Annotated in this window: 55 protein-coding genes and 2 pseudogenes (2 of these 57 cut by a window edge); 27 read left to right on the top strand and 30 right to left on the bottom strand. The window is 63.7% G+C overall.

The window, feature by feature from the left end; translation table 11 throughout:
- On the bottom strand, window positions 1-1,000 hold the 5' portion of the coding sequence (locus ACP2YP_RS26460) for an NADP-dependent isocitrate dehydrogenase (RefSeq protein WP_426419203.1). It extends 215 nt beyond the left edge of the window; 1,000 of the gene's 1,215 nt are visible here — the first part of the coding sequence; it begins with the start codon at window positions 998-1,000; its stop codon lies off the left edge, out of view.
- A gap of 340 nt (window positions 1,001-1,340) precedes the next feature.
- Here ACP2YP_RS26460 and ACP2YP_RS26455 point away from each other — a divergent pair, with 340 nt between their 5' ends.
- The gene (locus ACP2YP_RS26455) at window positions 1,341-2,549 is read left to right on the top strand and encodes a TrmJ/YjtD family RNA methyltransferase (protein ID WP_426419202.1); all 1,209 of its coding nucleotides are present in this window, start codon (window positions 1,341-1,343) and stop codon (window positions 2,547-2,549) included.
- A 49-nt stretch (window positions 2,550-2,598) separates the two neighbouring features.
- On the opposite strand, the gene ACP2YP_RS26450 is transcribed toward ACP2YP_RS26455, so the two are convergent.
- Complete coding sequence (locus ACP2YP_RS26450) at window positions 2,599-3,345, bottom strand: SDR family NAD(P)-dependent oxidoreductase (RefSeq protein WP_426419201.1); 747 nt, start codon at window positions 3,343-3,345, stop codon at window positions 2,599-2,601.
- A gap of 116 nt (window positions 3,346-3,461) precedes the next feature.
- Here ACP2YP_RS26450 and ACP2YP_RS26445 point away from each other — a divergent pair, with 116 nt between their 5' ends.
- Entirely contained in the window at window positions 3,462-4,358 is an 897-nt protein-coding gene (locus ACP2YP_RS26445; RefSeq protein ID WP_426419200.1) for a LysR substrate-binding domain-containing protein, read from the top strand.
- A gap of 57 nt (window positions 4,359-4,415) precedes the next feature.
- Here ACP2YP_RS26445 and ACP2YP_RS26440 read toward each other — a convergent pair whose 3' ends face one another.
- Window positions 4,416-4,607 carry a hypothetical protein gene (locus tag ACP2YP_RS26440; RefSeq protein ID WP_426419199.1) on the bottom strand — a complete coding sequence of 64 codons (192 nt, stop codon included), beginning with the start codon at window positions 4,605-4,607 and terminating at the stop codon, window positions 4,416-4,418.
- 178 nt (window positions 4,608-4,785) lie between these two features.
- On the opposite strand from ACP2YP_RS26440, the gene cynS reads away from it, so the two are divergent.
- Complete coding sequence (gene cynS / locus ACP2YP_RS26435) at window positions 4,786-5,271, top strand: cyanase (protein WP_426419198.1); 486 nt, start codon at window positions 4,786-4,788, stop codon at window positions 5,269-5,271.
- Between the two features lie 62 nt (window positions 5,272-5,333).
- On the opposite strand, the gene purB is transcribed toward cynS, so the two are convergent.
- Together purB and ACP2YP_RS26425 are read right to left on the bottom strand one after the other, a co-directional pair.
- Window positions 5,334-6,776: an adenylosuccinate lyase gene (purB, locus tag ACP2YP_RS26430; protein ID WP_426419197.1), complete on the bottom strand. Its 1,443-nt coding sequence runs from the start codon at window positions 6,774-6,776 to the stop codon at window positions 5,334-5,336.
- A 94-nt stretch (window positions 6,777-6,870) separates the two neighbouring features.
- Complete coding sequence (locus ACP2YP_RS26425) at window positions 6,871-7,188, bottom strand: DUF1476 domain-containing protein (protein ID WP_426419196.1); 318 nt, start codon at window positions 7,186-7,188, stop codon at window positions 6,871-6,873.
- Between the two features lie 331 nt (window positions 7,189-7,519).
- Here ACP2YP_RS26425 and purC point away from each other — a divergent pair, with 331 nt between their 5' ends.
- Entirely contained in the window at window positions 7,520-8,287 is a 768-nt protein-coding gene (gene purC, locus ACP2YP_RS26420) for a phosphoribosylaminoimidazolesuccinocarboxamide synthase (protein ID WP_173015815.1), read from the top strand.
- Window positions 8,288-8,300: 13 nt separating this feature from the next.
- The gene (purS, locus tag ACP2YP_RS26415; protein ID WP_148773046.1) at window positions 8,301-8,540 is read left to right on the top strand and encodes a phosphoribosylformylglycinamidine synthase subunit PurS; all 240 of its coding nucleotides are present in this window, start codon (window positions 8,301-8,303) and stop codon (window positions 8,538-8,540) included.
- Between the two features lie 151 nt (window positions 8,541-8,691).
- On the opposite strand, the gene ACP2YP_RS26410 is transcribed toward purS, so the two are convergent.
- Both ACP2YP_RS26410 and ACP2YP_RS26405 read right to left on the bottom strand, forming a co-directional pair.
- Window positions 8,692-10,152 (bottom strand): hypothetical protein, encoded by a 1,461-nt coding sequence (locus tag ACP2YP_RS26410; RefSeq protein ID WP_426419195.1) that lies wholly within the window; start codon window positions 10,150-10,152, stop codon window positions 8,692-8,694.
- Between the two features lie 830 nt (window positions 10,153-10,982).
- Window positions 10,983-11,999, bottom strand: a complete 1,017-nt coding sequence (locus tag ACP2YP_RS26405; RefSeq protein ID WP_426419194.1) for a magnesium and cobalt transport protein CorA — start codon at window positions 11,997-11,999, stop codon at window positions 10,983-10,985.
- A 166-nt stretch (window positions 12,000-12,165) separates the two neighbouring features.
- Between ACP2YP_RS26405 and purQ the strand changes: the two genes are divergently transcribed.
- Window positions 12,166-12,867, top strand: a complete 702-nt coding sequence (gene purQ / locus ACP2YP_RS26400) for a phosphoribosylformylglycinamidine synthase subunit PurQ (protein WP_426419193.1) — start codon at window positions 12,166-12,168, stop codon at window positions 12,865-12,867.
- Window positions 12,868-13,010: 143 nt separating this feature from the next.
- On the opposite strand, the gene ACP2YP_RS26395 is transcribed toward purQ, so the two are convergent.
- Window positions 13,011-13,490, bottom strand: coding sequence for a PaaI family thioesterase (locus tag ACP2YP_RS26395; RefSeq protein WP_426419192.1), 480 nt, complete (start codon window positions 13,488-13,490; stop codon window positions 13,011-13,013).
- A gap of 184 nt (window positions 13,491-13,674) precedes the next feature.
- Between ACP2YP_RS26395 and purL the strand changes: the two genes are divergently transcribed.
- On the top strand, window positions 13,675-15,885 hold the full coding sequence (gene purL, locus ACP2YP_RS26390; protein ID WP_426419191.1) for a phosphoribosylformylglycinamidine synthase subunit PurL: 2,211 nt from the start codon (window positions 13,675-13,677) through the stop codon (window positions 15,883-15,885).
- Between the two features lie 15 nt (window positions 15,886-15,900).
- Here purL and ACP2YP_RS26385 read toward each other — a convergent pair whose 3' ends face one another.
- Window positions 15,901-17,091, bottom strand: a complete 1,191-nt coding sequence (locus ACP2YP_RS26385) for an acyltransferase family protein (RefSeq protein WP_426419190.1) — start codon at window positions 17,089-17,091, stop codon at window positions 15,901-15,903.
- 190 nt (window positions 17,092-17,281) lie between these two features.
- Between ACP2YP_RS26385 and ACP2YP_RS26380 the strand changes: the two genes are divergently transcribed.
- Window positions 17,282-17,455: a DUF1328 domain-containing protein gene (locus ACP2YP_RS26380; protein ID WP_027548646.1), complete on the top strand. Its 174-nt coding sequence runs from the start codon at window positions 17,282-17,284 to the stop codon at window positions 17,453-17,455.
- Between the two features lie 18 nt (window positions 17,456-17,473).
- Here the strand turns inward: ACP2YP_RS26380 and ACP2YP_RS26375 are convergent, their stop codons facing one another.
- Both ACP2YP_RS26375 and ACP2YP_RS26370 read right to left on the bottom strand, forming a co-directional pair.
- On the bottom strand, window positions 17,474-18,577 hold the full coding sequence (locus tag ACP2YP_RS26375) for an alpha/beta fold hydrolase (RefSeq protein ID WP_426419189.1): 1,104 nt from the start codon (window positions 18,575-18,577) through the stop codon (window positions 17,474-17,476).
- A 67-nt stretch (window positions 18,578-18,644) separates the two neighbouring features.
- Window positions 18,645-19,004, bottom strand: coding sequence for a DUF427 domain-containing protein (locus ACP2YP_RS26370; protein WP_426419188.1), 360 nt, complete (start codon window positions 19,002-19,004; stop codon window positions 18,645-18,647).
- Window positions 19,005-19,199: 195 nt separating this feature from the next.
- Between ACP2YP_RS26370 and ACP2YP_RS26365 the strand changes: the two genes are divergently transcribed.
- Together ACP2YP_RS26365 and ACP2YP_RS26360 are read left to right on the top strand one after the other, a co-directional pair.
- Window positions 19,200-19,436: a BolA family protein gene (locus ACP2YP_RS26365; protein ID WP_015685068.1), complete on the top strand. Its 237-nt coding sequence runs from the start codon at window positions 19,200-19,202 to the stop codon at window positions 19,434-19,436.
- Between the two features lie 25 nt (window positions 19,437-19,461).
- Entirely contained in the window at window positions 19,462-20,655 is a 1,194-nt protein-coding gene (locus tag ACP2YP_RS26360; protein WP_426419187.1) for a low temperature requirement protein A, read from the top strand.
- A 181-nt stretch (window positions 20,656-20,836) separates the two neighbouring features.
- On the opposite strand, the gene egtD is transcribed toward ACP2YP_RS26360, so the two are convergent.
- On the bottom strand, window positions 20,837-21,808 hold the full coding sequence (gene egtD / locus ACP2YP_RS26355) for an L-histidine N(alpha)-methyltransferase (RefSeq protein ID WP_426419186.1): 972 nt from the start codon (window positions 21,806-21,808) through the stop codon (window positions 20,837-20,839).
- Window positions 21,809-21,858: 50 nt separating this feature from the next.
- Window positions 21,859-23,157 carry an ergothioneine biosynthesis protein EgtB gene (egtB, locus tag ACP2YP_RS26350; RefSeq protein WP_426426275.1) on the bottom strand — a complete coding sequence of 433 codons (1,299 nt, stop codon included), beginning with the start codon at window positions 23,155-23,157 and terminating at the stop codon, window positions 21,859-21,861.
- A gap of 240 nt (window positions 23,158-23,397) precedes the next feature.
- On the opposite strand from egtB, the gene grxD reads away from it, so the two are divergent.
- From grxD to ACP2YP_RS26330, 4 genes are read left to right on the top strand one after another with little or no spacing between them, the layout of a single operon-like run.
- Entirely contained in the window at window positions 23,398-23,724 is a 327-nt protein-coding gene (gene grxD, locus ACP2YP_RS26345) for a Grx4 family monothiol glutaredoxin (RefSeq protein ID WP_314960361.1), read from the top strand.
- A gap of 3 nt (window positions 23,725-23,727) precedes the next feature.
- On the top strand, window positions 23,728-24,327 hold the full coding sequence (locus tag ACP2YP_RS26340; protein ID WP_426419185.1) for an O-acetyl-ADP-ribose deacetylase: 600 nt from the start codon (window positions 23,728-23,730) through the stop codon (window positions 24,325-24,327).
- Entirely contained in the window at window positions 24,324-25,610 is a 1,287-nt protein-coding gene (locus tag ACP2YP_RS26335) for a serine hydrolase domain-containing protein (RefSeq protein WP_426419184.1), read from the top strand. The genes ACP2YP_RS26340 and ACP2YP_RS26335 overlap by 4 nt, the downstream gene beginning before the upstream one ends.
- A gap of 1 nt (window position 25,611) precedes the next feature.
- Entirely contained in the window at window positions 25,612-26,874 is a 1,263-nt protein-coding gene (locus tag ACP2YP_RS26330; protein ID WP_426419183.1) for a serine hydrolase domain-containing protein, read from the top strand.
- Window positions 26,875-26,891: 17 nt separating this feature from the next.
- On the opposite strand, the gene ACP2YP_RS26325 is transcribed toward ACP2YP_RS26330, so the two are convergent.
- From ACP2YP_RS26325 to murI, 6 genes and pseudogenes are all read right to left on the bottom strand, one after another.
- Window positions 26,892-27,959 (bottom strand): threonine aldolase family protein, encoded by a 1,068-nt coding sequence (locus ACP2YP_RS26325; protein WP_426419182.1) that lies wholly within the window; start codon window positions 27,957-27,959, stop codon window positions 26,892-26,894.
- 354 nt (window positions 27,960-28,313) lie between these two features.
- Window positions 28,314-28,931, bottom strand: a complete 618-nt coding sequence (gene rpsD / locus ACP2YP_RS26320; RefSeq protein WP_426419181.1) for a 30S ribosomal protein S4 — start codon at window positions 28,929-28,931, stop codon at window positions 28,314-28,316.
- Window positions 28,932-29,130: 199 nt separating this feature from the next.
- Window positions 29,131-29,898, bottom strand: coding sequence for an acyltransferase (locus ACP2YP_RS26315; protein ID WP_426419180.1), 768 nt, complete (start codon window positions 29,896-29,898; stop codon window positions 29,131-29,133).
- A gap of 106 nt (window positions 29,899-30,004) precedes the next feature.
- Window positions 30,005-30,255: pseudogene (locus ACP2YP_RS26310) on the bottom strand (cupin domain-containing protein); the annotation flags it as partial.
- Window positions 30,256-30,263: 8 nt separating this feature from the next.
- Window positions 30,264-31,037 carry an HpcH/HpaI aldolase family protein gene (locus ACP2YP_RS26305; protein ID WP_426419179.1) on the bottom strand — a complete coding sequence of 258 codons (774 nt, stop codon included), beginning with the start codon at window positions 31,035-31,037 and terminating at the stop codon, window positions 30,264-30,266.
- Window positions 31,038-31,098: 61 nt separating this feature from the next.
- Complete coding sequence (gene murI / locus ACP2YP_RS26300; RefSeq protein WP_426419178.1) at window positions 31,099-31,896, bottom strand: glutamate racemase; 798 nt, start codon at window positions 31,894-31,896, stop codon at window positions 31,099-31,101.
- Window positions 31,897-32,064: 168 nt separating this feature from the next.
- On the opposite strand from murI, the gene ACP2YP_RS26295 reads away from it, so the two are divergent.
- Together ACP2YP_RS26295 and ACP2YP_RS26290 are read left to right on the top strand one after the other, a co-directional pair.
- Window positions 32,065-32,616 (top strand): cytochrome b, encoded by a 552-nt coding sequence (locus ACP2YP_RS26295; protein WP_426419177.1) that lies wholly within the window; start codon window positions 32,065-32,067, stop codon window positions 32,614-32,616.
- Between the two features lie 96 nt (window positions 32,617-32,712).
- Window positions 32,713-33,354 (top strand): glutathione S-transferase family protein, encoded by a 642-nt coding sequence (locus tag ACP2YP_RS26290; protein WP_426419176.1) that lies wholly within the window; start codon window positions 32,713-32,715, stop codon window positions 33,352-33,354.
- A 13-nt stretch (window positions 33,355-33,367) separates the two neighbouring features.
- Here the strand turns inward: ACP2YP_RS26290 and ACP2YP_RS26285 are convergent, their stop codons facing one another.
- Window positions 33,368-34,273: a LysR family transcriptional regulator gene (locus ACP2YP_RS26285; protein WP_426419175.1), complete on the bottom strand. Its 906-nt coding sequence runs from the start codon at window positions 34,271-34,273 to the stop codon at window positions 33,368-33,370.
- 151 nt (window positions 34,274-34,424) lie between these two features.
- Here ACP2YP_RS26285 and ACP2YP_RS26280 point away from each other — a divergent pair, with 151 nt between their 5' ends.
- Complete coding sequence (locus tag ACP2YP_RS26280; protein WP_426419174.1) at window positions 34,425-35,171, top strand: SDR family NAD(P)-dependent oxidoreductase; 747 nt, start codon at window positions 34,425-34,427, stop codon at window positions 35,169-35,171.
- Between the two features lie 44 nt (window positions 35,172-35,215).
- Window positions 35,216-35,959 carry a 3-oxoacyl-ACP reductase family protein gene (locus tag ACP2YP_RS26275; protein WP_426419173.1) on the top strand — a complete coding sequence of 248 codons (744 nt, stop codon included), beginning with the start codon at window positions 35,216-35,218 and terminating at the stop codon, window positions 35,957-35,959.
- 51 nt (window positions 35,960-36,010) lie between these two features.
- Here ACP2YP_RS26275 and ACP2YP_RS26270 read toward each other — a convergent pair whose 3' ends face one another.
- From ACP2YP_RS26270 to ACP2YP_RS26260, 3 genes are all read right to left on the bottom strand, one after another.
- On the bottom strand, window positions 36,011-36,817 hold the full coding sequence (locus ACP2YP_RS26270) for a Crp/Fnr family transcriptional regulator (protein WP_426419172.1): 807 nt from the start codon (window positions 36,815-36,817) through the stop codon (window positions 36,011-36,013).
- A gap of 271 nt (window positions 36,818-37,088) precedes the next feature.
- Window positions 37,089-38,195 carry a SecDF P1 head subdomain-containing protein gene (locus ACP2YP_RS26265; RefSeq protein ID WP_426419171.1) on the bottom strand — a complete coding sequence of 369 codons (1,107 nt, stop codon included), beginning with the start codon at window positions 38,193-38,195 and terminating at the stop codon, window positions 37,089-37,091.
- Between the two features lie 166 nt (window positions 38,196-38,361).
- Entirely contained in the window at window positions 38,362-38,766 is a 405-nt protein-coding gene (locus ACP2YP_RS26260; RefSeq protein WP_426419170.1) for a hypothetical protein, read from the bottom strand.
- Between ACP2YP_RS26260 and ACP2YP_RS26255 the strand changes: the two genes are divergently transcribed.
- Window positions 38,753-39,559 (top strand): hypothetical protein, encoded by an 807-nt coding sequence (locus ACP2YP_RS26255; protein ID WP_426419169.1) that lies wholly within the window; start codon window positions 38,753-38,755, stop codon window positions 39,557-39,559. The two genes, ACP2YP_RS26260 and ACP2YP_RS26255, sit on opposite strands and share 14 nt — an antisense overlap.
- Before the next feature lie 175 nt (window positions 39,560-39,734).
- Window positions 39,735-41,642 carry an acyl-CoA synthetase gene (locus ACP2YP_RS26250; protein ID WP_426419168.1) on the top strand — a complete coding sequence of 636 codons (1,908 nt, stop codon included), beginning with the start codon at window positions 39,735-39,737 and terminating at the stop codon, window positions 41,640-41,642.
- A 174-nt stretch (window positions 41,643-41,816) separates the two neighbouring features.
- Here ACP2YP_RS26250 and ACP2YP_RS26245 read toward each other — a convergent pair whose 3' ends face one another.
- Entirely contained in the window at window positions 41,817-42,989 is a 1,173-nt protein-coding gene (locus tag ACP2YP_RS26245) for a M20 aminoacylase family protein (RefSeq protein WP_426419167.1), read from the bottom strand.
- 560 nt (window positions 42,990-43,549) lie between these two features.
- Here ACP2YP_RS26245 and ACP2YP_RS26240 point away from each other — a divergent pair.
- Window positions 43,550-44,137: a TetR family transcriptional regulator gene (locus ACP2YP_RS26240; RefSeq protein WP_426419166.1), complete on the top strand. Its 588-nt coding sequence runs from the start codon at window positions 43,550-43,552 to the stop codon at window positions 44,135-44,137.
- Between the two features lie 16 nt (window positions 44,138-44,153).
- On the opposite strand, the gene ACP2YP_RS26235 is transcribed toward ACP2YP_RS26240, so the two are convergent.
- Window positions 44,154-44,459, bottom strand: coding sequence for a hypothetical protein (locus ACP2YP_RS26235; RefSeq protein WP_426419165.1), 306 nt, complete (start codon window positions 44,457-44,459; stop codon window positions 44,154-44,156).
- 111 nt (window positions 44,460-44,570) lie between these two features.
- Window positions 44,571-44,852: pseudogene (locus tag ACP2YP_RS26230) on the bottom strand (helix-turn-helix domain-containing protein); the annotation flags it as partial.
- A 154-nt stretch (window positions 44,853-45,006) separates the two neighbouring features.
- On the opposite strand from ACP2YP_RS26230, the gene ACP2YP_RS26225 reads away from it, so the two are divergent.
- The 5 genes from ACP2YP_RS26225 (at window position 45,007) to tnpC (ending at window position 49,765) form a co-directional block, all read left to right on the top strand.
- Window positions 45,007-45,747 (top strand): metallophosphoesterase family protein, encoded by a 741-nt coding sequence (locus ACP2YP_RS26225; protein ID WP_426419164.1) that lies wholly within the window; start codon window positions 45,007-45,009, stop codon window positions 45,745-45,747.
- A gap of 6 nt (window positions 45,748-45,753) precedes the next feature.
- Window positions 45,754-47,193, top strand: coding sequence for a serine/threonine protein kinase (locus ACP2YP_RS26220; protein ID WP_426419163.1), 1,440 nt, complete (start codon window positions 45,754-45,756; stop codon window positions 47,191-47,193).
- Window positions 47,194-47,333: 140 nt separating this feature from the next.
- Entirely contained in the window at window positions 47,334-47,756 is a 423-nt protein-coding gene (locus tag ACP2YP_RS26215) for a transposase (protein ID WP_426419162.1), read from the top strand.
- Window positions 47,753-48,106, top strand: coding sequence for an IS66 family insertion sequence element accessory protein TnpB (tnpB, locus tag ACP2YP_RS26210; RefSeq protein WP_061876445.1), 354 nt, complete (start codon window positions 47,753-47,755; stop codon window positions 48,104-48,106). The genes ACP2YP_RS26215 and tnpB overlap by 4 nt, the downstream gene beginning before the upstream one ends.
- A 69-nt stretch (window positions 48,107-48,175) precedes the next feature.
- Window positions 48,176-49,765, top strand: coding sequence for an IS66 family transposase (gene tnpC, locus ACP2YP_RS26205; protein WP_426419161.1), 1,590 nt, complete (start codon window positions 48,176-48,178; stop codon window positions 49,763-49,765).
- 187 nt (window positions 49,766-49,952) lie between these two features.
- Here tnpC and ACP2YP_RS26200 read toward each other — a convergent pair whose 3' ends face one another.
- Window positions 49,953-50,132 (bottom strand): hypothetical protein, encoded by a 180-nt coding sequence (locus tag ACP2YP_RS26200; protein WP_426419160.1) that lies wholly within the window; start codon window positions 50,130-50,132, stop codon window positions 49,953-49,955.
- A gap of 291 nt (window positions 50,133-50,423) precedes the next feature.
- Window positions 50,424-51,125: a ribulose-phosphate 3-epimerase gene (rpe, locus tag ACP2YP_RS26195; protein ID WP_426419159.1), complete on the bottom strand. Its 702-nt coding sequence runs from the start codon at window positions 51,123-51,125 to the stop codon at window positions 50,424-50,426.
- A gap of 253 nt (window positions 51,126-51,378) precedes the next feature.
- On the opposite strand from rpe, the gene ACP2YP_RS26190 reads away from it, so the two are divergent.
- Complete coding sequence (locus ACP2YP_RS26190; protein ID WP_426419158.1) at window positions 51,379-52,185, top strand: EF-hand domain-containing protein; 807 nt, start codon at window positions 51,379-51,381, stop codon at window positions 52,183-52,185.
- A gap of 146 nt (window positions 52,186-52,331) precedes the next feature.
- Here the strand turns inward: ACP2YP_RS26190 and ACP2YP_RS26185 are convergent, their stop codons facing one another.
- Window positions 52,332-53,330, bottom strand: a complete 999-nt coding sequence (locus tag ACP2YP_RS26185) for a P1 family peptidase (protein ID WP_426419157.1) — start codon at window positions 53,328-53,330, stop codon at window positions 52,332-52,334.
- A gap of 51 nt (window positions 53,331-53,381) precedes the next feature.
- Window positions 53,382-55,465, bottom strand: partial view of a PAS domain S-box protein gene (locus ACP2YP_RS26180; protein ID WP_426419156.1) — the 3' portion only. Its footprint extends 721 nt past the window's final position; only the last 2,084 of its 2,805 coding nucleotides appear in the window; its start codon lies off the right edge, out of view; the stop codon is at window positions 53,382-53,384.

Below are 55,465 nucleotides of genomic sequence, written 5' to 3'. Positions count from 1 at the left end.
AGGCGAAGATCGACGCGATCGAGTTGGTCGAGGTCTCCTTGCCCTTCTGATGCTCGCGGTAGTGACGGGTCACCGTGCCGTGGGCGGCTTCGGCTTCGACCGTCTTGCCATCGGGGGTGAGCAGCACCGAGGTCATCAGGCCGAGCGAGCCGTAGCCCTGAGCGACCGTGTCGGACTGCACGTCGCCGTCGTAGTTCTTACAGGCCCAGACGTAGCCGCCGGACCACTTCAGCGCCGAGGCCACCATGTCGTCGATCAGGCGGTGCTCATAGGTCAGGCCCTTGGCCTCGAATTCCTTCTTGAACTCGCGGTCGTAGATGTCCTGGAAGATGTCCTTGAAGCGGCCGTCATAGACCTTCAGAATCGTGTTCTTGGTCGAGAGATAGACCGGGTAGTTGCGCAGCAGGCCGTAGTTCAGCGAGGCGCGGGCGAAGTCGATGATGGAGTCGTCGAGATTGTACATCTCCATGGCGACGCCGGCGCCGGGCGCCTTGAACACTTCCTTCTCGATCACGGTGCCGTCCTCGCCGACGAACTTCATCGACAGGGTGCCCTTGCCCGGGAACTTGATGTCGGTGGCGCGGTACTGGTCGCCATAGGCATGGCGGCCGATGATGATCGGCTTGGTCCAGCCGGGAACCAGGCGCGGCACATTCTTGCAGATGATCGGCTCGCGGAAGATCACGCCGCCGAGGATGTTGCGGATGGTGCCGTTCGGCGACTTCCACATCTGCTTGAGGTTGAACTCCTTCACCCGGGCCTCGTCCGGGGTGATGGTGGCGCACTTGACGCCGACGCCGACCTTCTTGATCGCCTCGGCGGCGTCGATGGTCACCTGATCGTTGGTGTGGTCGCGGTGCTCCATGCCCAGGTCGAAATATTGCAGCTCGACATCCAGGAACGGGTTGATCAGCTTGTCCTTGATGTACTGCCAGATGATCCGGGTCATCTCGTCGCCATCGAGTTCGACGACGGGATTGGATACCTTGATTTTTGCCATGATCGGAGAAGCCCTCTTGGGAACGGCGCTTGCGGGGCGCCAATTTGAATATCCGCCGCCTCTTAGCACCGGACCGCGGTGGGCGAAAGCCAAGTGATTATGCACTTTTAGCTCATCCAGCTTCCACAGATGAGGGACGGGGAGCGGTCCCGCCGCTGAGGTGGGCCTGAAGCTTCAGGAGAGATTCAAAAGTCGAATCTAACCCCGTTATTTCCCTTGAGAATTTTGTCAGGACAGGCAAACGACAGGCGAGCGGGCAGCCGACGCTGAACCGGCTTTGAATCAATTTCTGAAGAGCGCCCTGGCAAGGCCTTGAGAACCACTGTGAAAGCGAAACGAAATGTCGGGGACTGACAAGAGCAAGGCGGGCCTCGCCCTCGACGGTCCCATCGTGATCCTGATCGAGCCGCAGCTCGGTGAAAACATCGGCATGGCGGCGCGCGCCATGGGCAATTTTGCCCTGAGCCGCCTGCGCATCGTCAACCCCCGCGACGGCTGGCCCAACACCGCCGCCCAGCGGGCCGCTGCCGGCGCCGACAACATTCTGGAAAACGTCGAATTGTTCGACACGGTCGGCGAGGCCGTCGCCGATCTCGATCTGCTGTTCGCCACCACTGCCCGTCCCCACGACCAGGCCAAACCGGTGGTCGGGCCGGAGGCGGCAGCGGCGGAAATTTCGGGGCACGTCGCGACCGGGGGCAAGGCCGGCATCCTGTTCGGACGGGAGCGATGGGGGTTGACCAACGAGGAGGTCGGGCTCTCCAACCGCATCATCACCTTTCCGGTCAATCCGGGCTTCGCCTCGCTCAACCTCGCCCAGGCCGTGCTGCTGGTCGGCTACGAATGGTTCAAGCGGGCGACCTCAGGCGAGCTGCCGCACGCCATGCCGGAGCGCTCCGAGCGCGCCTCACAGCACCAGATGCAGGCCTTCTTCGACAACCTCATTCGCGAGCTCGACCGGGTCGAATTTTTGCGCCCGGCCGAGAAGCGCGACACCATGCTGGTCAACCTGCGCAACATCTTCAGCCGGATGGAGCCGACCAAGCAGGACATGCACACCCTCCATGGTGTGGTGATGGCGATCGCGGAAGGGCGCAAGGGCCCGGCCAAGGGCGGCGTGCTCGACGGCGAGCAGGCCACGCGCCTGCGCGCTCTGCTGGCCGAGCACGGACAGGGCGGCGGCGTGCCCGACAGCGGCTCGACCGTGCGCGGCCTCGCGCGCCTGCTTCGCCGCAATCCGACCGATGCCGAGCGGCTGCTCTGGCAGGCGCTCACGCGCGACCGCCGCTTCGCGGGAGCATTCAAGCGCCAGACCCCGGTCGGCCGCCACATCCCGGACTTCGTCTCCTTCCCGCACCGTATCGCGATCGAGCTGGTCAACGCGGGCGAGGGTGAGACCATCGCGGCTGATCGGGCTTCGCGGCGGGCCTGGCTGGAGGCGCGGGATTATCGGGTGATTGAGATCCGGGCGGCGGATGTGGAGCGCGATCTTGAGGCGGAGCTGGTGCGGCTGCAGGCGATGATCGCGGAAGGATCAGCCGCCTCGTAGAGGTGTCGCCCTTCCGCGATCCATCGTTCATTTGCGATGGGCGCGCGTTTCAGATCTGAACCTGACCACCGTCGACGAAGAGCTCGACGCCGTTGACGAAGCTCGCCTCGTCGGAGGCAAGGAACAGCACGGCTTTGGCGATCTCCTCGGGCTGCCCGACGCGGCCGGCCGGGATTAGTCCGGCGACATACGTCTTCGTGCCTTCAGCCTGCTCGCCGAACAGCTCGTTCAACCCGGGAGTGTCGGTGACGCCGGGGCTGATCGCGTTCACGCGGATGCGCCGATCCTTCAGGTCGAGGATCCAATTGCGCGCGAAGTTGCGCACGGCCGCCTTGGTCGCCGAATAGACGCTGAAGGCGGGCGTACCCGAGACACTTGTGGTCGACGCGTTCAGCACGATGGAAGCGCCTTCGCGGAGCAATGGCAGCGCCTTCTGAACCGTGAAGAGGACGCCCTTCACGTTGGTGTCGAACGTGCGCTGGTAGTGCTCCTCGGTGATCGCACCGAGCGGCGCGAACTCGCCGCCGCCGGCATTGGCAAAGATTACGTCGATCTGCTGGTGCTTTTTTTGAACGGCGTCGTAGAGGCGGTCGATATCGGCAAGATTGGCCATGTCTCCCTGCACGCCGGTCATGCGACTGCCGATCGATTTCACGGCCGCGTCCAGCGCTTCCTGCCGGCGACCGGTAATGAACACCGAGGCGCCTTCGGCTGCGAAAGCTTTGGCGGTCGCGAGGCCGATGCCGCTGGTGCCGCCGGTCACCACCACGACCTTGTTGTTGAACCTGTTCGTCATCGTCCATCTCCTTCGAAAGCATTTGGCGACAATCGCCGTTGCCCGTCGTAGATGCTTACGGAACGATGGTGTGAAAAGTTAGCATATATGATACACACCGTTCTATGAGAGGAACGATGAAGGCTGATTTGAACGACTTTGCCTATTTTGCCGAGGTGGTTGGGCACGGCGGATTCGCTGCAGCCGGGAGGGCTCTGCGCGAGCCCAAGTCAAAGCTCAGCCGGCGGATTGCCGGGCTGGAAGAGCGCCTGGGCTTGCGCCTGATCGAGCGGTCCAGCCGACGTTTTCGCGTCACCGAAGTAGGGCAAGCCTTCTACGAGCGCTGTCGCGCAATCCTGTCCGAAGCTGAGCAGGCCGAGGCACTGGTGACGCAAGCGCAGGCCGAGCCTCACGGCCGCATTCGCTTCAGTTGCCCGACCGGCATGGTCGCGGAAATATTCGCGCTCACGTCGGGCTTCCTGGTCCGCTATCCCAAGGTGCGCCTTCAGTTCGTCGCCATCGACAGGCCCGTTGATCTGATCGACGAGCGGATCGATGTGGCTCTGCGCGTTCGTGCAGTCCTGTCGGGCGATGCAGCGCTCACGATGCGGTCGCTCGGGACATCCACGCGCATCCTTGTCGCGAGCCCCCAGCTTGCAAGCCGGCTGCGGACTCTAGATGACCTGACCGCACTTCCCACCTTGGCGACGTCAGACGACAACGATCTGGTTGAATGGCATCTGCAGACCGACGATGGACAGATTCGTGTTCTCAAGCACGAACCGCGCATGGGGTGCGGCGACTTCGGCGCGGTGCGTGATGCGGCGGTCGCCGGCCTCGGTGTTGCGCTCCTGCCCGATCACCTCTGTCGGGACGCGCTGGGGCAAGGCAAGCTCGTCCATGTGCTTTCGGAATGGCGCGGTCACCGCGGTATGGTGCATCTCGTGTTCACGACCCGACGAGGGCTGCCTCGAGCCGTCCGCGCGCTCATCGATCATCTCGCGGCTGGTTTTTCCAAGACGCCGCTGGTGTAGTGCGATGGCGGATTACGCCATCGGACGGCGTTTCGCGCAGCCGCGGGCGAATCCTTCCTACGAAGTTGACCCGAGCTGCACCTCGCGCTCGACTGCAATCCATGTCGTTTTCGCCACCGCCAGCAATCTCCTGCCTTCATCATGCAGAGCCGTCTCGGCGGTGCGCTTGCGGCCGTCGCGGCCGGTTGGCCAGGCCGTGATGATGCAGCGCTCGCCGGGGCGCGAGCGGGCTTCGATCCAGGCTGACATCCGGTCCAGCAGGAGCGGCGTCTTGTCGAAGCTGCTGCTATGCGGATCGCAATTGCAGGCGAAGCCGGTGGGGCGAGGCGAGGGGCCGGCGTGAAGCCCTAAGCCTCATTTATTGGCACGTTTCGTGCCTCCCAAAGCGGCAGGCCCGTGACATTGCCTCGCCAAGGGAGACCCTGACATGAAACGCGAAGACCTCACCGAGAAGCTGCTCGACATCAAGCGCGAGAAGGGCTGGAGCTGGAAATATATCTGCGAGAAGATCGGCGGCTATTCCGAGGTGCTGATCGTTGGCGCGATCCTTGGTCAGATGAAGCTGACCAAGCCGCAAGCCGCGAACGCCGCCGAGCTGTTCGGCCTGTCGAAGGCCGAGACGACGATGCTGAACGAGACGCCGATGCGCGGCATGGCGATGCCGCCGACTGATCCCCTGATCTATCGCTTCTATGAGCTGGTCATGGTCAACGGGCCCGCCTGGAAGGCGCTGATCGAGGAAGAGTATGGCGACGGCATCATGTCGGCGATCGACTTCGACATGGTGATGGAGCGCCTGCCCAACCCGAAGGGCGATCGCGTCAAGATCACCATGAGCGGCAAATTCCTGCCGTACAAATATTACGGCGCCAGCGGCAACGTGCCGGAGTACGGATTTAAAGAGGGCGAGTAGTGAATTGCGAGTAGCGGATGGACGCTCTTTTCCATTCGCTACCCGCCACTTACGACTCGCTGTTAAAGGATCGCGCCCGGCGCGTACTTGGCCGCTTCAGGCTTCGCCTTCGCCAGCGCGTCAACCTGCTCGGCGAAGTAATCGACCTGGGCGCCGGCATCGCCGGAATTGGCGCGACCGTGATCGAGCACGCGCTGCAGCTCGGCTTCGCTCAAGCCGAGACGCTGATCGGCGGCGAGGCGCTTAAGCAGGTCGTTCTGCACGATCGTGCCGGTCCGCAGGTCGCGAATGGCCGCGACCGCGTGCTCCTTGATCGCCTCATGCGCGCCTTCGCGGCCGGCCCCCTTCTTCACCGCTTCCATCATCACCGTGGTGGTCAGCAGGAAAGGCAGATAGCGGTTGAGCTCGGTCGCGACGACGGCGTCGAACACTTCCATCTGGTCGAGCACGGACAGCAGGGTCTCGAGCAGGCCGTCCATGGCGAGGAAGGCATCGGGCAGCATCACGCGGCGGACGACGGAGCAGGAGACATCGCCTTCGTTCCACTGATCGCCGGCGAGGCCGGCGGCCATTGCGAGATAGCCCTTCAGCACGACATGCAGACCGTTGATGCGCTCGCAGGAGCGGCTGTTCATCTTGTGCGGCATCGCGGACGAGCCGACCTGGCCTTTGGCAAAACCTTCGCTGGCGAGCTCGTGGCCCGCCATCAGGCGCAGCGTCTTGGCGAAATTGCCGGGACCGCTGGCGAGCTCGGTCAGCACGCTGACCGCGCGGAAGTCGAGGCTGCGCGGATAAACCTGGCCGACCGCATCAAAGCTCTTGGGCAGACCGAGGTGGACGAGAATGCGCTGCTCGAGCGCGCGCGCCTTGCCGGCATCGCCATTGAACAGCGTGATCTGATCGAGCCTTGTGCCGACCGCGCCCTTCAGGCCGCGCGCGGGATAGGTATCGAGCAAATTGACCAGGCTCTGATGTGAAACCAGCATCTCCTCGCCGAACATGGCGATGCGCTTGCCGAGCGTCGTGACCTGTGCGGCCACGTTGTGCGTGCGCGCCGTGAACGGCATGTCGCGCAATTGCTTGGCGTGCCTGGCAAAGCGAATGAGCGCGGCGATGCTCTTGGTCTCGACGAGCTGCAGCCCGCGATAGACCTGCAGCTGCTCCACGTTCTCGGTGAGGTCGCGGCTGGTCATGCCCTTGTGCAGGTGCTCATGTCCGGCCAGATCACAAAACTCCTCGATCCGCGCCTTCACGTCGTGGCGGGTGACGCGCTCGCGCCGCATGATGGAGGCCAGGTTGACCTGGTCCTTCACGCGCTCGTAAGCCTCGATCACGCCATCGGGCACGGCAATGCCGAGATCGCGCTGGCCTTTCAGCACGGCGATCCAGTAGTCGCGTTCGAGGCGAACCTTGCCTTCGCCACTCCAGATGGCGCGCATGGCGGGCGAGGCATAGCGTTGGGCGAGAACGTTCGAAATATGATCTGAGCTGTGATCTTGGGACATGCCGCCCATTTGGCATTGCCCGACGCCGGCTGCAAGCCCGAGAGGGCACGCGGGCGGGCGGGACGTCCGTCGTCCTCCGCCGCTCGCCGTCAGCCTATTTCCCGGCCTTCACCTCGGCGGCTGCGACCGCGATCAGCTCGTTCATCTTGCCGCGAATCGCCTGTTCGGTGACGATCAGGTTCTTGGCGGCGAAATCGGCCATGATCTTGCGCAGGACGTCGCCGGCTTCCTCGAAATCGGCCGCGACGACCTCCTTGGCATAGGCGGTGGCGGCTTCGCCCGTGATTCCGAGCTTTTCGGCCGCCCACAGCCCCAGCAGCCGGTTACGGCGGGCCTCCGCCCTGAATTTCTGCTCCTCGTCGAGGGCAAACTTCTTCTCAAAGCCTTCCTCGCGCTTGTCGAATTCGCTCATGAGTCTTCCGTTTCCCTGCTGGCTGGATGTGGCGACCCTCGTTGCGAGGGACCTGCCGCATGCCTAGATAGGGGGCAGGAATTGGCGAAACAACGAGCCGTAAAGCCGCAGGCAAGGCGGTATAAGTCAGCGTCGGATGGGCCGGATCGATTGTGCTGGGACCGCCAATCGGATAGGTTGCCTAAAGGCTTGGTTCCTGTTCTGTTTCCTTGGAATTTTCCTTGAGTTTCAGATGGGTTCCGGGTCGTTCACGGCAGCTCCGCTGTGGGTCGTAACCTGGTAATCGGAGCACACCAAATACATGGATTTCAACAAAACACGGTACATCCCAATGAGCCGTCGGCGTCGCATTTATGAAGGCAAGGCAAAGGTTCTTTACGAAGGTCCGGAGCCCGGTACCCTGATCCAGCACTTCAAGGATGACGCCACCGCGTTCAATGCGAAGAAGCATCAGGTGATCGAGGGCAAGGGTGTCCTCAACAACCGGATCTCGGAGTACCTGTTTCAGCACCTCAACGACATCGGGGTGCCTACCCACTTCATCCGCCGGCTCAACATGCGCGAGCAGTTGATTCGCGAGGTCGAGATCGTGCCGCTCGAGGTGGTGGTGCGGAACGTCGCCGCCGGCTCGCTGTCGCAGCGCCTCGGCATCGAGGAGGGCACCCAGCTGCCCCGTTCGATCATCGAGTTCTACTACAAGAACGACCAGCTCAACGACCCCATGGTGTCGGAAGAGCACATCACCGCCTTCGGCTGGGCCACGCCGCAGGAGATCGACGACATCATGGCGCTCGCCATCCGCGTCAACGACTTCCTCACCGGCCTCTTCCTCGGCATCGGCATCCGCCTCGTCGACTTCAAGATGGAGTGCGGCCGGCTGTTCGAGAATGAGATGATGCGGATCATCGTCGCCGACGAGATCTCCCCGGATAGCTGCCGTCTCTGGGACATCAAGTCGAACGAGAAGCTCGACAAGGACCGTTTCCGCAGGGATCTCGGCGGCCTGCTTGAGGCCTACACCGAAGTTGCAAAACGCCTCGGCATCCTCATGGAGAACGAGCGCCCGCAGGGCTCCGGCCCGGTGCTGGTGAAGAGCTGAAGAGGATTGTGACGTGAAGGCACGTGTTACCGTTACCCTGAAGACCGGCATCCTCGATCCGCAGGGCAAGGCGATCGAAGGCGCGCTGAAGTCGCTCGGCGTCGACGGCGTCGCCAGCGTGCGGCAGGGCAAGGTGTTCGACATCGAGCTCGCCGGCGCCGACAAGGCCAAGGCGGAAGCTGCGCTGAAAGACGCCGCCGACAAGCTGCTCGCCAACACCGTGATCGAGAACTATCGGGTCGAGATCGTCTGAGACTGCCTCATCCGCGGCCCATCCTTCGAGACGCCCGCCTTTAAGTCTTAGACCCGCCCGCGCCATTCGGAAGCCAGCGTCGTTCTTCGGTTGTCCAGGCGTTGCGGACGACCCGATGCCGGCTTCCGTTGGTTCGCGGCCAGTTCGAACGTTATACAGCGACAACTATTCCAATAACTCCCGTCACGAGGCCGAGACCTCCTATGATGCTATTGAGGAGATTGGTTAGGTCACCGTTGGCCTTGGCTTGAGCCGTCCATGACCACGCGGCTACGATATTCGGCCAGTTGTTGCGTATCGCGTCGTTCTGCCCTTCATTGTCCCAGTCATCATCGCGAGAACCCGATTCAAATGTCCCCGAGACATGCCCCTGATGCTCGAACGTATAGACAATGTTCCTTGAGTCTTTTACGGCCCACACCAGCTGCATGTTGTATTCGAGGGCTCCGGAATCGTGGAAGTGGCCGGAGAAGCTGAAGGTGCCGTCATTCCGAATCGTGAGGTGAGCATGTCCTCCGACTGCAACGCCGCTATCAAACACGATCGGATTCCAGTCGAAGTCCAATTGCGTGGGGGGCGGAGCCGGTAATGCGGGGTACAGCTGGAATCGCTGCCATGAGCTTCCATCGTACCAGAATGCATCCTGTACGGAATCGTCCGCCCCGATCCACCAGACCTCCATGCTATTTGGAATGCGTGAGACAGCGGCAATGCCGCGGTTTGACGACGCGCTGCCGGGCGGTGCCAACTGAAAGATCTGCCAAGAGCTGCCGTCGTACCAGAAGGCGTCGTTGACCGAGCCGTCGCCGCCGACCCACCAGAGCTCCATGCTGTTCGGAATTCGCGAGACGGCGGTAATGCCGCCATTCGACGACGCGCTGCCCGGAGGGGCCAGTTGGAAGCGTTGCCATGAGGCTCCATCGTACCAGTACGCATCCTGCACTGAATTGTCTGCCCCGATCCACCACACCTCCATGCTGTTCGGAATTCGAGAGACGGCGGTGATGGCGCCATTCGACGAAGCGCTGCCCGGCGGCGCCAACTGGAACGTTTGCCACGAGCTTCCGTCGTACCAGAAGGCATCGTGCACGGAGCCGTCGGGCCCAATCCACCAGACCTCCATGCTGTTGGAAATTCGCGAGACGGCACTGATGCCGCCGCTCGGGGATGCGCTGCCCGGCGGCGCCAACTGGAATCGCTGCCACGGATTGCCGTCGTACCAGAAGGCGTCATTGACCGAGCCATCGGGCCCGATCCACCAGACCTCCATGCTGTTGGGAATGCGCGAGACAGCCGCAATGCCGCCATTCGGGGATGCGCTACCCGGCGGCGCCAGTTGGAACGTTTGCCATGAACTGCCATCGTACCAGAAGGCGTCGTTGACCGAGCCATCGGGCCCGATCCACCAAACCTCCATGCTGTTGGGAACGCGCGAGACGGCCGCAATGCCGCCATTCGGCGATGCGCTACCCGGTGGCGCCAGCTGAAACGTCTGCCATGAAGCGCCATCGTACCAGAAGGCGTCATTGACCGAACCGTCGGCCCCGATCCACCAGATCTCCATGCTGTTTGGAATGCGTGAGACTGCCGCAATGGTCTTTGAATACGACATGTTACAACTCCTGAAATTGATGCAACCTGCAACGCCCTCCCCCTGCAGGCTTCCGGATGGACTTGCCAAAATTATTTCGTAACGATCCTCGCGGGCGGCCTCGCGATCACCTTCGCCACCTGCCTGTGAGCTTCTGGTCGAGGACTTGTTGGTGCGATAACGGTTGCCGCTGCTGGCGGCTTCCTCGCCGATTTTGAAGCGGTTCCTGCCGGGCTTCGCCGGGCCACCATCGAACTCTCCGCTGCAGCGTCGCGCACTTTAGCGGCATGTGGCTTGACGATGGGCTTTGCCGCCTGTGCGTCAATTGTCGCTGCAGGCCGGCCAATCAATGTTGCCGGCGCCGGCGCTTTGACTCCTCTCTTTGAAGCTGTCCCGCTTGGAACGCGAGAAGCTGGTGCTGAGGTCTGCAGGGCCATTCGACACTCCTTTTCAAAATTGCTACCTTAGGGTGAACAGTATGACGTCTTCGACAGCGTAAGTGTGAGTTGATTCACAGTTGACGGTGAAGTCTTCGCCCGTTGTCATCACCATGCAGTGATGGTCCATTCACGCTAGTTCTCGTGACTCTTTCATCACCAATTGAAGCGGTGCTCTTTGCTGAAATTTTAATGGACGAAGCTGCTGTGGCGCGGCTGCTCGCCGCCATCCGTCCAACCGGGCGGCAAGTCCAGCCAGGTGATGTCATCGCGACAATGGATGGAGTGGAGCCGGCGGGTTCCGCACGTCCACTATGCAACAAGAGATCTCAACGGCTCGTTGATCAATCCGCCAATTCCAGTTCGCCAAGTGTCACACTGGTAGTGACGCAATCGGGCGATTGCTCTTCGCACTCACAGCCAACCCACGTGGCGGAAGCGCCAGTACAGGCCGGCGCAGGCGAGCGCCATCATTCCCATCACGACGAAGTAGCTGTACTCCCATTGCAGCTCGGGGATGTATTTGAAATTCATCCCGTAGATGCCGGCGACGGCGGTCGGCACGGCGATGATGGCAAGCCATGAGGCCAGCTTCTTGGAGACCGCGGTCTCCTGGGCCTGGCCGACCAGAAGGCTTGCCTCGAAGGCGAACGCCAGCACCTCGCGCATCGAATCGATACGCTCCTGAATGTTGCGCACATGATCGGTAACGTCGCGAAACAGCGGCCGCATGGTCGCGCGCACCATCGACAAATTGTCGTGCTCGAGCCGGCGGCAGACTTCCACCAGCGGTCCAATCGCGTTGCGTAGTCGCAGCAGATCGCGGCGAAGCATATAGAGCCGTTCGATCTGTTCCCGCGTCATCGGATTGGCGAGCACGTCGTCCTCGATCTGTTCGACCTCCTCGTGGATCGTTTCCAGCACGGGTGAATAATTGTCGACGATGAAATCGAGGATGGCGTAGAGGATGTAGTCCTCGCCGCGGGCAAGGGCGCGGGGACAGCTCTCACTGCGTGCACGCACCGCGGTATACGACGTCGAGGCGCCGTGGCGCACCGAGACCAGATAACCTTCGCCGACGAACAGATGGGTCTCCCCAAAGGCGATCCTGCCGTCGATCAATTGCGCCGTGCGCGCGACGATGAACAGGCCATCGCCATATTGTTCGATCTTCGGCCGCTGATGGGCGTTGTTGGCGTCCTCAATCGCGAGGTCGTGCAGGTCGAACTGCTTCTGCACACCGATCAGGAGCTTCAGGTCCGGCTCATAGAGTCCGATCCAGACCACGTGACCGGGCTTGGCACGCCAGCTCGCGGCCTCCTCGATGGCGATATTGGCAACGCGGCGGCCGTCGACATAGGCGCCCGCCGCGATCACGCCTTCGGCGGGGAGCGGCTCGGAGGGAGATGTGGGCAGCGACGGGACATTCATGGCTTTGATCCCGGGCAAAATCGTTGGCAGGAGCGCTGTGGTCATGGCCTGTGTACAAGGCCGCCCGGCAAGGCTAGCACTGGTAAAATCCCCGTCAAATGGCTATGTCTGCTGACGAATTGGCCCTTTGGCCAGCCCGATTCCCGTCACCGTCGGAACCCGAAGCATGAGAGCCGCCATCCTCGTCTTTCCCGGAATCAACCGCGAGCGCGACATGGCGCGCGCATTGAGGTTGATCTCCGGCAACGAGCCCGCGATGGTCTGGCACGCCGAGACCTCGCTGCCACCAGGCACCGATCTCGTAGTGGTGCCAGGCGGCTTCTCTTACGGCGATTATCTGCGCTGTGGAGCGATTGCGGCGCGGACGCCAGTGATGGATGCGGTGCGCGACTATGCGGCCAAGGGCGGCCTCGTGCTCGGTGTCTGCAACGGTTTCCAGATCCTGTGCGAATCCGGCCTGCTGCCGGGCGTGCTGATGCGCAATGCGCGGCTGAAATTCATCTGCAAGGACGTGCATCTGCGCGTCGAGCGCTCCGACACGCCGTTCACCCGCGGCTACAATGCCGGCCAGGTGATCCGCGTCCCGGTCGCGCATGGCGAGGGCAATTACGAGGCGGACGAAGAGACCATCAAGCGCATCGAGGGCGAGGGGCGGGTGCTCTACCGCTACTGCTCGGCCGACGGTGCGGTCGACGAGAGCCACAACATCAACGGCGCGGCGCATTCGATCGCCGGCCTCGTCAACGACAAGGGCAACGTGCTCGGCATGATGCCGCATCCCGAGAACCACGTCGAAGACATCATGGGCTGCACCGATGGCCGCGGCCTGTTCGCAGGACTCACCGCGCATCTGGAAAAGGCCGAGTGATATCGTTCGTGGGGTGAGCGTGCGCTTGCCGCGTGCGCGCAGGATTTCCCAAAGCGTCCAGCGCGACCTTCGACAGCACGCTCTCGCCGAGGAGCACGGAGTCCCAAGCCGATCGGCATGCGCGGAAAAAGGAAGCCGTCGCGCTAAGCGTTTGCCTGCAGTGCCGGCTTCCGCTTCACCCGCTTGATCGTGCCGGAGAAGGTGAACAGCGGCCGGCCGGCTGAGGTCAGCTTGCCGCGCAGGAAGATCAGCGAGCCGCCCGCGCGGGACACTTCGCCGGTGCATTCGACTAGCTCGCCCTCGCGCGCCGCGTCGAGGAAATCGCAGGCGAAATTGGTGGTCACGGCCGGGCCATCCAGCTCGTGGGTCGCGATCGCGAACAGGCAGTAGTCGGCGAAGGCCATGAAGCAGCCGCCATGGACGTTCCTGGCGCCGTTGAGGTGCTTTGTCTCGACCCGGAAGGCACAACGGACGCTGCCGTCGTCCTCGATCTTGTGCCAGAACGGCCCGATATGGCTCTCAAAACTGTCGCGAATCCAGGTCCGCCAGCCCTTGAACTCGCCCTCGGTGGCGACGTGCAGGTCGGGGCGGCGGGTGGTGGGGACCTTGGTCAATTCGTGCAAGGAAATGGGCCTTCAATTGCGGGTCTTTAGCCCTTAAATCCGATCCGTCAGCGCCTTGCAATTCCTGTTCCCGCATCCCCCGGCCGCAAAACGTGGGACAGCGGGAAAATGCGCCATAAAGGGCTTTTCGTGAGCCCCCGATGTTCCTAAGAACGGCCAAACGCCCGCCGAAAGCCCTGAAACCATGAAGAACGAACCCAAGATCACCCTCGAACTGGTTGCCGCTCACGGGCTCAAGCCCGACGAGTACGAGCGCATCCTGAAGCTGATCGGGCGGGAGCCGACCTTCACCGAGCTCGGCATCTTCTCGGCGATGTGGAACGAGCACTGCTCGTACAAGTCTTCCCGCATCCATCTGCGCGGGCTGCCGACCAAGGCGCCCTGGGTGATCCAGGGGCCCGGCGAGAATGCCGGCGTGATCGACATCGGCGATGGCCAGGCCGTGGTCTTCAAGATGGAGAGCCACAACCACCCGAGCTACATCGAGCCCTATCAGGGCGCGACGACCGGCGTCGGCGGCATCTTGCGCGACGTCTTCACCATGGGTGCGCGCCCGATCGCCTGCCTGAACGCGCTGAGCTTCGGTGCGCCCGAGCACGCCAAGACCCGGCATCTCGTCTCCGGCGTCGTCGCCGGTGTCGGCGGCTATGGCAATTCCTTCGGCGTGCCAACGGTCGGCGGCCAGGTGCGCTTCCACACCCGCTATGACGGCAACATCCTCGTCAACGCGATGGCGGTTGGCCTCGCCGACGCCGACAAGATCTTCTATGCGGCCGCCTCCGGCGTGAACATGCCGATCGTCTATCTCGGTTCCAAGACGGGGCGCGACGGCATTCACGGCGCCTCGATGGCCTCGGCCGAGTTCGACGACAAGTCCGAGGAGAAGCGCCCGACGGTGCAGGTCGGCGATCCCTTCGCCGAAAAACTTCTGCTCGAGGCCTGCCTCGAGATCATGGAGAAGGGCTGCGTCATCGCGATCCAGGACATGGGCGCGGCGGGCCTGACCTGCTCGGCGGTCGAGATGGGCGCCAAGGGCGACCTCGGCGTCGACCTCGATCTCGACGCGGTGCCGACCCGCGAGACCGGCATGAGCGCCTACGAGATGATGCTCTCGGAGAGCCAGGAGCGCATGCTCATGGTGCTCAAGCCCGAGAAGGAAAAGGAAGCCGAGGCGATCTTCAAGAAATGGGGGCTCGACTTTGCCGTGGTCGGCTACACCACGCCGAGCAAGCGTTTCGTGGTCAAGCATGGCGGCGACGTCATGGCCGACCTGCCGATCAAGGAGCTCGGCGACGAGGCGCCGCTCTATGACCGTCCGCATGTTCCCTCCGCCGCACTGCCGATCGTGCATGCGCGCGACGTGCCGGCGCCGATGGCGCTCGGCGCGGCGCTGGAGAAGCTGATCGGCACGCCCGACATGTGCAGCAAGCGCTGGGTCTGGGAGCAGTACGACCACGTCATCCTCGGCAACACCATGCAGCACCCCGGCGGCGACGCCGCGGTCGTGCGCGTGCAGGACGGGCCGAAGGGCCTGGCGCTGACCGTCGACGTCACGCCGCGCTATTGCGAGGCCGATCCTTACCAAGGCGGCATGCAGGCGGTGGCGGAAGCCTGGCGCAACATCACGGCCGTCGGCGGCAAGCCGCTCGCGATCACCGACAATCTCAATTTCGGCAATCCCGAGCGCCCCGAGATCATGGGCCAGTTCGTCGGCTGCCTGAAGGGCATCTCGGAGGCCTGCCGCACGCTCGACTTCCCGGTCGTCTCAGGCAACGTCTCGCTCTACAACGAGACCAACGGCCGCGGGATTTTGCCGACACCCTCGATCGGCGGCGTCGGCCTGCTCGACGACTTCACCAAGTCGGCCTCGCTCGCCTTCAAGGCCGAGGGCGAGGCGATCCTCCTGATCGGCGACACCCATGGCTGGCTCGGCCAATCCGTTTACCTGCGCGACATCTGCGGTCGCGAGGAGGGCGCGCCGCCGCCGATCGACCTCGCTGCCGAAAAGCGCAACGGCGACTGCGTGCGCGGCATGATCCATGCGGGCACTGCGACCGCGGTGCACGATCTCTCCGACGGTGGCCTGCTGATCGCGCTCGCCGAAATGGCGATGGCGGGCGGCATCGGCGCAAAGCTGCTGGCGGCGCCGACCGCGCTCGTGCCGCAGGCCTATTGGTTTGGCGAGGATCAGGCGCGCTATCTCGTCACCGTTCCGGAAACCGAAGCCGGCCGCGTGCTCGCCAAGATGCGCGGCTGCGAGGTGCCCTGCGTGCGGATCGGCACCACCGGTGGCGATGCGATCGCGATCGCGGGCGAGACGCCCGCGTCGATCGACGCGTTGCGGACGTCGCACGAGCGTTGGCTGCCGGAGTACATGGGCGGCAAGGCGGCGTAAGCCTCCTTCCCAAACTCACAGCACCTTCGTTGCCCCGGGGATCTGGCGCAAGGCGCGCGTCAGCGCCCAACTGAACGCGACTGTCAGCACGAATCCAACCGTCGCCTTGATAATCGCTGGCAGGTCATAGTCGAACAGCAAGTATTGCAGCCAAAGCGCGATCGGGTAGTGCACCAAAAACATGCCATAGGCGTCCGCCTGCATCGGATCGAGTAGTCTGGCCGAACCTGATTGTTTGAACCTCTGGAAGAAGGCCAGGATCAGAAACATGATGGCCACGCTGAAGACAGCGAAGCAGATGGCATAGAGCCCCTCATACCAGTTCGGCTGCGGTGACGGATTTCCCAGTATTTCGCGCTTGATGTAGATCAGTACCCAGAGCAGGCAATACGGAACGATTGCCAAGACCATCCAGTCCCAGCTGACCTTCGCCATCCGGCCGTCAGCCGCGAGCAGTCCGCGGTCGATATTCGCGACGCCGATGCCGGCGCCGAAAAAGAAGTAGCTCGCATAGAGCAGCACGCGCCCGTGCTGCACCGAGAACGGCCCGAACTCGAACCAGCGGCTTGGCCCAAAATACATCAGCCCGGGAACATAGAACGCCGCGGTGACGGCAAGCATGACCGCGAAGAACACCGCGGGCCGGCGGCGGCCGTGCAGCGACAGGCGATTGATTGGATCGAGCAGGTTGGGTGACAGTCGATGCAGGATGCAGGCAACCACGTCGAAGCCAAGCAGGACCCAGAGGAACCAGATCGGCCCGCTCGGCCACGGGCCCTTCGTGACCATATTCCACCAGTACTCCGAGAAGCCGATCTCGGGATTTTGCCGGAGCGAGATGGCGTAGTAGGCGAGCGGAATGATCGTGAATGCGCAGATCACGAACGGCAGCCCAAGCCGCAGCAGGCGATCTGTCAAATAGCTCAGCGCTCCCTTGCGGGCGATGCCTGACCACGCAAACAAGCCCGACAAGAAGAAGAACATCGCCATGAAGAAGCTGTCGGTGGCGAGTACGACCATGTCGAAGCCGAAGAAGAACTTCGGGTCGGTGTGACCGAAATAGGTATAGGGGATGACGGCGTGGTGCAGCAGCACCACCAACGTCAGGAAGGTTCGGGCGCGATCCAGCGACAGGTTGCGCGTCTTGCTTTTTGGCGAGGCATGCGCTTCGGCGCCAATCGTCGCTGACTGTGAGATCGTGCTCATGGTGGCCCCGGTTCTGTCTCTGTTCCTGCACGATTCTGCCGCCTGGAACCGGATTCAGCAAGGGCAGTTTGGGCCATTCGTTGCTTCCGACCGGCATCCTCAGGAACCGGCTCAGTGTGGTGAAGTTAGCGTTCACGAAATGGTTGAGGGCCGCCCGCCAAAAGGCCGCACAGACGCGTCGGAGCTGGCGATGACCATCCTGAAATGGGCGCTGATCTTCCTGCTGATCTCGATCGTGGCAGGTGTGCTCGGCTTCACTGGCATCTCGGCCGCCTCCGCCGATATCGCCCGCTTCCTGTTCTACGTCTTCGTCGTGATCTTCCTGGTGCTGCTGATACTCGGGCTCACGATATTTAGAGCGTAGCGGGCCGTCGCGCTGCTCTCAATTGCGCGTGAACGGCATGACGCGGGCCATCAGCTCGGCCAGGAATTCATCGGAGCGATCGAACGGAATGAAATGGTCGCCGCCGCGAACCCAGGCAAATTCCTTATGCGGGGCGGTGATCTCTTTGAAGTATTGCTCGACAGGTTCGCCCGGCGTCACGCCATCCGCATCGCCCTGGATGAAGAACATCGGGATCGCAAATTCGAACCCGATCGAGGCCATGTCGCTTTGAAACATCGGCCCGTTCCGTCCGGTCAGATATCTGGCTGAGAAGACGGCGCCCCTCCACCAATTGTACAAGTCGAGCAGCGATACATCCGGCATGAAGAGCGGCTGGACGGGACCGGCGAGCTGGAAGCCATCGGCGGGCGGCAGGCCCAGCGCCTGTCTCCATTTGTCCGCGATCAGGCGATTGTCCGGGGTGAGGGCCGGGTGTGACGCCATTGGCGTCAGCTCCGCAAGCGCATCGCGATCATTTTTGGACTGCGCCAGCGCTTGCAGGCGCGCGATCATCAGCGCGAAGGCTTTCTCGAAGGTCGTCCTGCCAACCACTTGGCCCGTGCCGACATAGGCCGAGAACAGATCGGGGCGTTGCTTCACGATGTGAATGCCCAGAAACGAGCCCCAGGAATGCCCGACCAGAACAATTTTGTCCTTGTGCAGATGCGCCCGCAGGTATTCGGCCAGCTCGACGCCATCCTGTGTCATCCGCTCCAGCGTCATGGTTGGCGCGAGCGTATCCCCGGCCGCGCCATAGGTGCGGCCGGTGCCGCGCTGGTCCCACTGTACGACGGTGAAATGCTTCTCCCAGGGACGCCAACCCGACGAGATCGGCAAGGTCGTCCCTCCGGGGCCGCCGTGGACAAACAGGAGAACCGGGTTATCCCGATCCTCGCCGCGGATTTGAATCCATTGCTTGATGCCGCCGATGTCGACGAACGCGCCCTCCTGCACGCCGGCAGGCGAGCGGATCGCGAGAGTTTCGGCAGCAAGATGCTGGCGATAGGCGCGAAAACCCAGTCCGGCAGCGGTCAATGCGACGAGGACGCCGGCCAATCCCAGCAACGCAACCCCAATCAGTCTTGCGGCCTTGCGCGGCATCTCGTGCCTTGTGTCGACTGAGGGGAGGCGACCTGATGGTCGCCCCTGCGTCGCGGCGCCAGCGAGCTTAGCCCACTTCCTCGATCTTCACCTTGTCCGGATAGAAGGCAAGATGGCCTGATATCTCCGTCATCGCGGGGAAAGGAGTCTCATAGGTCCAGATGGCGTTGTCGAGCGTCTTGCCGTCGGCCTTGATGCTGTAATAGCTGGCGTCCCCCTTGTAGGGGCAGTGGGTGGTGCGCTCGGTGCGCTCCAGCAGCGCCATATTGGCGTCCTCGCGCGGCACATATTGCACCGCCGGATATTTGGCCTCTTTCAGCGTCAGCGCCCTGGTGCTCTCGGCAATCACGATGTCGCCCGCCGTGACGCGGACGCGTCGGGGGTTTTGGGTGATGGTGATGGGGTGGTCGGGGCCCGGAAGCTTCATGATTTCATGCCTTTTCGATCAATCTGCCGCGCGCGGCACTTTGTCGTGCCTTTATCCTGATGGGATCAGGGATATAGTGCCTGAAGGCGTGACGTAGAAGGCCGTTCACGCTAAGTTTGGCCCTGCCGGTCCGGGGACCCCGGCAAGCGATTCGACGCCGAGGCCGCAGAGCCGACATTTAGGAGCAAGACCCGAATGCCCATGGACGCCCACGATATCGAGGCGATGATCAAGGCAGCGATCCCCGATGCCGAGGTGACCATCCGTGACCTCGCCGGCGATGGCGACCACTATGCCGCGACCGTGATCTCGGAATCCTTCCGCGGCAAGTCCCGCGTCCAGCAGCACCAGATCGTCTATCGGTCCCTGCAGGGCCAGATGGGCGGCGTGCTGCATGCGCTGGCGCTGCAAACCGGCGTACCCGGCACCTGACCTGATCGCGCGACGGGGGACGCGAATGGCTGCGGACAATCCGCGCGGCGCGATGTTTCGCGTCATCCAGCCGAACCAGCACAGCCGCGTCACCAATGCCGAGCTGTTCTTCGACCTCGTCTTCGTCTTTGCGGTCACGCAGGTCTCGCACACGCTGCTGCACCAGTTCACGCCGCTCGGCGCGGTGCATGTCACGGTGCTGTTTCTCGCGGTGTGGTGGGTATGGGTCTATACCGCCTGGGTCACCAACTGGCTCGATCCGGATCTGACGCCGGTCCGCATCCTGATCTTCCTGATGATGCTGGGCGGCCTCGTGCTGTCGACGACGATCCCGACCGCGTTCGAGGGGCGGGGCCTGTGGTTCGCGATCGCCTATGCGACCATGCAAGTGGGGCGCACCGCCTTCTGGCTGTTGGCGACCCCGCGGCATCGAACCGCCGTCCGGCACAACGCGATCCGCATCCTGACATGGCTTTCAATCTCCGCGGTGTTATGGATCGCGGGCGGCCTGTCCGAGGGAGCGGCGCGGCTATGGCTGTGGATCGCAGCGGTCAGCTGGGAGTACATCGCGCCCACGGTGCGCTTCTGGGTGCCGAAACTGGGCTTCTCGTCGGTCGAGGCCTGGCGCGTCGAGGGTGGCCACATGGCCGAGCGCTGCTCCCTCTTCGTGATCATCGCGCTCGGGGAGGCCGTTGTCGTCAACGGTGCGACCTTCGCCGAACTGGACTGGACCGGGGGCAACATCCTGGCCTTCGTCTCCGCGCTCGTCGGCAGCATTGCGATGTGGTGGATCTATTTCCACAAGGGAGCCGAGGCCGGCGCCGAGCTGATCTCGAAGACCGCCGATTCGGGCCGGCTGGCGCGGCTGGCCTATACCTATCTGCACATGCCGATCATCGCTGGCATCATCCTGACCGCGGTCTCGGACGAACTGGTGCTGAAACATCCGACCGGCCATTCCGATGTCAGAACGATCGTGAGCACGATCGGTGGTCCCTTGGTGTTTCTGGTCGGCACCATCCTGTTCAAGCACGCGATCCGCGGCTTCCTCCAGCTCTCCCACGGCATCGGCATCATTCTGCTGCTGGCGCTGTGGTGGTTCGCGGCAGATCTCTTGCCGCTCTGGCTGTCGGTCGCGACGAGCGTGATCATGATTGTCGTCGCGGTGTGGGAGTCGGTGTCGCTGGGATCAAAGCCGGAAGAGGCCGAGGAGCAGTGAATCTGGCGCGGCCTGAGCAAGCGCCTCGTCCATCGAGACGACCGCTGCGCGGTCTCCTCAGGATGAGGCTTATCAGCATTGGCGCCCGTTGAAACTCGTGCCGCGCACTCCATCCTCATCCTGAGGAGCCCGCCCAAGGCGGGCGTCTCGAAGGATGCGCCACAAGCGACGGCCGAAGCGTTTACTCCGCCGCCTCCAACGCATGCACCGAGAACATCTTCGCTGCGTCCGTCCAGCTCTCGCGCACCCGCCAGCCGGCGCCTTGCGCCAGCCCGGCAAAACGCTCGAGGCTGTATTTGTAGCTGTTCTCGGTGTGAATGCTCTCGCCCGGACGGAACGAGAAGCTAGTGCCGAGCAGGCGCACGATCTGGCTCTTCCGGCTGATCAGGTGCATCTCGATGCGGTGCCGCGCGTGATTGTAGATCGCGCCATGGGTGAAGGCGGAGAGGTCGAAATTGCCGCCGAGCTCGCGGTTGATCCGCACGAGCACATTGAGGTTGAAACGTGCGGTGACGCCTGCCGCGTCATTGTAGGCGGCGTGGAGCAGGCGCTCCTCTTTCTCCAGGTCGGCACCGATGATCATCTGCGCGCCCCGGCCCAGAATAGCGCGCGCGCTCTTCAGGAAAGCCTGCGCCTCATGCGGCTCGAAATTGCCGATGGTCGAGCCGGGGAAGAAGCCGACCTTGGGCATCGTCGCAACCGCCTTGGGCAGCTCGAACGGCGTGGTGAAGTCGGCGGCTACCGGATAGATGCCGAGTGAGGGGAAGTCTCGCTTGAGCCCGTTGGCCTGCGCTTTCAGGAAATCGCCTGAGATATCGACCGGGACATAGGCTGCGAACTTGCAGTGGTTCAGCAGCAGACGGACCTTCGTGGTCGCGCCTGCGCCGAACTCGACCAATGCCGCATGCTCCGGAATGATTTTTGCGATCTCGCTGCCGCGCTCCTTCAGGATCGCAAGCTCGGTGCGCGTCGGATAATATTCGGGAAGGCGCGTGATCGCCTCGAACAGCTCCGATCCGGTCGCGTCATAAAAATATTTCGGCGACAATTTTTTCGGCTGCTGCGAGAGGTCCTCAATGGCCTCGCGGGCGAAGGCGGTCGTCTGTTCGTCAGGCAGATGGGCTTCGGCCAAAGCGCTGGCGTGCACATTCATGATACTCTCCTGAACGCGCTGTCCGGCGCGTATTTGTCGTCGGATAATTTTTACTCGTAGTCAGCGAGCCGCAGTCCGGTGAACTGCCAGCGGTGGTGCGGATAGAAGAAATTGCGATATGTGACACGGCTGTGACCGCCAGGCGTCGCAAGTGAAGAGCCGCGCAGCACCAGCTGGTTGATCATGAACTTTCCGTTGTACTCGCCGAGTGCGCCCTCGATGGCGCGATAGCCGGGATAGGGTGAGTATGAGCTGCGCGTCCACTGCCAGACGATGCCGAAGGCGTCGTTGAGCTCGCCGGCGCGCGCGACGACCTCCCATTCCATCTCGGTCGGCAGGTGTTTTCCGGCCCAGCGCGCGAACGCATCGGCCTCGTAATAGCTGACGTGGCAGACCGGTACGTCGGGATCGACCGGCTTGAGGCCCGCGAGCGTCATCACCTGCCACGCACCATCGACCTCGCGCCAATGACCCGGCGCTTGCCAGTCTTCCTTGCTGGCTGCGGCGAAGCCGTCCATCAGCCACAGCGTTGCCGTCCGGTACCCGCCGTCACGCATGAAGGCGAGCCATTCGCCATTGGTCACGAGATTGCGGGCGAGCTTGACCGGGCCGACGAGCGCGCGATGCGCGGGTTTTTCGTTGTCGAAATGAAAGCCGTCGTCGACATGGCCGACGGTGTGGATGCCCTCGTTCAGCGTCAGCCAATCCTCACCCGTGCGCGTCGCGGCCGGGAAGCGCCAGTCCGGGTCGTAAGCCGGATAGACCGGGTTCTGCGCGAAGGCGTGCAGGATGTCAGTGAACATCAATTCCTGATGCTGCTGCTCATGGTTCAATCCAACCTCGACCAGCGGCGCGATCTCGCGGAGCTTGTCCTCGCCAGCCTCGCGGAAGAAATTGACGACGGCCGCATCGACATAGCGGCGATAGGCGCCGACCTCGTCGGCGCTGGGCCGGGTGACGTCGCCGCGATGATTGCGGGCATGGCGGGGGCCGGCGCTGACGTAATAGGAATTGAACAGGAAGGCGAAGTCGGGGTGGAAGGGCCGGTAGCCAGGGGCGTGCTCGCCGAGCAAGAACTGCTCCCAGAACCAGGTGGTATGCGCCCGGTGCCATTTCGCCGGGCTCGCATCCGGCATGGACTGAATCTGCTGGTCCTCCGCCGACAGCGGCGCGGCCCGGCGCTCGGTCTCGTCCCGGACAGCAACAAACGCGTCTTCCAGCCTCTGGGCGAGGCCGCCCGGGTCGGCCAACAATGACGAAAGCGGCGGACTGGCCGTAGCGGATGCTTGTTTCGTCACGTTTTTCTCCAGACAGCACAAGAGAACGTCGTTGGCGAGACCCGGTTCCAAAACCAAGGTTCGTCCTAGATAGGGGCTCCGTTACGGTATGAAAGTCCTCCCCGGTGATGATATTCATGCCATCATGCAATGGGGCCGGGTCCATCAGGCCCGGCCGCCCAGGGGCCGTTCGCCGCCATTTTACTTTGGATGCACAACGGTTTGGGCTACCTATATAGGCAGGTATCGGGTTAAATCGGCTGAGCCTGCCCGAATTGGCTGTTAAGGGCTCCGCCCCAAAAGGACACGGATATGAGCATCGAGGAATTCATCGCCAACGAAGTGAAGTCGAACGACGTGGTTCTGTTCATGAAAGGTACGCCGCAATTTCCGCAGTGCGGTTTCTCCGGCCAGGTCGTCCAGATCCTCGACCACATCGGCGTCGGCTATAAGGGCCTCAACGTTCTCGAATCCGCCGAACTGCGTAACGGCATCAAGGAATATTCGAACTGGCCGACCATCCCGCAGCTCTATGTGAAGGGTGAGTTCGTCGGCGGTTGCGATATCGTCCGCGAAATGTTCCAGGCCGGCGAATTGCAGCAGCTGCTCTCCGAGAAGGGCGTCGCGGTCGCGGCCTGATACGTGACGGTGCTGATGCGCCAGATCGGCGGCGTCCAGCTTGAAATCATCGTTGCTGACATCACAACACTGAGCGTTGACGCCATTGTCAACGCCGCCAATACGTCGCTCCTTGGCGGGGGCGGCGTGGACGGTGCAATCCATCGCGCGGCGGGCCCCGAGCTCGTCGCCGAATGCCGCATGCTCCATGGCTGCAAGACCGGCCACGCCAAAATCACCAAGGGGTATCGGCTCAAGGCCACGCATGTGATCCATACCGTCGGACCGGTCTGGAACGGCGGCACGATCGGCGAGGACGACCTGCTCGCCTCCTGCTATCGACGGTCGATGGAGCTGTGTGGGAAGCACAAGCTGACCTCGGTGGCGTTCCCCGCGATTTCGACCGGCATCTATCGTTTTCCAGCCGACCGGGCGGCCGAGATCGCCGTCCGCACGACCGTCGAGATGTTGCTTATTGCGCCATCCGTTGGTCGGGTCGTTTTCTGCTGCTTCTCCGAGCCAAGCGCCAAGCTCCATGCCGAGGCGCTTGCGGTACGGCAGCCCTTGTGCCTGATGACGCCGTCAGTACACTCCGTCCAGCCAACTTCCGGGGAGGGGTTATGATTTTACGTTTTGGACGATTTGCCTTGGTCTGCGGTGCGCTTGTCTCGTTTGGGACGATGTCGCTTGCGCGTGCGGAAGGCACCTATGAGATTCCGGCCGGCGCGCATTTCAATCAGGACAAACTCGCGAAGGTCAGCGAGTTCTTCAAGAACGAGGTCGCGACCGGCAAGATCGCCGGCGCAACCGTGCTGATCAAGCAGGGTGGCAAGCCGGTCTATCACGAGGCCTTCGGCGTGCAGGATGTCGTCAGCAAGGCGCCGATCACCGACAAGACGATCTTCCGCCTGTTCTCGATGACCAAGGCGATCACCTCGGTGGCCGCGATGAAATTGGTCGAGGACGGCAAGATCAAGCTCGACGATCCCGTATCCAAATACATCCCGTCCTTTGCCAATGTGAAGGTTGGCGTCGAGAAGAAGGCCGAGGACGGCACCAAGTCGCTCGAGCTCGTGCCCCCGAACCGGCCGATCACGGTGCACGACCTGATGACGCACACCTCGGGCATCACCTACGGCTTCTATGGCGACAGTCTGGTCCGCAAGGCCTATCGCGACGCCAAGATCTATGACGGCGATTTCGATCTTGCCGAGTTCGCCGAGCGCATCGCAAAGCTGCCGCTGCACAACCAGCCGGGCGCACTCTGGCAATACGGCCATTCCACCGACATTTTGGCCCGTGTCATGGAGGTCGCGGTGGGCAAGCCGCTGCTCGATATCGAGCAGGAGACGCTGCTCGGTCCGCTCGGCATGGTCGACACCGGCTTCCTCGTCACCGATCCAGGGAAGCAGAAGCTGTTGGCGCAGCCAGTGCCGAATGACGCCGATTTTCGTGTTGGCCGCATCAATGATCCGATGGTCGTCAAGAAGATCCAGTTTGCCAGCGGCGGCATGGTGACGACCATGGCCGATTACGAGCGCTTCGCGCAGATGCTGCTCAATGGCGGCTCGCTCGACGGCAAGACCATCCTGAAGCCCGAGACGTTCAAGCTGATGGTGACGGATCAGGTCGGCCCCGGCTCCGGCGTCGATCGCGATTATTTCTATTTCCCTGGCGACGGCTTTGGCTTCGGGCTCGGCCTTGCCGTCCGCACCGATCCCGGCAACGCAAAACCACCGCCGCCCGGCGATCTCGGGGAATTGAAGTGGGACGGCGCCTCCGGCTGCTATTTCGTCATCGATCCCAAGCAGGACATGTTCTTCGTGCTGCTGGAGCAGACCCCGACCGAGCGCCAGCGCATCCAACGGACATTGAAGCAACTGATTTATGAAGCCATGGAGAAGTGACATGTTCGGGCGCCGCGCGCTTCTCGCGGCGCTCGTCCTTTTGTTCAACGTTGTCGGTGCGCAGGCGGGCTCCGAGGGCCGCGCGCACAACTTCACGCCCGACGGCCTGGCGAAAGTCTCCGACTACATCAGGAACGAGATCGCGACCGGCAAGATTCCGGGTGCGATCCTCTTGCTCCAGCAACACGGCAAGCCTGTCTATTACGAGAATTTCGGCGTCCGCGACGTCGCAACCGAGATCTCGATGAGCGCGGACACGATCTTCCGGCTTTATTCGATGTCGAAGCCGGTCACTTCTGTCCTGGCGATGATGCTGGTCGAGGAGGGCAAGCTCGCGATCAATGATCCTGTCTCGAAGTACATTCCGGCTTTTGCTGGCATGAAGGTCGGCGTGGAGAAGAAGGCCGAGGACGACAAGATCTCGCTGGAGCTGGAGCCGCTCAATCGCCCAGTGACGATCGAGGATTTGATGCGCCACACCGCCGGAATCCCCTATGGCTATTACGGCGGGGGCCTGGTGAACAAGCTCTATGCCGACGCCGGTCTGTTCCACAACAGGGATCTGACCAACGCCGAACTCGTCGCGAAGATCACCGCGCTGCCGCTCGCCGAGCAGCCCGGGACGATCTGGGATTACGGCCACTCGACCGATGTGCTCGGCCGCATCGTCGAGGTGATATCGGGCAAATCGCTGTTCCAGTTCGCGAAGGAGCGGCTGCTCGATCCACTCGGGATGAAGGACACCGCGTTCTATGTCGCCGATCCCGCCAAGTGGCCGCGCATCGCCGAGCCGATGCCGGAGGACCGCGCGATCAGCCCGATGACGCAGGTCCGCGATCCCCGCAAGCCACTGAGGTGGGAGTCGGGCGGCGGCGGCCTCGTCGGCACCATCAGTGACTATGCGCGCTTCTCACAGATGCTGCTCAACGGCGGCACCCTCGATGGCCGACGCTACCTGAAGCCGGAAACCCTCGCCTTGATGGCGTCGGATCACCTCGGTCCCGAAACCCATGTTGAGCGCGACAAGAACTATTACCCGGGCGAGAGCTCGGGCTACGGCCTCGGCTTCGCCGTGCGCACCTCGGTGCCGCCAGGCACGTCGTGGCCGCTCGGCGAATATCGCTGGGACGGCGTCGGCGGCACCTTCTTCTTCATCGATCCCGAAGACGATCTGTTCGGGATATTCATGGTGCAGACCCCGTCGCAGCGCGGCCGGATCCAGCTCGCGCTGAAGACGCTGATCTATCAGGCGATGGGGCGGTAGATTCTTGTTTTGGCGCGTTACGCGCCGCGCACGATCTCTCTGACGTGGCCGATCGTCTCCTCGATCTGGCTCGCATTGACGTCGAGATGGGTGCAGGCGCGGATGCGGCCGTCCATCATCGCAAGCGTCACGCCGCGTTGGCGCAGTGCGGCAACCATCTTGTCGCCCGCGATGCCGGCGCCGTCGGGCTTGAAGAACACGAGATTGGTCTCGGGCTCCTGCACCTCGACGCCCGAGATCTGCGACAGGCCGCGGGCCAGAGCCCGCGCATTGGCGTGATCGTCGGCGAGGCGCTCAACGTGGTGGTCGAGCGCGTAGATGCAGGCGGCCGCGCAGACGCCGGCCTGCCGCATCGAGCCGCCGAGGCGCTGCTTCCATTGCCAGACCGCATCGATGAAGGCGCGGGTGCCTGCGAGCACGCCGCCGATCGGCGCGCCCAGGCCCTTGGAGAAATCAATCCAGGCCGAATCCCAACCGGCGGTCATATCGCGCGGCGAGATGCCGCTCGCGACGGTCGCATTCAGCAGGCGCGCGCCGTCCATGTGGGTGACGAGGCCATGTTGCTTGGCGATCGCGACGATCTCGTCGAGCGCGGCCTTCTTCCAGATCGTGCCGCCGCCGATATTGGCGGTCTGCTCGACGCTCACGACGGTCTGCGTCGGCTGGTAGCGCGTGCGCGGATGCAGGGCCTTGCGGAACGTCTCCGGCGTGAACTGGCCGTCGGCGCCCTTGAGCTGCGTCACCTGGAAGCCGCCGATCGCGGCATGCGCGCCGCCTTCGCGGGCGATGATATGGGCGGTCTCATGCGCCAGGATCTCGTCGCCTGGACGGCAATGCACCAGCGTCGCGGTGACGTTGCACATCGTGCCCGAGGGCATGTAGACCGCCGCCTCCTTGCCCATCAGCTCGGCGACGCGCTCGCACAGCGCATTCACGGTCGGGTCGTCGCCGACCTGCTCGTCGCCGACCTCCGCCCGCGCCATCGCCTCGCGCATGGCGGCCGTCGGCTTGGTCTGTGTATCCGACAGCAGATTGATGCGCACCGGCGGCGCCTTGGGATCGATCGGAGGAGGGGTGTAGAGCATGGGGCTGTCTCGTCATTTCATCTAGTCGAACAGTTGCGACGTCTCGCGTGCGTGTCCCGATGATCCGTACTAGCCACGCGAACGTTGAGCGACGCGCTGTCGGGCGGCGAGGAGGATTACCTCTGGCGTGTCGGCTGTGAAGGTATTGCAATCAGGCAGAGCGAACAGCCCCCGATATCGGCAGACCTGCTCGTCGCGGGAGAGGGTCTCCCACGCTCGAAGCGACGCTTCAGTCGGCGTTGCCGAAGGCAGCGCATTGGCGAGCTGGTCGTCCATGCGAGACATTGATGGCATGCTAGCAAACAAAAAGGCCCCGGTGAACCGGGGCCTTTGAGCGATTGATTTGCCGAACTATCAGCGCGAATAGAATTCGACGACCAGATGGGGCTCCATCTGCACCGGGAACGGCACGTCGGAGAGGCCGGGGATGCGCACGTACTTGGCGGTCATCTTGCCGTGGTCGACTTCGAGATAGTCGGGGGTATCGCGCTCGGGGAGCTGGCTCGCCTCGAGAACGTGGGCAAGCTGCTTGGAGGCTTCCTTGACCTCGATCACGTCGCCGACCTTGATCTGGTAGCTCGAGATGTTGACCTTGCGGCCGTTCACCTTGATGTGGCCGTGGTTGATGAACTGGCGGGCGGCGAAGATCGTCGAGACGAACTTGGCGCGGTACACGATCGCGTCGAGACGACGCTCGAGCAGGCCGATCAAATTCTCGCCGGTGTCACCCTTGAGGCGGCTCGCCTCGACATAGATGCCGTGGAACTGACGCTCGGAAATATTGGCGTAGTAGCCCTTCAGCTTCTGCTTGGCGCGCAACTGCACGCCGAAGTCGGAGAGCTTGCCCTTGCGGCGCTGGCCGTGCTGGCCGGGGCCGTATTCGCGGCGGTTGACGGGGCTCTTCGGGCGGCCCCAGATGTTCTGGCCCATACGGCGATCGAGTTTGTACTTCGCCTCACTGCGCTTGGTCATCGCGTCCTCTATAGGTTCATGGTTTGAGGAAACGCGCCCTCCTGGGTGACGGGCTAGCCCGGCACTGACAGGTCCGATCCCCAAAGCTTGAAGGGACAGGACCACGGGTCGCGAAACGCTTCGCGGGCCGAAATCGGCCCGCGAGCAGGGGGCTTTTAGGAGAGTTTGGGTCGTTCTGTCAATGCGAATGGCCGCGACATCAGGTCCCGACCGCCCGGATCGGCTTGGCGCCGGCCACCCGTAATTCGGCAGCGATTTCAGTGTTCAGGACTTGTTCCAGCCGGGTCAGGACCCGGGCAATCGGGGCGGCGTCGGTGACCCGATGATCCCAGCGGATCACGACATGGATGGTCTGGTCCGGCGCGACCACCCCATAGCTGACGATGAAGGGGCCGGGCGTCACAGGGTGGAGCTCGCCGCCGCCATAGGCGGCCACCGAGCTCACCGCGAAACTGCCGAACCAATTGCCCCTCTGCCGGCCAAAATTCAGCCCCACCGCCCAGGACAGCCGCCGCAGCGGCAGTGGCAGGCGGGTCGCCCGCATGATCTTGCGGAACATCGGGACGTCGTCGATCGGCGCCGTCTTGGCGCGCCGGATCTCGGCATCGATCGCGGCCAGCGCCATGGCTTCCGGGGCCGCGATTCGCTGGGGCATCACGCATTCCTCACCGTCCTCGACCCGGGCGATGGCGATCAGCGCCACGCTCTTCGGCAGCTCGTAGAGCGACGGCCAGGGCCATTTGGCATAGACGGTGCGCAGGACCGGCTCGTCCCTGGCGACCAGGGCGAAGGCCTTGACGAACATCGCGGCCCAGCCGGCGGGCGCCATCGCGCCTGCGCGGGCCTCCAGCAGGGGCCGGATATTGAGCGGGCGGGACAGCGAGACGAACGGCACGTCCATCGACGCGCGCATGAGGTCGATGATCAGGCGGCGCGGCAGCGAAATGGTCTTGGATTTCCCGCGCATCGCTCTCCGGTTCCCGCGGATTAAAATATGGGCAGCAAGCGGGCTCCCGCTCGCCGTCTGCTCTAGCACGAACCAACCCGGTTGGGAGCGGATCGGTTCGGCCTTATCAGAGGGCCGGCGAGGCCAGCGGCTTGGTTTTGTCGACGACGTAAATTCCAAGTACTTTCAATGATTTATCGCCATTGGCCTTGGCATCGTGGACGACGCCTGACGGGATTTGATAGGAATCACAGCCTTCAGGGTCTTGTCCGGCTGCCCCTCGACGAGAAGATTGAGCTCGCCTTCCGGCACGTAGCCCGTCTCAATTCCGGGATGGGTGTGGCGTCCGGCCGCGCCGCCCGCCGGCAAGGTGGCAATCGGCCTGTTCAGCGCTTGATACCGTCGAACGCCGCCATGATGCCGCGCTGGAACAGCGACCAGTCGAAGCCGAGTGCGATCGCGCGGTAGCCGCGGTCGATCAAGGCGTTGGCCTGCTCGGCGGTGCGCGCCACGCCGCCGATCGGGACGCCGCTCTTGAGAATGCCGGCTTCAGCGCGGGCGACCAGTTCGAGCAGCTCGGGATCGTCCATCTGACCGCGCTTGTTGATGGACGTGGCGAGATCGCCGGGGCCGATGACGGCGACGTCGATGCCCGGTGTTGCCATGATCTCGTCGATGCGGTTGACCGCGTCGACATGCTCGATGGTGATCATGCAGAGCATCTCGTCGTCGGCTGACGCCATGTAGTCCGGCATCGACTGGCCCCAGCGGAACGGCGCGTGGAACGGGCCCCAGAGACGATCGCCGCGCGGCGGATAGCGCACGCTGCGCACCGCCTTCTCCGCCTCGCTGCGGTTCGTGATCATCGGGAAATTGATGCCGAAGGCGCCGATGTCCATCGGCGCTTTCGCAAGCCACGGCTCGTTCGCCGCGATCCGCACCAGCGGCGTGCACGGCGTGCCCGTCGTCGCGGCAATCATCGCATGCGCTTCGGTCAATCCAATCGGGCCGTGCTCGAGATCGACGATGATCCAGTCGAGCGAGCGCGCCATGATCTGCACCATCTGCACGCTCGGGATCGTTGCGATCGCGCCGAAGGCGGGGCGTCCCTCGCTCCATAATTGGCGGAGGCGATTGAGCGGCGTTGCGGGGACCGGCATGAGATGACCTTGCGCAAGATGACGACGGCGAAGCCTAGCAGCGCGCCGTGTCTGCGAAAAGTCAGGCCGGCGCGCGGCCGCCGAAGAACGGCGTCAGGGTCGCCCCAAGTCCATGCGCGCGGTTCGACGTAAAAATCATCTCCGCGCCGGATTGCACGATGTCGCCACTGTGCGGGCCGAGCAGGTCCGAGACGCGGCGCGCGATGGCGGGCGCAGGATCGATCCAATCGACCGGCCAGGGCGCCAGCCGCTCCAGCCGGTCGAGCAGCAGCGGATAATGCGTGCAGGCGAGCACCACCGTGTCCGTGCGCGACGTCGCATCCCCGGCATCGCCGACGAAGCAGGGGGTGAGCTCGGCGAGGATATCGCCGTCGCTGATCGGGTGGCCGCTGAGCTCACGCTCCGCAAGCGAGGCAAGCTCGGGCGAGCCGACCAGCGTAACCTCGCAGCCCTGCGCGAAATCGCGGATCAGCGCCTTGGTGTATTCGCGCTTCACGGTGCCTTTGGTGCCGAGCACCGAGACTCGCCGGGTCTTCGACCGGGCGCAGGCCGGCTTGATCGCCGGCACCGTGCCGACGAAGGACACGGAATAAGCGGTCCGCAGATGCGATAGGACCAGGGTGGAGGCGGTGTTGCAGGCGATGACGACGAGGTCAGGATCATGGGCGCCGATCAGCTCCCCCATCAGCGGCACGACGCGGGCGATGATCTCGTCCTCGCTGTGATGGCCATAGGGGAAGAAGGCGTCGTCTGCGACATAGACGTAATGCGCGTCCGGGCGCGCGGCGACGACCTCACGCAGCACGGTGAGGCCGCCGAGGCCGGAATCGAATACCAGGATCGTCGGGGACTTGGTCACGGCGTTACCTTAAGGCGCCATGGTTACCATTCGGTTTTTTGGGCGGTTTTGCGGCGGGGATGGCTGGCGCCCAGTTTGGAACGATTCAATTTCACCTTTGCCGCATGTCCCGGCTATTTGCAGCCGTGCGCTGCGGTTGGGATATCCGCAAATTTTCGGGGGGCTTCCGTGATCAGAAATACGAGGACCGGCTGGGGGAGCATTGCCCGGTGGTTTCACTGGGGTTTGGCGCTGGCGATCATCGACATGATCGGCTTTGGCTGGTGGATGAACCACATCCCCGCGCGTGCCGACAAGTTCTTCTATCGCTCGATCCACGCCGACTTCGGCTATGTGATCCTGCTGCTTACGGTGCTGCGCCTGGTCTGGCGCGCCTTCAACCCGACGCCGGCGCTGCCGGCCGAGACCTCGCGCTGGCAGAAGATCGCGGCTCGTGTCAGCCATGGCGCGCTCTATCTCGTCGTCATCCTGGTCGCGATGCTGGGCTGGGCGCATTCCGGCGCGCGCACGCCGAATTATTCCGACTTCTTTGGCCTGTTCAACGTGCCGCAATTCACCTCTCCGGACAAAGTGGCGGCGGGCGCCTATGAGGACCGCCACATCTTCTTTGCCTATGTGCTGCTGGCCCTGATTGCGGTCCATGTGATCGCAGCCCTCTGGCACCACTTGGTCCGCCGTGACCGCGTCGTGGCGCGCATGGTGACCGATGAGGCGGGGTAGGGCACGAAAGCTGACCGTGATCGACGCTGGCTCCACAATGACAGAGTATGATGTGGCATCGCGGCTGATCCAAATTGAAGTCGCAAGGAGACGCCCATGCTCACCGTCCATCACCTCGGCAAATCACAATCCGAACGCATCGTCTGGCTCTGCGAGGAGCTCGAGATTCCCTATGAGCTGAAGCGCTATGCGCGCGATTCCGTCACCATGCTGGCGCCGCCCGACTACAAGGCGCTGCATCCGATCGGGGCGGCCCCCGTCATCGTCGACGGCGATCTCGTGCTCGCCGAGTCGGGCGCCATCGTTGATTACATCATGGCGAAGTACGGCAAGGGCCGCCTCGTGCTCGGCCCGGACGCGCCCGACTTCGCACCATTCCTGTACTGGTTTCATTTCGCCAACGGCACGTTGCAGGCCGGCATGGGCCGGCTGATGATGCTGAACCGGCTCAAGCTCGCCGAGGACAATCCGATGCTGGTCGCGACCAGGGCGCGCCTCGACCGTGCCTTCGATCTCGTCGACGCACGCGTGCGCGATGTGGAATATCTGGCGGGCCCCGCCTTCACCACCGCCGACATCATGATGGGCTTCTCGCTCACCACGATGCGCTATTTCCAGCCCTACGATCTCGCGCGGTGTCCGAATGTGGTCAAATATCTCGGCCGTATCGGTGCGCGGGCGGCCTATCGGCAGGCGATGGAGAAGGGCGATCCTGGAATGGCGCTACTGCTGAGCTGAGCAGGAGCCGCGATCAGCGCGGCATGTGTTTGGTTGCACGCTCGATCAGGTCGTCCAGCCTCGAGATAAACTTTGCAAGGATCGGCGAGGTATTGGCCTTGTGGTAGCCGATGACGAGGTCGATCGTCGGCGCCTTGCCCTTGAGCGGGCGACTAACGACGGACCAGGGAAGAAAGTTCTTGATGTAGCCCGGTATCAGGGCGAAGCCGCGGGTAGAGGCGACCATCGACACCGCCATGGCGAGGTTGTCGGCCTCGTGCGCCGCCGCGATCGACCGGCCGCTGGCGCCGAGATAACGGTCGATGACCTTGCGAAGTGCAGGCGCGGTATCCGACACGTTGATGAAGGGTGTTCCCTCCAGCTTGGCCAAGTCGATGCTGTCGAGCTTGGCCAGGCGGTGGTCGCTCGGCAGCACGGCAAGCAGCGCTTCCTCGACCACGGTCCTGTAGGTGATATCATCAGCTCCAGTTTCGCGCCGCATGAAGGCGAGATCGAGATTGCCGCGCATGAGGCCCTCGGCCAGCACCGGCGAAAAGTCGCTCGTCACGCTCACGTCGATCGTCGGCAGCTCATTGCGCAGGACGCGCATCGCTTCGGGCAGCCAGTCGATCTCCTGTCCCGTGAGGAAGCCGAGCGCGAAGCGCGATTTTTCGGGGCGGCCGGCGCGACGCGCCGCTTCAATCGCCACGTCGGCTTGCGTCAGGGCGAGGCGTGCGTGATCCAGGAAAACCTTTCCCGCCGCCGTCAGCTCGACGCCATGCACGCTGCGCGAAAGCAGCGGCACGCCGACTTCGTATTCGAGATCGCGGATTTGCCGGCTGAGTGAGGGCTGCGCCGTGTGCAGCCGCTTCTCGGCGGCGACCGTGAGGCTGCCCTCCTCGGCGACCGCAATGAAATAGCGGAGATGACGTAGCTCCATGGGGCATGCCTCACAGGTATGTCCCGCAGCTTACAAAGTCTTTTTCAGGACCGCCAGCCTGCACCAAATAGCACCCCGACGAAGGTCGCTGCACCAAACCATACCTGATTGGCAGGGAATGGAGGGCAGCGGCCGGCGAAGGAGGGTGACCATGGCCGATCTCAAGGGAAAGACTGCGCTCGTTACCGGTGCCTCACGCGGCATCGGCCGCGCCTCGGCGCTGGCGCTGGCCGAGCGCGGCGCGCAGGTGCTGGTCCATTTCGGGCAAAGCGCCAAGGAGGCGGAGGCTGTCGTCGCCGAAATCCGCAAAGCCGGCGGCCGCGCCGATGCCATCGGGGCTGATCTGAGCGCGCCGGAGGGGCCGCACCAACTGGCGGCGCAGGTGAAGAACATCGTCGGCGACCGGCTCGACATTCTCGTGGCCAATGCCGGCGTCGGCAAGGCGGCCGCGATCGAGGAGACGACGGTTGCCGATTTTGACAGGCTGTTCGCGGTCAACGTCCGAGCACCGTTCTTCCTGGTGCAGCAATTGCTGCCGATCCTGCACGAGGGCAGCAGCATCGTGCTGGTCTCCTCGCTCGCCGCGCACGCGGTGGTCGGGACGCTGCCGGCCTATGCCGCCACCAAGGGCGCGATCGATACGCTGGTGAAACACTTTGCCGCAGCGCTCGGCGCGCGCGGCGTGCGCGTCAACGCGGTGGCGCCCGGCGTGGTGGCCACCGAGATGTCGTCTTTCGCCAAGACCGATGAGGGGCGCGACTACACGCTCGCCATGCAGACGCTGAAGCGGATCGCCGAGCCCGACGACATCGCCGGCGCCGTCGCCTTCCTCGCCTCTCCCGACGCACGCTGGATCACCGGCGACACCATCCACGTCGACGGCGGCTCAAAACTCTGAGCCGGCCGCCGTCCTTTGCCCCAACCCCATTAGGGAACTCCACCATGTCAAAGAAGCTCGAAGGCAAAACGGCACTCGTCACCGGCGGCTCGCGCGGCATAGGCGCCGCCATCGCCAAGCGGCTCGCCGCCGATGGCGCCAAAGTTGCCATCACCTACAGCAAGGGTGCGGACGCTGCAGTCGCCGTCGTCAAGGCGATCGAAGGCGCGGGCGGCAAGGCGATCGCAATCCAGGCGGATGCCACCGATCCCAAGGCCGTGCGGGCTGCGGTCGACAAGACCGTCAGCGCGCTCGGCAAGCTCGATGTGCTCGTGAACAATGCGGGCACGGCGATCCCCAAGACGTTCGAGGAGACCATGCTGGAGGAGCTGGACCAGGTGATCAACCTCAACATCCGCGGCGTGTTCATTGCGACGCAGGCCGCACTGAAGCAGATGAACAATAATGGCCGGATCATCTCGATCGGCTCATGTGTCGGCGAGCGCATGATGACGCCCGGCCTGGTGCCTTATTCGGCGACCAAAGCTGCGATCCGGATGTTCACGCAGGGGCTGTCGCGTGAGGTCGGCGACCGCGGCATCACCGTCAACAACGTGCAGCCGGGGCCGATCGACACTGATCTGAACCCTGCCTCCGGCGACTGGGCAACCCCGCAGAAGGCGGCGACCGCGCTCAACCGCTACGGCAAGGTGGAGGAGGTGGCCGCACTGGTGGCCTTCGTCGCCAGCCCCGAGGCATCCTACATCACGGGCGCGAACCTCACGGTCGACGGCGGCACCAACGCCTGATCGCGGGAATAATTGGAAGCCGGGCGGCCGAAGCACAGCCGGTCGCCCGGCTCACGCGATCCTGTTCGTGGTCGCCGATCGCGCTGCGGTGAGCTGATTCTGCAAGCGATCGATGTTTTGCAGCAGCCGCTGGCTGGTCAGCACCAGGAAATAATAGCCGAACTGCGGGTCCTGGAAGTAGATCTCGAGCAGGCGGTCGTAGGTGATCGTCAGCACCTGGCCGTCTTCGATGCATTCGATCGTTCCCGTGCGTCGGTTGTCGGGCGTGAGGAAGCCGAGCTCTCCCATCAGCGCGCCGGGCTGAATCTCGACGTTGATCTCCTTGACCAGGAACTTGCCGGTGACCGTGAGGAGCATCTCCTGGGCCGGATCGCCGAGCTTGAACAGCGTATCGCCGCTTCGATATTTGCGCTCGGTCATGAACGGCTTGAGCCATTCGATCGACATGTCGCCTTCGGCGGCATGGCGCGCCTTCTTGACCAGCTTGAGCATCTGCCGCAGGCGCAAGGCGTTGATCGGAAGCAGCAGCAGATAAAGCAGGAACGTCGAGACATTGGCCGAGAGCGCGCCGAAGATGGCGAAGAAGCCGCAACCGATCATGTTGGCGACGCGGAGCGGCACCATCGTTCGCATCAGCAGGGTGGCGACGAAGAAGCCGGCGCCGATCGCGGCGAACATGTTGGCCAGCGTGATGTTGTGGACGAAGATCTCCAGCAGCCGGTTGAAGATCGCGTCGTAGGTGACGTTGTTGGGATCGAGGCCCATCTGGACCAGGATCTTCGCGATCCTGAGGTTATCCGTCGCCGCTTCCAGAATGCGGTCGAGGATCGAGGAAATGTCTGCATTGCCGGACGGCATGGTACTATCCCTGCGTAAGGCTTTCAGTCCTGCTCGGTATTCGTATAGCCGAAATCGAATGACGACCGCTTGAATGAAGCCTTCGGCCGCCATGCTGCAAGGGGCAAATTTTAGCCTGATCGGGCATTTCGGCAATTGCCCGTTGGTTGCGCGTATGGCCTCGGTGCGGCCCGTGATTCGGGGCCGCCGGGGTACAGGCTTGGGCGTCGTGGACGGACGTCGTAGACGGGTTTGGGCGCCCCGGCGCGGCGGGCGCGGGGCTATCTCCGCCTCAGGGCTTGGCGGCGGGCTGGATGACCTGCTGCTCGACGAGGGTCAGGTGCCCCGGCAGGGCGCCGGCACGCAGCTGCATGGCGACGCTGTTGGCCTCCTCCAGGGTGAAATTGCCGGAGATCTGGACCGAGCCGCCGGTGATGGGCTCGCGGATCACGGGGGCCGAGATCACCTTGTCGTCGAGCACGATGGCGAAGGGCTTGCCGACGTTCTCTTCTGTGACGTGGGCGAAGCGCCGTGCGCCGCGTCCATTGAAGCGGAACTGGGCGATCGGATCCTTGGTGCCGCTCGCAAAACCGGGCGCCGCATAGTTGATGTCTTCGCCGTCGAGCGCGCTGTCCTTCGAACTTTCCCTGGCGACCAGATAGGGCCGCTTGTCCTTGAAGCCGAGCAGGATTTCGGAGCCTTCAGGCGGGGTGCCGGATTGCGCCTGCTCCGGCGTCATCGACACATCGACCGGGCGGAAGCTGACCTTGACCCTCCGGGCGAAGATCGCGGCGATGCGCTCGGGGTCGGTCACGCCAGGCAGGAAGATGCGGATGCGGTCGGTCCCGTCAGGGAGGACGCTGACAAGTGTGACGCCGGAATCCTTGAGGCGCTGCTCGATCATGGCGATCGAATCGTCGACGAGGTCGTGCAGTCGAGCCGCGGATGCCGCATCCGTCGGCGCCAGCCTGACCGCGCCATCGCTGCCGTCGCTCACTGCGAGCGCATGCGAGGGCAGCCCGTCCGCGGCTGAGGCGAGCTTGCGCGCGAGCTGATCGCGGCCTTTGGCATCCGCGATCTTTACATCGACGCCGCCGTCGCGGATCGCGAGATTGGAGTAGGCGATGTGGCCGTCGTGCAAGCTCTTGTAGACGTCGTCGCGCAGATCCGTGACGACGCTCTCGCGCAGGCCAGAGCTGTCCACCTTGTAGATGATGCGTGACCCACCCAGCTTTTCCATCTTGTCGCCGACGAAGGCCACGATCTTGGCGCGCATCTTGTCGAGCTGGTCCTCGGCAAGCGCGGCGCGCGGCAGGGCGATCGCCGACGCCAAGATTGCCGATGTTATCGTGAGCGCGAGGATCAGTGCTGTGATGCGGTTTTGCAGCGGCGTCGTCATGATGTCCTCGCGTCGTGCGGCGTCGCCTCCGGCGATGCCGCTGCGAGTTGGTCCGCAAATCGGGCGAGGAGGTTCACCGTGATCGGCGATTTGCTATAAATTCAAACAATAATAAAAGCTTGCGGCCGTAACCGGGATACGGTTTTGCGTAACCGGGATACGTGTGTTATAGTGTTTGCTGTTGGAGCAAACGGCCGTGATCCCCGCGAAGAAGCGAGTTCGAAAATACCGAAGAGAAGGCGGCGCCGCAGATCTGGTGCGCGTCGAGGTCCTGATTCCGCCGAGCGCCCGAAACGAAGTGCTGGCAATGGCCTCTCGCATGCGGGCCGAACATCGCCAGACCAAGGACCTCCAGTTGCTTCTTGACAATGCGCTTCGTCTTTACGGATCGCGAATACTCGACAATGTCGATCTCGGCCGGCTCCCCGACGTCCGGTCGCGTGCTGCAGTCGCTGCGCGCGCAATGATCGATCGCGGCGATGCCCGGGCGTTTGCAATGGGCAGGAAGATGCTGGATCGCGTCAACGAGCGTGAGGATTGAGATGGCTCTCAGCAAATTGCAGAGCGACATCCTTCGTCTTCTGGCCAGGAACCGGTCCGAGAGCAGCTATCTCGCCGGTGGCTTGATGCTCAACAAGGATTGGCAGAGGCGATCGGACGACATCGACATCTTCCACGACACCGACGAGGAAGTGACCGAGACGGCGAAGGCCGACCTGGCCCTTCTCGAGGCCGCCCGCTTCGCAACGCATCGCGATTTCATCATCTACGGCTGTGTCGATGCGACCATTTCGCGCGACGGCGAATCCACGATCATCCAGTGGTTCGCCGAAACGAAGCTTCGCTTCTTCCCGCTCGTCAGAGACGAGGAATGGGGAGCGCGTCTGCATCAGGCGGACCTTGCCATCAACAAGATACTTGCCGCTGCAGGTCGCTCGAAAGCGCGTGATATCGCCGATCTCGTTGCAATCGGCCGCGACTATTGTCCGCTCGGACCGCTCGTGCTTGCCGCAGCGGGCAAGCCGCCCAATTTCTCTCCGCGTCGAACCATCGACGAAGTGCGCCGGCACGCATTGTCGATTCCGGCGGAAGAGTTTGCCGCCGTGAGGGGCCTGCCGATCGAATGGTCAGCTGGCTTCATTCGCGACGAACTGCTGCGCCTGATCGAAGTGGCAGACCGGTACGTGATGTCCGCGCCGCCGGAGTTGACCGGGATACTTGCCGTCGGCAAGACGGAAGTCCCGACCGAAGTTTCAGCTTCAAACCGTGCGGATGCAATTCTGCGAAGGCCAACTGCCGAGCCGGAAGTGATGCCCGCGCCGGCTGATTTCAACGCGGTGGGCTGGACGCCGGATCGCCCCTAACCTCTCAGAGGTCGACGGTGGCTTGCCGCGTGCGGCCAATTGCATCGGGCCATGGACGAACGCCAAATCATCCATCATTCTGTCCGCGCTCGACCGGCCAATCGGTCGAGCGCCCCGCCTAACCAAATGTCGAAAAGACAGGCGAGGGACTGCATCTGAGGGAGGAGCGAATTCCATGGCGGGCATCCACGCGCTCGATCGGCTCATCGGCAACGACTATCCGGAGCTTTTGACGGACGAGGAGGTCCGGGCCTTCGAGCAGGTCCCTTACGCGGATAGGGTCGCGGCCGAGAGCACCTATGATGCGATCAAGCTCGGGGCTGCGCGCAATCCCGACGGGCCGGCGATCCAGTTTCTGCAAAATGCCGATCCGGCCGATACGCCGCTCGTGGTCACCTACCGCGACTTCATCGCGCGGGTGACGCAGGCCGCCAACATGTTTCACGCGCTCGGCGCGGGAAAGGGCGACGTCATCTCCTTTATGTTGCCGCTGCTGCCCGATGCCTTCGTGACGCTGTTCGGTGCGGAGGCCGCCGGCATCGCCAATCCCGTCAACCCGCTGCTCGAGCCGCACCAGATCGCGGAAATTCTGGAGGCAGCCAACACGAAGATCCTGGTGGCGCTCAGGCCGATGCCGGGCACCGACATCTGGCAGAAGGTCGAGCAGATCCGCCCCTCACTCAAGCACCTCAAGGCGATCGTGCAGGTGGCTGGCAGCGGCGATCCCGCCAACGGAATTTTTGCGTTCAACGACCTGATCAAGCAGCAGCCGTCGGACCGGCTCATCAGCGGGCGCACGATTTTGGGCAGCGACATCGCCGCGTATTTCCACACCGGCGGCACCACCGGCACGCCAAAGCTGGTGCGGCACACCCATGCCAATCAGGTCTATCAGGCCTGGGCGCTGAACCTGCTGCTGAAGCCGAAGCCCGGCGCCAACATGCTGTTCGGCATGCCGCTGTTTCACGTCGGCGGATCGTTGACGCAGGTGCTGCTGACGCTGTCCGCCGGCGGCTCGCTGGTCGTGCTGTCGCCGAGCGGCTGGCGCAATCCGAATGCGGTGAAGAACATCTGGGGCCTGGTCGAGCGCTTCAAGCCGGAGGCGCTGTCGAGCGTGCCGACGGTGCTCGCCGCAACGCTCGCAGTGCCGCCGGGCAATGCCGATATCTCCAGCCTGAAATATGCAGCCGGCGGCGGCTCGGCGATTCCGGTCGCGGTCGGCACGGCAATCCAGGAAAAGCTCAAGCTGCCGGTGGTCGAGGTCTACGGCATGACCGAGACCTCGAGCGTGCACACGCTCGCTTATCCGTCGCGGCCGATCCGGCTCGGCTCGGTCGGCCTTCCCATGCCTTACGCGCGTGTCCGCATCGTGCAGCTCGATGCCGATGGTCGCCTGATCCGCGACTGCGCGCCCGACGAGATCGGCGTCGTCATCATGGCCGGGCCCGGCGTATTCGGCGGCTACCTCAACGACGCCCACAACGTGGGCGCCTTCGTCGACGAGATCTGGGTCAATTCCGGCGATCTCGGCCGGCTCGATGCCGAGGGCTATCTCTGGATCACGGGCCGTGCCAAGGATCTTGTGATCCGCGGCGGTCACAACATCGATCCGGCGCCGATCGAGGAGATCATGTTCCGCCATCCCGCCGTCGGCTTTGCCGCGGTGGTCGGCCAGCCCGATGCTTATGCCGGCGAGCTGCCGGTGGGCTATGTACAGTTGAAGCCCGGCGCGTCTGTCGAGCCCGGCGAGCTCGAGGCGTGGGTGCGCGAGCGCACGCCGGAGCGCGCCGCCGTTCCGGTGCAGGTCATTCCGATCGACCCGATGCCGGTGACCGGCGTCGGCAAGGTGTTCAAGCCGCAGCTGCGCTGGGATGCGGCGCAGCGCGTGTTCACCAAGGTGCTGGCGCCGCTGGTCGCGCGCGGCATCGACTGCAAGGTCAAGGTCGGCGCCCATGGCAGTCACGGCTCGATCGCAACCGTCACGCTTGCGGGGCTTCCGGCGGACCAGCGCGAAATCGTTGCCAACGAGGTGCACACGCTGCTCGCGCCATTCGTGATGCGGCACGAGGTGGTGCAGGCGTAGCAGAGAGCGAGAGAACGTCGCGCTCGCGGTGAAAACTTGTGATGCCTATGTCCGGCCTGACGGACGCTGCCGTAGGGTGGGCAAAGGCGCAAGGCGCCGTGCCCACCATTCACAGATGCGATTGTTGTGGTGGGCACGCTTCGCTTTGCCCACCCTACGATATCGAGACTGACGTTACCCCACCGGCATCGCCGTCTCGATCAGGCGCACCCAGAACGAGGCGCCGTGGCCGAGGATGTTGTCGTTGAAGACATAGGCCGGGTGGTGGCACGCCGGGCTGTCGCCCATGCCGACCAGCACCATGGCGCCGGGGCGCTCTTCCAGCATGAACGAGAAATCCTCCGCGCCCATCATCGGGATGATTTTGTCGTTGACGCGCTCGGGGCCGACGATGTCACGGGCGACGTCGGCGGCGACGCCGGCTTCGCGCGCATGATTCAAGGTCACCGGATACATCCGCGTGTATTTCGTCTCCGCCGAGCCGCCATAGGCACGGGCGACGCTCTCGGCGACTTCGCCGATGCGGCGCTCGACGAGATCGCGCACGTCGGGATCGAGCGTGCGCACGGTGCCGCTGAGCTCGGCGGTCTCGGGGATGATGTTGAAGGCGGTGCCGGCGTGGAATTGCGTGACCGAGATCACCGCCGATTTCAGCGGATCGACGTTGCGCGCCACGATCGATTGCAGCGCATTGACGATCTGCGAGCCGATCAGGACGCTGTCGATCGCCTGGTGCGGGGTGGCGCCGGCATGGCCGCCCTTGCCGTGCACGGTGATACGGATGTTGTCGGAGGAGGCGAGCAGCGGGCCCGGCGTGGTCGCGAAATGGCCTTCGGCGAGGCCCGGCATGTTGTGCATGCCGTAGACCTGGTCGATGTTCCAGCGCGTCATCAGGCCGTCCGCGACCATGGCCTTGCCGCCGCCGCCACCTTCCTCGGCGGGCTGGAAGATTACGACCGCGGTGCCGTCGAAATTGCGCGTCTCGGCGAGGTACTTTGCGGCACCCAGCAGCATCGCGGTGTGGCCGTCATGGCCGCAGGCGTGCATCTTGCCGGGGATCTTCGAGGCGTAGGGCACATCGGCGGTTTCCACGATCGGCAGCGCGTCCATGTCGGCGCGCAGGCCGATTGTCCGGCCGGAGGCCGACTTGCGGCCGCGGATCACGCCGACCACGCCGGTGCGGCCGATGCCCGTCACCACCTCGTCGCAACCGAACTCGCGAAGCTTGTCGGCGACGATGCCGGCGGTGCGATGGACTTCGTAGAGCAGCTCCGGGTTCTCGTGGAAGTCATGGCGCCAGGCGGCCATTTCGTCGGAGAGGGCGGCGATGCGGTTGACGATGGGCATGGATGGGGTCCGTTTCTTGTTCGTAGGGCGAGTCGGCGCAGCGTAGCCGCCGCGATATCGGGGCGAAAGGCGGATTACACTGCACTATCCGCCCTTCGGGGGCGGCATGGGTCCTCTCAGAAATTAACTGTCAATCACGGATCATTGACTAACAGATATTGAAATCTGTCAGCGAGACTATATCTGCTGCCAGACGCTCCGATTGGGCGTCCCGTGGTTATCCCCCTCCCGGGGGCCCGAGGTCCGAAACAAGTGCGGATCGAGGGACGGGGTTTGGGGATGGGGACCGCGGATGAATGGAGACTTACGACAATGACGACCGAAATCATCAATCTCACCGGGACGATTGGGCATTGGCTCAATTTACTGGTGGCGCGCCAGATCGCGGCGCAGGCTGCAAAACTGCCTCATTAAGAATTGAGCATGATCTCGTCGGAAAACCGCTACACATTTTTCCGGATCATGCTCTAGGCGAGAGCTTTCCGAACCGGCCGGCATGGGCGCTTCGGTAAGCATCCATCGCCGGATAACTGGGCCCTGAAGGGGAACATGGTGTTGGCATGAACGAAGCCGTTGTCTTGACGCCGGAGCGGATCCTCGAAGTCACCGAGGACGTTTTGCGGCGCTACGGACTTGCCAAGGCCACAGTGGTTGACGTTGCCCGTGCGCTCGATGTGAGCCATGGCAGCGTCTATCGCCATTTCCCGAGCAAGGCTTCGCTGCGCGAGGCCGTCGCCAAACGTTGGCTCGACCGCATCGACGCGCCGTTGCGCGAAATCGCCGAGGAGCAAGGCCCTGCGCCCGCGCGGCTCGACCGCTGGCTGCGCACGCTGTTCGCGGCCAAGCGTTCGCGCGTCCTCGACGACCCCGAGATGTTCGAGACCTATCTGACGCTGGCCCGCGAGGCCTGCGCGGCCGTGCGGTGTCACAAGGACACCATGATCGACCAGATCGCAGCGATCCTGTCCGACGGCGTGAGGCAGGGCGTATTCGAAGTGGCCGACGTCAGGACCACGGCACGCGCGCTGTTCGATGCCACCTGCCGCTTCCATCATCCGGCCCATGCCGACGAGTGGAAGGATGCCGAGCTGCCCGCCCGCGTCGATGCGACGCTCGCGCTGCTGCTGCGCGGGCTGAAGGCGGCGTAGATCGCGCCGCCTGACTTTACCCTCTCGCCTTGTGAAGAACCTCGCCCTCGCGCACCGGGGACGATGTGGCTGCGTGCCTGCGCGGGTGAAATCCGCCGTTGGATGCCGGCACGACCGGCGGGCTTTCCGGGTAGGTGTTGATTGCGATTTCGACGGCGTCCTTTGACCGCTTGCGAAGGCGGTAGAATGTGAGCTCCTGCTCGAGCATAGGGCAATGGAAGTGGACGACGGCGGTGTCCGGCAAGCGGCAAAGTTCGTCGATGAGCTCGCCTACGGTGATGATCGGGGGATGGTCGACTGCCTTGTGATGAGCTTTACTCATGGCGTTGTACTCCTCCACATGGCTACAACCGAAGCCGTACGGTCTCCGTTCCATTTCGCTCAGCAGATTGAAGAGTCAAACGTTCCAGGCGGGATTCCGGCAGCCTCGCTGCTAGATATTCGTCAGCCCGCAAGCTGCCGCCAGCCGCACGAGCTGCGCATCCGTGCGCGCGCCGGTCTTGGTCTTGATCAGATAGTGGTAATTCTGGACCGTCTTGACGCTGAGATTGAGATGCGTCGCGATCTGCTCGGTGGTGGCGCCACCGGCGAACTGGCGCAAAATCTCGATCTCGCGCTCGCCCAATTGGTCCAGCGCTGACCCTGTCGACAGGCTGTCCTCGGCCAGCACATGCGCGATGTCGTCGCTCATGGCCCGCTCGCCGCGCGCGACGCTGCCGCCACCCCGGATGCCGCCCAAGGACGAGCAATAGCCTCTTCACCATTGCGGGAGCCTGGCGCTGGTAAACCGCCCCGCGCTGGCGCATCTTGTTGACCTCCCTCAAATTGGCTTTATCGGCGTCAATTAGGAATTTGAGGGTGGAGGGTGCGTGCTTCTCGCTGTCTTCTCGGATATCCACGGCAACCGGCAGGCATTCGAGGCGTGCCTGAAGGTGGCCCGCGCGAAGGGCGCGGAGCGGTTCGTCATGCTCGGCGATTTCGTCGGCTATGGTGCCGATCCGGAATGGGTCGTGGATACCGCGATGGAGCTGGTCGCCAAGGGCGCCGTCGCCGTCCGCGGCAATCACGATCAGGCGGTGAACTCCTCGTCCGAGACCATGAACAATGAAGCCCAGATTGCGATCGAATGGACGCGCGGACGGCTCGACGCCGCGCAGCGCCGGTTTCTTGCCGAGCTGCCGATGCTCGTCGAGGACGGCGACCGTCTGTTCGTGCACTCGGAAGCCTCTCATCCCCAGCGCTGGCACTACATTCGCACGATTGCGGACGCTGCCAGGAGCCTGATATCGACCCGCGCCCACGTGACGTTCTGTGGACACATTCACCGTCCCGCGCTCTATTCGATGTCGGTGACGGCGAAGATGACGGGCCTCGTGCCCAAGACCGATGTGTCCGTGCCCCTCCTGCGCGGGCGGCAATGGCTGGCCGTGCTCGGTGCGGTCGGCCAGCCGCGTGACGGTGATCCATCGGCGGCTTTCGTGCTGTTCGATACGGTCTCATGCCAGATCACGTATTGCCGCGCGCCCTATGACGTCGCGAGCGCGGCGAACCGGATCCGCGAGAACGGCCTGCCGCACTGGCTCGCCGACCGGCTGTCGGCGGGGCGCTAGAGGCCGATGCCGAAACCGCTGGTCAAACCCGGCGCCGTCATCGACGGCTACACCATCGGCGAATGTGTGCATGCCGGCGGCATGGCGACGCTGTGGACCGTCACCCATGCCGGCATTGACGTGCCGCTGCTGATGAAGATCCCGAGGGCGTCCGAGGGTGAGGACCCGGCGGCGATCGTCTCCTTCGAGATGGAGATGATGATCATGCCCCGGCTGACCGGGCCCCATGTGCCGCACTGCTACGGTACCGGCGATTTCGCGCATCAGGCCTATGCGGTCATCGAGCGCATTTCGGGGACAACCCTCTACAAGCGGCTGCCCGACTTGCCGCTGCCTTACGACGAAGTTCGGCAGCTCGTCGCGAAGATCGCGACCGCGCTCGCTGATCTGCACCGGCAGAGCGTAATCCATCACGACATCAAGCCGAGCAGCATCATGTTCCGCGATCATGGTGAGGCCGTGCTGATCGACTTTGGCCTGTCGCATCATAACCATCTGCCCGATCTGTTGCAGGCGGAGTTCCGCCTGCCTTACGGCACCGCGCCCTATATGGCGCCGGAACGGCTTCGAGGGGTGCGCGACGATCCCCGCAGTGATCTGTTTTCGCTCGGCGTGCTGCTCTATTTCTTCACCACCGGCGAACGTCCCTTCGGCGAAGGCGAGACGCTGCGCGCGATCCGGCGCCGGCTGTGGCGCGATCCTTATCCGCCGCGTGCGCTCCGCAGCGACTATCCGCCCTGGCTCCAGGAGGTGGTGCTGCGATGCCTCGAGATTGAGCCGGACTGGCGTTATCCGACAGCGGCTCAGCTCGCCTTCGATCTGACCCATCCGGACCAGGTCAAGCTCACCGCGCGCGCGGAGCGGATGAAGCGCGATCCGCTTAGTGTCGCCTGGCGCCGCCGTTTCAACCCCGACGTCAAGCCACCGGGTGCGAGATCGGATCTTGCGACGCAAATTGCGATGAGCCCGATCGTCGCAGTCGCGCTCGACACGGCGGAGGGTGCGCCTGAACTGAACGAGTCGCTGCGAGTCACCACGGAACGCATCCTGGCAACTCTTCCGTCAGCACGGCTGGCCTGCGTCAATGTGCTGAAGCTCAACCGCATTGCCATCGACAAGACGCTGGACGAGCAGGGCTCCAACAAGCACATCGACCGGCTGGTGGCGCTCCGGCATTGGGCGACGCCCTTGAAGCTGGACGAGAGCCGGCTGTCGGTTCATGTGCTGGCGGCTGTCGATCCCGCCACGGCGCTGCTGGAATTCGCCGAGATGAACTCGGTCGACCATCTCATCATCGGGGCGCGGCAAAATTCGTTCAGGCGTACCTGGCTCGGCAGCGTCTCGGCCAAGGTGGCTGCCGAGGCGACCTGTACCGTCACCGTGGTGCGGCCGCTGCGGATGGCTGCGGACGCGGCGAACACAGATGCCGGCGTGGTATGGGGCTAGGAAAGATCACGCCGCGTGAGCGGTGTAGAAGGAACGTTTGCGGCGGATCGGCCAGGAGAACGTAAGCGCTAAGCGGGAACCCTCGCTTCGGGATCGGGACAGCTGTGCGAAGAAGCCTCCGGCTTGGACGGAGGTTTGGGATGGGATTGGACAGCAAAAAAGACGTCCATTTGGACGGCTCATCGGCAGGGTCGGTGAGCCGGCTGGAGGTTCTTGAAGGACCGTCGGGGCGCCGTGTGCGTTCGGAGGCTGAGAGAGCCCGGATCGTGGCCGAGAGTTTGCTCCCCGGTGCCCAGGTGTCCGAGGTGGCGCGCAAGCACGGAGCGACGCGCTGGCAGATTTACGATTGGCGGCGACGCTTTCGACTGCGAGGCATGTTGGCGCCGTGCGAGGCATCGCAGTCGACATTCGCACCGCTGGTCGTGGAAAGCGGGTTGGAGGAGCGTCACGTTCCGGCGATCAAGCTTGAGATCGCGATCGGCGATGTCGTGCTGCGGACCGACACAGCCATAGTTGGCGAGCAGCTGTCCCGAGTGATCCGCGCAGTGCGAGCGTCACGATGATCGCGGCCGGTGCCGATCTGAAGATTTACATCGCGACGCGGCCGATCGACTTCCGCTGTGGCCACGATGGGCTTGCGGCGAAGGTGCAGGAGATGCTTCGTCTCGACCCGTTCAGCGGCGCAGCCTTCGTGTTCCGATCGAAACGAGCGGACCGGATCAAGATTTTGGTCTGGGATCGAACGGGCCTGGTGTTGGTGCACAAGCGTCTCGAAGGTTGCAAGTTCGTTTGGCCAACGATCGCAGACGGCGTGATGCGCATATCGCCGGCGATGTTCGCAGCCCTGTTCGAGGGGCTGGATTGGAGGTTAGTCCGCCCGGAAGAAGCGCGGCGTCCCCAGGCGGCTGGATAACTGCGGCAGAATGACTCGGAAGCTATTTTGAACGTGGCACGCGCGGCGGCGATGTGCTCGAAATAGCGCATGAGCATCGCGGCGCTGCGCGACGAAAATGAACAACTGAAAGCGCTTTTGGCGCAAACGCAGGCGGCCTTGAGCGAGCATCAGGGGGCGCTGGCGGCGTCGGAGGAGGCTCGGCGCCGGCTGGAGGTCATTCTCGGCGAATTACGACGCGACAAGTTCGGCTCGAAGTCCGAGAAGCTACGACCAGATCAGTACCATTTGCCGCTCGAAGACGTGGAGATCGCGCAAGGCATTCTGGACGCGGCGCAGGAGAGAGCCGAGAAGGTCATCCAGGGCCGATCGCGGAGCGATCCGGATCAAGGTTCTCATCGCAATCGCGGCTGCTTGCCTGCTCATTTGCCGCGGGTGGAACGGATCATCGAGCCTGCGAGCACGCTCTGTCCGTGCGGTTGCGGCGCCATGACGAAGATCGGCGAGGACGTCAGCAAGCGCCTCGACGTGATCCCGGCGCAATGGCGCGTGCTGGTCACACGCCGCCCGAAATACATCTGTCGCCGCTGCTCGGGCCCTGTCGCGCAGGCGCACGCACCGGAACACGTCGTGCCCGGCGGGCTGCCGACCGAAGCGGCTATCGCGCATGTGGTCGTCTCCAAGTTTGGCGACCACATGCCGTTTTACCGTCAGGCCGAGATCTATGCGCGCCAGGGCATCCGGCTTGATCGGGCGACACTGGGCAACTGGTCCGGTCGCGCCTGCTTCCATCTTCAGCCCATCGCGGACCACATGCGCCGTCGCCTGGCCATGGCGGATCGTCTGTTCATGGACGAGACCACGGCGCCAGTACTCGATCCGGGGCGAGGCCAAACGAAGAAAGGCTACTTCTGGGCGATCGTCTCCGACGACCGTGGCCACAGCGGTCCAAGTCCGCCGATCGTGCTGTTCCGATATGCCCCCAGTCGCAGTGGTGCCTTCGCTGAGGAGTTCCTGCACGGCTTCAACGGACGCTTTCTGCAATGCGATGCCTATGGCGGTTATGACCGGCTAACTGAAGTCGCCCGACCACAAGGGCCGTGGACGCTCGTGCACTGCTGGAGCCATTTGCGCCGGCGCTTCGTCAAATTGGTGCGCAACAGCAAGTCTCCGATCGCCGAGGCCGCCGTTCGGCACATCGCGCAGCTTTACGCCATCGAAGCCATAGTGCGCGGCTCATCGCCGGACATCCGGTTGGCCGCGCGCAAGGAGCACTCGCTGCCCATGGTAGCCGCGTTAAAGTCGTGGTTCGAGAAACAACTGTCGATGATCTCCAGCGGTTCGACGCTCGCCGAGGACATCCGCTATGCGCTCAATCATTGGCAGGGGCTGACCCGCTTCCTCGAAGACGGACGTCTCGAGCTCGACACCAACCCGGTCGAGAACGCCATCCGCCCAGTTTGCTTGACCAGGAAAAATGCTCTCTTCGCCGGTCACGAAATCGGGGCAGAAAACTGGGCTTTGCTTGCATCCATCGTGGCCACCTGCAAGCTCAACGACGTCAATCCGGCCGGCTACATCGCAGAAACACTCGAGGCGATCATCGACGGCCATCCCCGTAGCAGGATCGACGACCTCATGCCGTGGCGATTCCGCAAGGCGTCAAGCCAGCCTCAATAGGGTGACGGCTAAGCGCTTACGGAGAACTGAGGGCCGGGCTCGCCGTGATCCGCGCTGCCGCCGAAATACTGAATGATCTCGCGGCAGGGTTCGCAGTTGAAGAGGTTACGCGACGCTGACGCCTTGGTCATTTCCTTCAGGCAGTTCGGGCAGTGGGGTTTCATCAGTCTTGGTCCAGAAGAAGATTTCAATGCCGGCGCGGTGACCGGAACGGGCGATCCAGGTCCGCGGTCTCGCCGCCTGGATTGTCGTGCTTCTCGCCTTCGGTGCGTTCGAGCCGCCCGAAGAAATAGTCGAGGTTCGGATGCGGACGGCGCGGGATGCGGCACCTGCGCTTCGGCTGACGCTTCACGAGCGCGAACTGCATGGCGTCAGATCCTGTTGCGATGGATGTGACGCGCCGAGCGTGCCGGGACCTGCACCGGTCCAGCCGACGGGCCAAACACAACAAACGCACAAAAACCAGTCCACAACGCCACGCCAGTCCAAACCAGGGTCGTCGTCATGATGTGCTCCCGTGAAAACAGGCAAGAATCACTAGCAGTGATTTGCGCGAATCAGGGAAGTCCGGAGGAGTACGGAATGAGGTCGCAATTTTAACTATTTGCGCGATGCGGCGCGGCGAGAACAGCCGCGCTGGACTGAGCTCAGTTGCGGCTTAGATCGCTTCGCCGCGGGCGCCGAGTGCCGCGTTGCGGATCGCCGCGATGTTGGCCTTGTAGGTTTCCTGCGTGCCGCCTTTGAACACGGAGGTGCCGGCGACAAAGGCATTGGCGCCGGCAGCCGCGAGCGCGCCCGCGACATCAGGGCCGACGCCGCCGTCGACCTCGATGTCGATCGGCCGGCCCGCCGTCATCGCGCGGATGTCGCGGATCTTGCCGATCGCAGAGGGAATGAAAGCCTGGCCGCCGAAGCCTGGATTGACCGACATCACCAGCACCAGATCGACCAGGTCGAGCACATATTCGAGCACGCTGATCGGCGTGCCCGGATTGAGCGAGACGCCGGCCTTCTTGCCGAGCGCGCGGATCGCCTGCAGCGAGCGGTGCAAATGCGGACCGGCCTCGGCATGCACAGTGATGTGGTCACAGCCGGCCTTGGCAAAGGCCTCGAGATAGGGATCACAGGGCGAGATCATCAGATGGGCGTCGAACACCTTCCTGGTGTGCGGGCGCATCGCCTTGATGACGTCGGGGCCGTAGGAGATGTTGGGAACGAAGTGCCCGTCCATCACGTCGAGATGGATCCAGTCGGCGCCTGCGGCGTCCACCGCGCGGACCTCTTCGCCGAGCTTCGAGAAATCCGAGGCCAGGATCGAGGGCGCGATTGCCAGGGGGCGGGGGGCGAAGGCTTGGGTCATGGCGTGGTTTCCCGTGGCGGCCGAAGGGCGAATGGCCTCGCCTAACATGGGCCTCTCGGCCGGGCAATGCAGGGAGGGGGAGCTTCCTGTGGGCGGAAAATTCTGCCGCCGGCGGCATGAATTGCCGATGTTCCCCGATCCCAGTGAGTGCGGCAGATACGGATTTCATTGAGCTTTTCGTGCTGGCACGACGCTTGCTGACCTCACGGCCAGAACATTGGCCGCGGCATGCCGCATGGGTTGGAGTTGTGCAATGTTGTTTGCGCTTGGCGCCGTCTCGAGTGCGCTTGATGCCATTCAGTCGCTGACGAACTCGAAATCGTCCTCCTCGACGTCGTCGCAGGCGGCGACCAATCCGTTCGCGATCGACAGCGGCAGCAGCACGACCACCGGCGCGACGTCGTCGGTCAATTCCGGCAATTGCGCGCAGATCTCTCCGGAGACGATGAGCGCGCTGATCGCTGCGCAGAGTCAGTCGACGGCCTCGACCAGCAGCACGACCAGCTCCACCTCGTCGAGCTCGACTTCCTCGACCTCGACGAGCCGGGATGCTGCGTTGAAGGACCTGTTCTCGCAGCTCGATGCGAATGGCGACGGCCAGATCAGCAAATCCGAGTTCGAGAAGGCTCTGGGCGCCGGCGGCACCAATCTGGCGCAGGCCGACGACGTGTTCTCCAAGCTCGATAGCAATTCCGACGGCAGCGTCAGCCTCGACGAGATGTCGAAGGCGCTGAAGGGCAGCGGCCATCATGGCGGCCACCACCAAGCGCAGGCCGCGAGCGGCTCGGGCGATGCGTCAGGCAGCGACTCCGATTCCTCGTCGTCTTCCTCGAGCGGCGGCTCGACCTCGACCACGACGACCGGCGCCGACGGCTCGACCACCACCACTGTCACCTATGCCGACGGCTTCAAGATGACGACGTCGGTGCCGGCCGCTTCCAGCTCCTCAAGCGCGTCCGGCGGCGGCAATTCGCCCTATGACTGGTTCGGCCAAATGATGCAGCGTCAGGCGCAGACCGCGGCGGGATCCGCGGCCTCATCGATGTCGATGAGCGTGTAACGTCCGCTCGGTGTCATGCCCCGGCTTGACCGGGGCATCCAGTACGCCGCGGCCCCTCGATTCAATCACAACCCTCTCTGGAATACTGGATCGCCCGGTCTTCGCCGGGCGATGACACCTGACGTGGGAAGAGAGGCGTACTCTCCTTACGTGCCAAACCGATCCTTCCACGCCGGCAGCGCGCTCGGGAATGGCAGCGCCGTCGCGCTGTAGACGCCACGGGCGATCGCGCGCGCGACCACATTGGCGGCGACCATGCCGAGCTCGGTGAGGCCGACCACCGGATCGATCGGCTTCGCGCATGTCGCGGCGGCAAACAGCACGTCGCCATCGATCGGGGCATGCACCGGATAGATCGCGCGCGCGAAGCCGGTATGCGCGATCATCGCCAGCCGCTTGGCCTGGGGCTTGGTCAGCACCGCATCGGTGACGACGACGCCGATCGTGGTGTTTTCGCGCTCGGTTGCGGCAGGGCCGCCCTTGATGCGCATCCTGAGCATGTCGTCAGTGAATTTGTCAGGCAGTCCGCGGCCGCCGAACTCGTTGTTGACCTCGAATGGCGCCGCCCAGAACCACGGTCCGTCGCCGACGGTGGCGCTGCCGACCGCATTGACGGCGATGAGCGCCGCGACTGTGATGCCGCTGCTGGTGACGGCGGACGCCGAGCCGAGCCCGCCCTTGAACGTCGCTGTGGTGGCACCGAAGCCGGCGCCAACGCTGCCGAGAGCGAACTCCGTTCCGGCGGAGGCCGCCGAGGCGTAGCCGAGATCGCGATAGGGCGCGAAGCGGCCCCACGCCTTGTCGCCGCCGTTGAGCAGGTCGAACAGGATCGCGCCCGGCACGATCGGGATCAACGCCTCGCGGACGCGGAAGCCGCGGCCTTGTTCGGCGAGCCAGGCTTGCACGCCGCCGCCGGCCTCGATCCCGAAGGCGGAACCGCCGGACAGTGCAATCGCGTCAACGCGTTCGACCGTGCTGGCAGGATCGAGCAACGCGTCCTCGCGCGTTCCGGGTCCGCCGCCGCGAACGTCGATCGCCGCCACCGCCGGCTGGTCGAACACGATCGCCGTCGTGCCTGAGGCGAGTTTTGCATCATGGGCGTGGCCGACGCGGACGCCGGCGATATCGGTGAGGAGATTTTTCAAGGACGGCACTCCGCTGCATCGCCTCAGCGATAGCGCAGGCGAGCGGCACGCTCAACTCGCCAGCGCCGTCCTGAGCATTTTGGCGAGCTCCAACTTACGGTAGGGCTTTGCCAGCAGCAGCACGCCGGAATCGAGCCGGCCGTGATGGACGATGGCGTTTTCCGTATAGCCTGAGGTGAACAGCGTCTTCAGCTCGGGGCGCCGCCGCGCAGCCTCGTCGGCGAGCTGGCGGCCATTCATGTTGCCGGGCATGATGACGTCGGTAAAGAGCAGGTCGATATCTTTGTCGGCATCGATGATGACGAGGGCTTCGGCCGCGTTGGCCGCTTCGAGCGCGGTATAGCCGAGGCTCTTGATCTGGGTCATGACATACTGCCGCACCAGCGCGTCGTCCTCGACGACGAGGATTCTCTCGTCGCCGCCGGCGATGGGCACGTTCTGGAGCGCCTCGTACTCGGTCTCCTGCACGCCGGTCGAACGCGGCAGGTAGATCTTTACGCTCGTGCCGTGGCCTTCCTCGCTGTAGATCTTGATGTGGCCGCCGGATTGCTTGACGAAGCCGAACACCATGCTCAGGCCGAGGCCAGTGCCCTTGCCGACTTCCTTGGTGGTGAAGAAGGGATCGAACACCCGCTCGATCAGGTCCGCCGGAATGCCCGAGCCGGTGTCGCTCACCGCGATCATCACGTAATTGCCGGCGACGACGTCGGGATTCATGCTGGCATAGCCGTCGTCGAGAAAGATGTTGCGGGTCTCCAGCACCAGCGTGCCGCCGTCGGGCATCGCATCGCGCGCGTTCAGCGCGAGATTGAGGATCGCGGTGGAGAGCTGGCCCGGATCGACCAGAGCGGGCCAGGCATCTTCGGTGAGCTGCGGCAGGATGGAGATCTGCTCGCCGAGCGTCGGGTGCAGCAGCTTAGCCGCCTCGAGCGTCAGCGCATTGACGTCGATCTCGCGCGGCTGAAGCGGCTGCTTGCGGGCGAAGGCGAGCAGATGCTTGGTCAGTTGCGCGCCGCGCTCGGCGGCATCGTCGATCAGCTTGGTGATGGCGGCGAGCTCGGGCCGGTCGGCGACCGCGTCCGCCAAAATACCGATCGTGCCGGTGATGACGGTGAGCACATTGTTGAAATCGTGGGCGACGCCGCCGGTCAGCTGGCCGATCGAATCCATCTTCTGCGCTTGCCGGAACTGCGCTTCGGCTGCCTGCTTCTCGGTGAGGTCGCGGCCGATGAAGAAATGGCGCTTCACGGGCTCGGACCAGGTCCCCATCCAGTTCAGTGAGACCTCGTGACCGTCAAAATGGTAGTAGCGCGCCTCGAAGCTGCGCTTGGTCTGGCCGCGGCGCGCCGCGCGCATCTCGCCCCGCGTCTTCTCGAGGTCGTCGGGATGGATGAAGTCGGTCGCGCTGTGCCCGATCATGTCGTCGGGGCTCAAGCCGAGAATGTCCTTCACGCTCGGGCTGACCTGGATGAAATTGCCAAAACCGTCGGTGACAAGGATCAGGTCGCGCGAGGTTTCGAAGATGCGCTGGCGTTCCTCGATCTCGCGACGCAGCTTCTCGCGCGATTGCTTTTCCTCGGTGATGTCATGGGCGATCTTGGATGCGCCGATGATTTGCCCGCTGTCCGATCGCAGCGGCGAGACGTTCAGGACGACGTCGAGTCGACGGCCGTCCTTGTGGATGCGAACGGTCTCGTGCTGGGCGATCGACTCGTTGTTGCTGATGCGGTTGAGAATGCCCCTGGCTTCGGCCTTCTGGTCCTCCGGCACCACGAGGTAGATCGACTGGCCGACGGCCTCGGCGGCAGAATAGCCGAACAGGTGCTCGGCAGCCTTGTTCCAGCCGGTGATGATGCCGTCGAGCGACTCGGTGATGATCGCATCGTTGGAGGACTCGACGACGGCGCCATACAGCGCGAGACGTTTTGAGTAGAAGTCGCGTTCCGAGGCCGACTGTTGGCGCAGCCGGCCGACGAGGCCCATCGTGTGCGCCTGGAGGCGGACATTTTCGATCAGGAGCACGGCGAGCACGAAGCTCGCGGCGCAGAGGCCATAGAGGCGGCCGGCATAGAATCCGAGATCGTAGCGGGCCACGTTGACGATCGCTGACAGCGCGATGTCGAACAGCCAGGCGC

Source organism: Bradyrhizobium genosp. A (assembly GCF_049949275.1).
In the GTDB taxonomy this organism is placed as follows: Bacteria; Pseudomonadota; Alphaproteobacteria; order Rhizobiales; family Xanthobacteraceae; genus Bradyrhizobium.
Note: the sequence above shows the minus strand (reverse complement) of the source record. Positions and strands in the feature narration are given on the sequence as shown.

Bases quoted from the DNA above. Each gene is read 5' to 3' on its own strand.
- ACP2YP_RS26455 (WP_426419202.1), top strand. From the start codon at position 1,341: ATGTCGGGGACTGACAAGAGCAAGGCGGGCCTCGCCCTCGACGGTCCC.
- ACP2YP_RS26450 (WP_426419201.1), bottom strand. From the start codon at position 3,345: ATGACGAACAGGTTCAACAACAAGGTCGTGGTGGTGACCGGCGGCACC.
- ACP2YP_RS26445 (WP_426419200.1), top strand. From the start codon at position 3,462: ATGAAGGCTGATTTGAACGACTTTGCCTATTTTGCCGAGGTGGTTGGG.
- ACP2YP_RS26440 (WP_426419199.1), bottom strand. From the start codon at position 4,607: ATGTCAGCCTGGATCGAAGCCCGCTCGCGCCCCGGCGAGCGCTGCATC.
- cynS (WP_426419198.1), top strand. From the start codon at position 4,786: ATGAAACGCGAAGACCTCACCGAGAAGCTGCTCGACATCAAGCGCGAG.
- purB (WP_426419197.1), bottom strand. From the start codon at position 6,776: ATGTCCCAAGATCACAGCTCAGATCATATTTCGAACGTTCTCGCCCAA.
- ACP2YP_RS26425 (WP_426419196.1), bottom strand. From the start codon at position 7,188: ATGAGCGAATTCGACAAGCGCGAGGAAGGCTTTGAGAAGAAGTTTGCC.
- purC (WP_173015815.1), top strand. From the start codon at position 7,520: ATGAGCCGTCGGCGTCGCATTTATGAAGGCAAGGCAAAGGTTCTTTAC.
- ACP2YP_RS26410 (WP_426419195.1), bottom strand. From the start codon at position 10,152: ATGTCGTATTCAAAGACCATTGCGGCAGTCTCACGCATTCCAAACAGC.
- ACP2YP_RS26405 (WP_426419194.1), bottom strand. From the start codon at position 11,999: ATGAATGTCCCGTCGCTGCCCACATCTCCCTCCGAGCCGCTCCCCGCC.
- purQ (WP_426419193.1), top strand. From the start codon at position 12,166: ATGAGAGCCGCCATCCTCGTCTTTCCCGGAATCAACCGCGAGCGCGAC.
- purL (WP_426419191.1), top strand. From the start codon at position 13,675: ATGAAGAACGAACCCAAGATCACCCTCGAACTGGTTGCCGCTCACGGG.
- ACP2YP_RS26385 (WP_426419190.1), bottom strand. From the start codon at position 17,091: ATGAGCACGATCTCACAGTCAGCGACGATTGGCGCCGAAGCGCATGCC.
- ACP2YP_RS26380 (WP_027548646.1), top strand. From the start codon at position 17,282: ATGACCATCCTGAAATGGGCGCTGATCTTCCTGCTGATCTCGATCGTG.
- ACP2YP_RS26375 (WP_426419189.1), bottom strand. From the start codon at position 18,577: ATGCCGCGCAAGGCCGCAAGACTGATTGGGGTTGCGTTGCTGGGATTG.
- ACP2YP_RS26370 (WP_426419188.1), bottom strand. From the start codon at position 19,004: ATGAAGCTTCCGGGCCCCGACCACCCCATCACCATCACCCAAAACCCC.
- ACP2YP_RS26365 (WP_015685068.1), top strand. From the start codon at position 19,200: ATGCCCATGGACGCCCACGATATCGAGGCGATGATCAAGGCAGCGATC.
- ACP2YP_RS26360 (WP_426419187.1), top strand. From the start codon at position 19,462: ATGGCTGCGGACAATCCGCGCGGCGCGATGTTTCGCGTCATCCAGCCG.
- egtD (WP_426419186.1), bottom strand. From the start codon at position 21,808: ATGAATGTGCACGCCAGCGCTTTGGCCGAAGCCCATCTGCCTGACGAA.
- grxD (WP_314960361.1), top strand. From the start codon at position 23,398: ATGAGCATCGAGGAATTCATCGCCAACGAAGTGAAGTCGAACGACGTG.
- ACP2YP_RS26335 (WP_426419184.1), top strand. From the start codon at position 24,324: ATGATTTTACGTTTTGGACGATTTGCCTTGGTCTGCGGTGCGCTTGTC.
- ACP2YP_RS26330 (WP_426419183.1), top strand. From the start codon at position 25,612: ATGTTCGGGCGCCGCGCGCTTCTCGCGGCGCTCGTCCTTTTGTTCAAC.
- ACP2YP_RS26325 (WP_426419182.1), bottom strand. From the start codon at position 27,959: ATGCTCTACACCCCTCCTCCGATCGATCCCAAGGCGCCGCCGGTGCGC.
- rpsD (WP_426419181.1), bottom strand. From the start codon at position 28,931: ATGACCAAGCGCAGTGAGGCGAAGTACAAACTCGATCGCCGTATGGGC.
- ACP2YP_RS26315 (WP_426419180.1), bottom strand. From the start codon at position 29,898: ATGCGCGGGAAATCCAAGACCATTTCGCTGCCGCGCCGCCTGATCATC.
- ACP2YP_RS26305 (WP_426419179.1), bottom strand. From the start codon at position 31,037: ATGCCGGTCCCCGCAACGCCGCTCAATCGCCTCCGCCAATTATGGAGC.
- ACP2YP_RS26290 (WP_426419176.1), top strand. From the start codon at position 32,713: ATGCTCACCGTCCATCACCTCGGCAAATCACAATCCGAACGCATCGTC.
- ACP2YP_RS26285 (WP_426419175.1), bottom strand. From the start codon at position 34,273: ATGGAGCTACGTCATCTCCGCTATTTCATTGCGGTCGCCGAGGAGGGC.
- ACP2YP_RS26280 (WP_426419174.1), top strand. From the start codon at position 34,425: ATGGCCGATCTCAAGGGAAAGACTGCGCTCGTTACCGGTGCCTCACGC.
- ACP2YP_RS26275 (WP_426419173.1), top strand. From the start codon at position 35,216: ATGTCAAAGAAGCTCGAAGGCAAAACGGCACTCGTCACCGGCGGCTCG.
- ACP2YP_RS26270 (WP_426419172.1), bottom strand. From the start codon at position 36,817: ATGCCGTCCGGCAATGCAGACATTTCCTCGATCCTCGACCGCATTCTG.
- ACP2YP_RS26265 (WP_426419171.1), bottom strand. From the start codon at position 38,195: ATGACGACGCCGCTGCAAAACCGCATCACAGCACTGATCCTCGCGCTC.
- ACP2YP_RS26260 (WP_426419170.1), bottom strand. From the start codon at position 38,766: ATGTCGCTCTGCAATTTGCTGAGAGCCATCTCAATCCTCACGCTCGTT.
- ACP2YP_RS26250 (WP_426419168.1), top strand. From the start codon at position 39,735: ATGGCGGGCATCCACGCGCTCGATCGGCTCATCGGCAACGACTATCCG.
- ACP2YP_RS26245 (WP_426419167.1), bottom strand. From the start codon at position 42,989: ATGCCCATCGTCAACCGCATCGCCGCCCTCTCCGACGAAATGGCCGCC.
- ACP2YP_RS26240 (WP_426419166.1), top strand. From the start codon at position 43,550: ATGAACGAAGCCGTTGTCTTGACGCCGGAGCGGATCCTCGAAGTCACC.
- ACP2YP_RS26235 (WP_426419165.1), bottom strand. From the start codon at position 44,459: ATGAGTAAAGCTCATCACAAGGCAGTCGACCATCCCCCGATCATCACC.
- ACP2YP_RS26220 (WP_426419163.1), top strand. From the start codon at position 45,754: ATGCCGAAACCGCTGGTCAAACCCGGCGCCGTCATCGACGGCTACACC.
- ACP2YP_RS26215 (WP_426419162.1), top strand. From the start codon at position 47,334: ATGGGATTGGACAGCAAAAAAGACGTCCATTTGGACGGCTCATCGGCA.
- tnpB (WP_061876445.1), top strand. From the start codon at position 47,753: ATGATCGCGGCCGGTGCCGATCTGAAGATTTACATCGCGACGCGGCCG.
- tnpC (WP_426419161.1), top strand. From the start codon at position 48,176: ATGAGCATCGCGGCGCTGCGCGACGAAAATGAACAACTGAAAGCGCTT.
- ACP2YP_RS26200 (WP_426419160.1), bottom strand. From the start codon at position 50,132: ATGCAGTTCGCGCTCGTGAAGCGTCAGCCGAAGCGCAGGTGCCGCATC.
- rpe (WP_426419159.1), bottom strand. From the start codon at position 51,125: ATGACCCAAGCCTTCGCCCCCCGCCCCCTGGCAATCGCGCCCTCGATC.
- ACP2YP_RS26190 (WP_426419158.1), top strand. From the start codon at position 51,379: ATGTTGTTTGCGCTTGGCGCCGTCTCGAGTGCGCTTGATGCCATTCAG.